Origin of the sequence: Streptosporangium sp. NPDC006013 (assembly GCF_040614275.1) — a bacterium.
Lineage (GTDB): Bacteria > Actinomycetota > Actinomycetes > Streptosporangiales > Streptosporangiaceae > Streptosporangium.
This window is the reverse complement of record NZ_JBEXUE010000017.1, coordinates 1-49584: the sequence shown is the minus strand read 5'-3', so window position 1 is coordinate 49584 and position 49584 is coordinate 1. Positions and strand designations below refer to the sequence as shown.

40 protein-coding genes are annotated in these 49584 nt (G+C 71.0%); 18 read left to right on the top strand and 22 right to left on the bottom strand.

The window, feature by feature from the left end:
* Positions 1 to 198: 198 nt before the first annotated feature.
* On the bottom strand, positions 199 to 747 hold the full coding sequence (locus ABZ260_RS04945; protein WP_355613100.1) for an ATP-binding protein: 549 nt from the start codon (positions 745 to 747) through the stop codon (positions 199 to 201).
* Positions 744 to 953 carry a DUF5999 family protein gene (locus tag ABZ260_RS04940; protein WP_355613098.1) on the bottom strand — a complete coding sequence of 70 codons (210 nt, stop codon included), beginning with the start codon at positions 951 to 953 and terminating at the stop codon, positions 744 to 746. Before ABZ260_RS04940 ends, ABZ260_RS04945 begins: the two co-directional genes overlap by 4 nt.
* 524 nt (positions 954 to 1477) lie before the next feature.
* Between ABZ260_RS04940 and ABZ260_RS04935 the strand changes: the two genes are divergently transcribed.
* Entirely contained in the window at positions 1478 to 2974 is a 1497-nt protein-coding gene (locus ABZ260_RS04935) for a CHAP domain-containing protein (protein WP_355613096.1), read from the top strand.
* 13 nt (positions 2975 to 2987) lie between these two features.
* On the opposite strand, the gene ABZ260_RS04930 is transcribed toward ABZ260_RS04935, so the two are convergent.
* From ABZ260_RS04930 to ABZ260_RS04900, 7 genes are all read right to left on the bottom strand, one after another.
* Positions 2988 to 3809, bottom strand: coding sequence for a TIGR03619 family F420-dependent LLM class oxidoreductase (locus ABZ260_RS04930; RefSeq protein ID WP_355613094.1), 822 nt, complete (start codon positions 3807 to 3809; stop codon positions 2988 to 2990).
* A gap of 79 nt (positions 3810 to 3888) precedes the next feature.
* Positions 3889 to 4899 carry an acyl-CoA dehydrogenase family protein gene (locus ABZ260_RS04925; RefSeq protein WP_355613092.1) on the bottom strand — a complete coding sequence of 337 codons (1011 nt, stop codon included), beginning with the start codon at positions 4897 to 4899 and terminating at the stop codon, positions 3889 to 3891.
* Complete coding sequence (locus ABZ260_RS04920) at positions 4896 to 6050, bottom strand: acyl-CoA dehydrogenase family protein (protein WP_355613090.1); 1155 nt, start codon at positions 6048 to 6050, stop codon at positions 4896 to 4898. The genes ABZ260_RS04925 and ABZ260_RS04920 overlap by 4 nt, the downstream gene beginning before the upstream one ends.
* Before the next feature lie 264 nt (positions 6051 to 6314).
* The gene (locus ABZ260_RS04915) at positions 6315 to 8048 is read right to left on the bottom strand and encodes a serine protease (protein WP_355613088.1); all 1734 of its coding nucleotides are present in this window, start codon (positions 8046 to 8048) and stop codon (positions 6315 to 6317) included.
* 262 nt (positions 8049 to 8310) lie between these two features.
* On the bottom strand, positions 8311 to 9078 hold the full coding sequence (locus ABZ260_RS04910) for an ABC transporter ATP-binding protein (protein WP_355613086.1): 768 nt from the start codon (positions 9076 to 9078) through the stop codon (positions 8311 to 8313).
* 1 nt (position 9079) lies between these two features.
* Positions 9080 to 11806, bottom strand: coding sequence for an ATP-binding cassette domain-containing protein (locus tag ABZ260_RS04905; RefSeq protein ID WP_355613084.1), 2727 nt, complete (start codon positions 11804 to 11806; stop codon positions 9080 to 9082).
* 230 nt (positions 11807 to 12036) lie between these two features.
* Positions 12037 to 13293 carry an ABC transporter substrate-binding protein gene (locus ABZ260_RS04900; protein WP_355613082.1) on the bottom strand — a complete coding sequence of 419 codons (1257 nt, stop codon included), beginning with the start codon at positions 13291 to 13293 and terminating at the stop codon, positions 12037 to 12039.
* A gap of 259 nt (positions 13294 to 13552) precedes the next feature.
* Between ABZ260_RS04900 and ABZ260_RS04895 the strand changes: the two genes are divergently transcribed.
* A complete protein-coding gene (locus ABZ260_RS04895) occupies positions 13553 to 14656 on the top strand; it encodes an alcohol dehydrogenase catalytic domain-containing protein (RefSeq protein ID WP_350912792.1) in 1104 nt (367 codons plus the stop codon).
* 41 nt (positions 14657 to 14697) lie between these two features.
* On the opposite strand, the gene ABZ260_RS04890 is transcribed toward ABZ260_RS04895, so the two are convergent.
* Complete coding sequence (locus ABZ260_RS04890; protein ID WP_355613080.1) at positions 14698 to 16932, bottom strand: MMPL family transporter; 2235 nt, start codon at positions 16930 to 16932, stop codon at positions 14698 to 14700.
* 126 nt (positions 16933 to 17058) lie between these two features.
* Between ABZ260_RS04890 and ABZ260_RS04885 the strand changes: the two genes are divergently transcribed.
* Positions 17059 to 17592, top strand: a complete 534-nt coding sequence (locus ABZ260_RS04885; RefSeq protein WP_350912788.1) for a TetR family transcriptional regulator — start codon at positions 17059 to 17061, stop codon at positions 17590 to 17592.
* A gap of 101 nt (positions 17593 to 17693) precedes the next feature.
* Here the strand turns inward: ABZ260_RS04885 and ABZ260_RS04880 are convergent, their stop codons facing one another.
* Together ABZ260_RS04880 and ABZ260_RS04875 are read right to left on the bottom strand one after the other, a co-directional pair.
* A complete protein-coding gene (locus ABZ260_RS04880) occupies positions 17694 to 19742 on the bottom strand; it encodes a PASTA domain-containing protein (RefSeq protein ID WP_355613078.1) in 2049 nt (682 codons plus the stop codon).
* Positions 19743 to 20026: 284 nt separating this feature from the next.
* On the bottom strand, positions 20027 to 20875 hold the full coding sequence (locus ABZ260_RS04875; protein ID WP_355613076.1) for an LLM class F420-dependent oxidoreductase: 849 nt from the start codon (positions 20873 to 20875) through the stop codon (positions 20027 to 20029).
* 255 nt (positions 20876 to 21130) lie between these two features.
* Between ABZ260_RS04875 and ABZ260_RS04870 the strand changes: the two genes are divergently transcribed.
* The 5 genes from ABZ260_RS04870 to ABZ260_RS04850 all read left to right on the top strand — a co-directional run bounded on the left by ABZ260_RS04870 (position 21131) and on the right by ABZ260_RS04850 (position 25586).
* Positions 21131 to 21922: an alpha/beta hydrolase gene (locus ABZ260_RS04870; protein ID WP_355557600.1), complete on the top strand. Its 792-nt coding sequence runs from the start codon at positions 21131 to 21133 to the stop codon at positions 21920 to 21922.
* Positions 21919 to 23169: an LLM class flavin-dependent oxidoreductase gene (locus tag ABZ260_RS04865; protein ID WP_355557603.1), complete on the top strand. Its 1251-nt coding sequence runs from the start codon at positions 21919 to 21921 to the stop codon at positions 23167 to 23169. The genes ABZ260_RS04870 and ABZ260_RS04865 overlap by 4 nt, the downstream gene beginning before the upstream one ends.
* A 160-nt stretch (positions 23170 to 23329) precedes the next feature.
* Positions 23330 to 24211 (top strand): TIGR03619 family F420-dependent LLM class oxidoreductase, encoded by an 882-nt coding sequence (locus ABZ260_RS04860; protein ID WP_355613074.1) that lies wholly within the window; start codon positions 23330 to 23332, stop codon positions 24209 to 24211.
* Positions 24212 to 24387: 176 nt separating this feature from the next.
* Complete coding sequence (locus tag ABZ260_RS04855) at positions 24388 to 25212, top strand: HipA family kinase (RefSeq protein ID WP_355613072.1); 825 nt, start codon at positions 24388 to 24390, stop codon at positions 25210 to 25212.
* Positions 25209 to 25586 (top strand): DUF3037 domain-containing protein, encoded by a 378-nt coding sequence (locus ABZ260_RS04850; RefSeq protein ID WP_350912774.1) that lies wholly within the window; start codon positions 25209 to 25211, stop codon positions 25584 to 25586. The genes ABZ260_RS04855 and ABZ260_RS04850 overlap by 4 nt, the downstream gene beginning before the upstream one ends.
* A gap of 148 nt (positions 25587 to 25734) precedes the next feature.
* On the opposite strand, the gene ABZ260_RS04845 is transcribed toward ABZ260_RS04850, so the two are convergent.
* From ABZ260_RS04845 to dxr, 4 genes are all read right to left on the bottom strand, one after another.
* The gene (locus ABZ260_RS04845) at positions 25735 to 26577 is read right to left on the bottom strand and encodes a DUF4081 domain-containing protein (protein ID WP_350913421.1); all 843 of its coding nucleotides are present in this window, start codon (positions 26575 to 26577) and stop codon (positions 25735 to 25737) included.
* Between the two features lie 67 nt (positions 26578 to 26644).
* Entirely contained in the window at positions 26645 to 28255 is a 1611-nt protein-coding gene (locus ABZ260_RS04840; protein WP_355613070.1) for an alpha/beta hydrolase, read from the bottom strand.
* A gap of 291 nt (positions 28256 to 28546) precedes the next feature.
* Positions 28547 to 29713: a flavodoxin-dependent (E)-4-hydroxy-3-methylbut-2-enyl-diphosphate synthase gene (gene ispG / locus ABZ260_RS04835; RefSeq protein ID WP_355613068.1), complete on the bottom strand. Its 1167-nt coding sequence runs from the start codon at positions 29711 to 29713 to the stop codon at positions 28547 to 28549.
* A gap of 35 nt (positions 29714 to 29748) precedes the next feature.
* On the bottom strand, positions 29749 to 30933 hold the full coding sequence (gene dxr / locus ABZ260_RS04830) for a 1-deoxy-D-xylulose-5-phosphate reductoisomerase (protein WP_355613066.1): 1185 nt from the start codon (positions 30931 to 30933) through the stop codon (positions 29749 to 29751).
* A 193-nt stretch (positions 30934 to 31126) separates the two neighbouring features.
* Between dxr and ABZ260_RS04825 the strand changes: the two genes are divergently transcribed.
* Together ABZ260_RS04825 and ABZ260_RS04820 are read left to right on the top strand one after the other, a co-directional pair.
* Entirely contained in the window at positions 31127 to 32218 is a 1092-nt protein-coding gene (locus tag ABZ260_RS04825) for a peptidase (RefSeq protein ID WP_355613064.1), read from the top strand.
* Between the two features lie 78 nt (positions 32219 to 32296).
* Positions 32297 to 33343: a hypothetical protein gene (locus ABZ260_RS04820; RefSeq protein WP_355613062.1), complete on the top strand. Its 1047-nt coding sequence runs from the start codon at positions 32297 to 32299 to the stop codon at positions 33341 to 33343.
* A gap of 123 nt (positions 33344 to 33466) precedes the next feature.
* Here ABZ260_RS04820 and ABZ260_RS04815 read toward each other — a convergent pair whose 3' ends face one another.
* Positions 33467 to 34894, bottom strand: a complete 1428-nt coding sequence (locus ABZ260_RS04815; protein WP_355613060.1) for an aldehyde dehydrogenase family protein — start codon at positions 34892 to 34894, stop codon at positions 33467 to 33469.
* Between the two features lie 214 nt (positions 34895 to 35108).
* Here ABZ260_RS04815 and ABZ260_RS04810 point away from each other — a divergent pair, with 214 nt between their 5' ends.
* Positions 35109 to 35744 carry a TetR/AcrR family transcriptional regulator gene (locus ABZ260_RS04810; protein WP_355613058.1) on the top strand — a complete coding sequence of 212 codons (636 nt, stop codon included), beginning with the start codon at positions 35109 to 35111 and terminating at the stop codon, positions 35742 to 35744.
* 58 nt (positions 35745 to 35802) lie between these two features.
* Here ABZ260_RS04810 and ABZ260_RS04805 read toward each other — a convergent pair whose 3' ends face one another.
* Positions 35803 to 37293: a PucR family transcriptional regulator gene (locus tag ABZ260_RS04805; protein ID WP_355613056.1), complete on the bottom strand. Its 1491-nt coding sequence runs from the start codon at positions 37291 to 37293 to the stop codon at positions 35803 to 35805.
* A 90-nt stretch (positions 37294 to 37383) separates the two neighbouring features.
* Between ABZ260_RS04805 and gabT the strand changes: the two genes are divergently transcribed.
* Together gabT and ABZ260_RS04795 are read left to right on the top strand one after the other, a co-directional pair.
* Positions 37384 to 38736: a 4-aminobutyrate--2-oxoglutarate transaminase gene (gabT, locus tag ABZ260_RS04800; RefSeq protein WP_350952200.1), complete on the top strand. Its 1353-nt coding sequence runs from the start codon at positions 37384 to 37386 to the stop codon at positions 38734 to 38736.
* A 245-nt stretch (positions 38737 to 38981) separates the two neighbouring features.
* On the top strand, positions 38982 to 39224 hold the full coding sequence (locus ABZ260_RS04795) for a hypothetical protein (protein WP_355613054.1): 243 nt from the start codon (positions 38982 to 38984) through the stop codon (positions 39222 to 39224).
* On the opposite strand, the gene ABZ260_RS04790 is transcribed toward ABZ260_RS04795, so the two are convergent.
* On the bottom strand, positions 39221 to 39460 hold the full coding sequence (locus ABZ260_RS04790) for a hypothetical protein (RefSeq protein ID WP_355613052.1): 240 nt from the start codon (positions 39458 to 39460) through the stop codon (positions 39221 to 39223). The genes ABZ260_RS04795 and ABZ260_RS04790 overlap by 4 nt on opposite strands.
* On the opposite strand from ABZ260_RS04790, the gene ABZ260_RS04785 reads away from it, so the two are divergent.
* Positions 39459 to 39812 carry a YciI family protein gene (locus ABZ260_RS04785; protein ID WP_355613102.1) on the top strand — a complete coding sequence of 118 codons (354 nt, stop codon included), beginning with the start codon at positions 39459 to 39461 and terminating at the stop codon, positions 39810 to 39812. The genes ABZ260_RS04790 and ABZ260_RS04785 overlap by 2 nt on opposite strands.
* A complete protein-coding gene (locus ABZ260_RS04780; RefSeq protein WP_355613050.1) occupies positions 39809 to 41062 on the top strand; it encodes a DUF6596 domain-containing protein in 1254 nt (417 codons plus the stop codon). The genes ABZ260_RS04785 and ABZ260_RS04780 overlap by 4 nt, the downstream gene beginning before the upstream one ends.
* A gap of 24 nt (positions 41063 to 41086) precedes the next feature.
* On the opposite strand, the gene ABZ260_RS04775 is transcribed toward ABZ260_RS04780, so the two are convergent.
* Together ABZ260_RS04775 and ABZ260_RS04770 are read right to left on the bottom strand one after the other, a co-directional pair.
* Positions 41087 to 42313 carry a saccharopine dehydrogenase C-terminal domain-containing protein gene (locus ABZ260_RS04775; protein WP_355613048.1) on the bottom strand — a complete coding sequence of 409 codons (1227 nt, stop codon included), beginning with the start codon at positions 42311 to 42313 and terminating at the stop codon, positions 41087 to 41089.
* A gap of 188 nt (positions 42314 to 42501) precedes the next feature.
* Entirely contained in the window at positions 42502 to 43812 is a 1311-nt protein-coding gene (locus ABZ260_RS04770; RefSeq protein ID WP_355613046.1) for a hypothetical protein, read from the bottom strand.
* Positions 43813 to 44114: 302 nt separating this feature from the next.
* Here ABZ260_RS04770 and ABZ260_RS04765 point away from each other — a divergent pair, with 302 nt between their 5' ends.
* The 3 genes from ABZ260_RS04765 (at position 44115) to ABZ260_RS04755 (ending at position 47281) form a co-directional block, all read left to right on the top strand.
* Positions 44115 to 45260: a sensor histidine kinase gene (locus ABZ260_RS04765; RefSeq protein ID WP_355613044.1), complete on the top strand. Its 1146-nt coding sequence runs from the start codon at positions 44115 to 44117 to the stop codon at positions 45258 to 45260.
* 43 nt (positions 45261 to 45303) lie between these two features.
* Positions 45304 to 45942, top strand: a complete 639-nt coding sequence (locus ABZ260_RS04760) for a response regulator transcription factor (RefSeq protein WP_355613042.1) — start codon at positions 45304 to 45306, stop codon at positions 45940 to 45942.
* 124 nt (positions 45943 to 46066) lie between these two features.
* Positions 46067 to 47281 (top strand): lipase, encoded by a 1215-nt coding sequence (locus ABZ260_RS04755; protein ID WP_355613040.1) that lies wholly within the window; start codon positions 46067 to 46069, stop codon positions 47279 to 47281.
* A 661-nt stretch (positions 47282 to 47942) separates the two neighbouring features.
* Here ABZ260_RS04755 and ABZ260_RS04750 read toward each other — a convergent pair.
* Positions 47943 to 49448 (bottom strand): CoA-acylating methylmalonate-semialdehyde dehydrogenase, encoded by a 1506-nt coding sequence (locus ABZ260_RS04750; RefSeq protein WP_355613038.1) that lies wholly within the window; start codon positions 49446 to 49448, stop codon positions 47943 to 47945.
* Positions 49449 to 49584: the final 136 nt, after the last annotated feature.

Genomic DNA, 49584 nt, shown 5'->3' with positions numbered 1-49584 from the left:
ATCCCGCCGGTCAGCTTCGTGAAGACGATCTTCTGGTGCGTGACGACGCCGGGCAGCGCGACGAGATCGCCGCACTCGTCGGCTCCGGCGGCCGGCGGACGGCGAGTCGGGGAACTCTGCCTCCGCTTTTCGGAGGTGGTACGTGGGTTCGGCTCCCGGCGGGGGCGGGGGTGACCGGCGCGTATGGCGGACCCGCGGTCAGCACCCGGCGGCGGCGTGCGCGGGAAGCTCGAACCAGACGGCCTTGCCGTCGCAGGTACGGTCGCTACCCCAGCAGCAGGAGAGCAGGTCGAGCAGGTGCAGCCCGCGCCCCCGCTCGTCGTCCTCGCAGGCCTGGTACACGCGGATCGGGGAGGGGTCCGTGTCCGCGTCCTCGACCTCGCAGCGCAGCAGGCCGTCCTCGAAGGAGAGGGCGAGCCTGATGGTCCCCCGCGAGTGGTGCAGCGCGTTGGTGACCAGCTCGCTGACGAGCAGCTCGGCGACCATGCTGTGCTCCTCCCGCAGCCCCCAGTCCGCCAGGCAGGCGCGGGTCATCCGGCGGGCCCGGGGCACGGATGACGACTCGGGGGTGAAGGAGAACGACGTCTCCTTCACGTCCGGCCCCTCGGGGAGGGGAACCGTGGGCGCCACCTCGACCGGGTGTGGCTCGCGCACGCGGCCGTCGCCGACGGCGACCGGCCACGGCCGGGTGACCTGCTGGAGTGGCGTGCCCGGCCCCTGGTCGGTGGGAACGCGGACCGGGCTCATGCCGCCTGCCTCATCGGAACGTGGTGAGCGGGCATGTCGTGGACGGGGGTGCTTCGCCCGTCCGGCAGGAGCGCTCCGGTGTCATCGAAGACCACGACGCCGTTGCAGAGCAGACCCCACCCCTGCTCGGGGTGGAAGGCCACGAGGGACGCGGCTTCGTGATCGGGGGCGCTTGCGAGAGGACATCGCGGCTGGTGCTGACACATGGCTCGTACCTTTGATCCTTCATTGGTTGCAGTTGAGCCTTCTATGTGACGAGCATCCCCCAGCGCCGATCCCGTCATATCGGGATAAATACCCATATGCATACCCATTTCGCCGATGGTAAAGAGGTCGGCCCTCGGCAGGGGGATGGTCAACAGGACCGATCCGCGCGGAGACAGCGCTCCTGGCTCCGGTTGCGGACGCCCCGTAGATCTTTTCGCCAAATGCTCTACCCACGAAAGATCGCGCGAAAGTCCCCTGACATCGCCTTTTGTCTAGGTATATGACGCCGAGTGACTTTGCGTGCACTTTAGACTGTCGTGACCTATCCTTGAGGCCGGGTAGCCTCCCTCGTCACGGAAGACAACCGGCCAGTGGTGCCGCCGCACGCGTCTCACCCGTCCCCGGGAGGCTCGCGTGAACGCGCCGTCGCTCGACCCCGTCTCCCGGTGGCCAGGTCGCGAGGCGGAGCGACCATGCCCGCACGGCCACCGGGGGTCCCCTGAAACCTCATATGACCCCTGAGATGCAGAAGTTCATCAAGCTGCTGGAGAGCCAGCTCGGATACTCCGAGAAGAGCGGCGGCTACACCAAGTTCGGCGACTGGTACGGCAGGACCGTCGAGTTCGACGCCGACTACACCGCCGCCCCCTGGTGCGACATGTACCTCTCCTGGGCGGCCGCCAAGCTGGGCTACGAGGAGTGGATCGGCCAGTTCGCCTACACCGTCTACCACGCCCGGTGGTTCCGCCAGCAGGACGCCTGGGGCACCACTCCCAAGCCCGGGGCCATCGTCTTCTTCGACTGGAGCGGCTCGAAGAGGATCGACGGCATCGACCACGTGGGGATCGTCACCCGGGTCGAGGGGAACAGGATCCACACGATCGAGGGCAACATCGACGGTGGGATCGCCAAGCGCAAGGAGCGCGACACCGGCAAGGTCGTCGGCTACGGGTATCCGGAGAAGATCAAGGCCCGGCTGGACCGGGAGGCCACCGAGAAGCAGACGGTTCTCGATCCCGCCGCCACCACCGCGAGCGGTGGCGGTGGCGGTGGCAACCTGGTGGCGATCGATCCAGGACCCGACCTGCTCGCCCTGGTCCCCGCCCCCGTCCCCGTCCCCGCGAGAAAGACCCCGGCGTCCGCGGACCCCGGCAAGGCCGGACAGGCCCCCGGGCACGCCACCGGGACAGCCGCCGGAAACGGCCGGGAGTCCACCTCGGGGAACCGCGGCAAGACCACCTCGGGAGATGACGGCAGGACCGTCCCGGGGAACGGCGACGGGGCCGCCGCATCGCGGCAGAGCGGCACCGCGAACACCTCGGACGGTGACCGGGCGGCCGCCGGAACGCCCGGTCGGGCCCAGGTGCCGGCCCCCGCCGGCCGTACCTCGCCGGGCAAGCACGCCAAGGCCTCCACCGCCGACACCAGCGCGCTCGCCGTCTCGCCGACCGCCACCGTCCGTGATCTCACCGTGCATCCTCCGGAGCTCGGCACCCCCGCCGTGCTCGCGCCGGTGCTGCTCGCCGCGGCGGCGATCATCGCGCACACCAGGGCCAAGCAGTCGAGGGTACGGCTCGCGCTCGCCGCCGAGCGCACCGCGCCGGCCACCCCGTCCCGCAGGGCTCCAGGCCGCCGCCGCTCCCCCGGCCGTTCCAACGCGCCCTACCGGGGCAGGCGTCGTTTACACGAGCGTCCCGTGGTGGAGTCGTCCACCTTCGTGCAGGACGCCCCGTTGCGCGGCCGCCGCCACCGCCGGGCCGACCCCGTGATCACCACCACCATCCCGGCCACCCCGGCCCATTCCGCCCACCCCGCCCGTTCCACCATGCCCGCTCACCGGGCCACCGGCCCGAGAACGGCCACCGTCTCCGCCTCCCTCCCGGTGGCCCGGAGCGGTCGGGGCGGTCGGGGCGGTCCCGCCATCCCGGCCGGCTCCCTCACCTCACCCGCCGAACCGGGCGACGTCCTGGTGCACAGCGGCTACCGGGGGCGCCGCCGCAGGACAGGGGTGCCTGCCTAGGGACCCGATGAATCTAGAAATGATCGGCGGCGAAGGCGGCCAGCGCGGCCACGGCGTCGCGGCTGCGTCGCCAGGGGCGGACGATCATGCGGTCCACGCCGAGCCTCTCCCAGCGCGGGATCTCGGCGGGGCCGCCGAGCTCGTAGGCGTGCGCGGTGACCGAGAAGGGGCGGTCGTCGCGGAGCGCGGCGAGCCTGTCGAGCTGCGGGCGGATCGTCTCCAGGGAGTGCGGCATGCTGATCCAGCCGTCACAGAGCCGGGCGGCCCGCCGCAGGGCCGCGCCCGACTCGCCCCCGGCGAGGATCGGCAGCCGGTCCTGGACCGGTTTGGGCTCGAACGCGACCTCGGGGAAGTCGTAGAAGCGTCCCGCGTGCGCGACGACCGGCTCGGACCAGAGCCGCCGGGTCACCTCGATCGCCTCGTCCAGGCGTGGGCCCCGGGTCGCGAAGTCCACCCCGGCCGCCAGCCACTCCCCCTCGTACCAACCGGCGCCGACCCCGCAGATCGCCCGCCCTCCCGAGACCCTGTCCAGGGTGGCGAAGGCGCGGGCGGAGACGAAGGGATGCCGCAGCGCGTAGAGGTGCACGGCGGTGCCGAGCCGTACCCGCGAGGTCAGCCCGGCCAGCCAGCACAGGTAGGCGGGGGCGTCGAAGAGCGGGGTGACCGGGGAGATACCCGGCCTGTCGGTTCCCGGATAGACGGCCAGCGACAGGTCGGTGGTGAACACCAGGTGCTCGGGCAGCCAGACCGACTCGAACCCCAGCTCGTCGGCGGCGACCGCGACGTCCCGCCACGCGTCCGGATGGATCAGCCCCAGCGGGACCCCGAACCTCACGACGCCTCCCTCGGTGGCCGTGCGGGAACCGCGCCCCCGTGTGACCGGCCCCGCTCGTGGCCGGCCGGGACCTCCCGGCTCACGGCCACCTCACCGGTCCGGCGGAACCGAGGATCTCGGCTCTCAGCCGGGACCGGTGCAGGGCGGTGCCGCCGTAGGCGGCGGAGAGGGACCACACCCGGGCGAGCCACAGGTGCAGATCGAGCTCCTCGGTGTAGCCGATCGCGCCGTGCACCTGAAGCGCGGTCCTGGCGGCCAGCTCGGCGGCCTCTCCCGCGGCGGCCTTGGCCGCGGCGACGTCCCGGCCGGCGGTCGGCAACTCCCTGTCCACCGCGAAGGCCGCGGCGTAGACCAGCGGCGCGGCGAACTCGACGGCCACCGCCACGTCGGCGAGCAGGTGCTTGACCGCCTGGAAGGACCCGATCTGGACACCGAACTGCCTGCGGGTCAGCGCGTGGCCGACGCTCGTCTCCAGCAGATGCCTGGCCGCCCCGACCAGCTGGGCGGCGACCGCCACGGTGACCGCGCGGACCGCGGGGGCCACCGGGGCCGTGAGCCGGGTCACACCGTCGGATACATCGTCGGACACACCGCCGGACCCCGCGTCGAAGTCCACCGCGAACAGCCTTCTGGTTCGATCGACCCCCGACTGGGGCGTGAGCCGCGCCCGCCCCGGCCGCACCGCGTACGGGACGCCGTCGCGCTCGACGACCAGCAGGTCCGCCAGGTCCGCGTCGGGAGAGTAGACCTGGTCGCCGATGCGCACGCTCACCCGCAGCGAGCCCGCGGCGAGCTTGCCCAGCCCCGGGTCGCCGGCGAGCAGCACCGGGGCCGCCACCGCGGTCTCGGCCACCGGACCGGGGAGCGCGACCCTGCCCGTCTCCTCGAAGGCGAGCACCGCGTCGAGGAGCCCCAGCCCGAGGCCGTCGTGTTCCTCGGGCACCAGCAGCCCGAACAGTCCGATCTCGGCGAGCCGGGACCAGGCGGGGGTCCGCTCCGTCCGCGCGGCCCGAGCCGGGCAGTGCGCGGCGAGTACCTCCCTGACCGTGGCGGCCAGTGCGAGCTGGTCATCGGTGAAGGCGAAGTTCATCGTGGAAGCCCCAGGACGCGTTCGGCGATGATGTTGCGCTGGATCTCGTTGGTGCCCGCGTAGATCGGTCCGGCCAGGGAGAACAGGAAGCCGTCCAGCCAGCGCCCGCCGTCCTCGGCCTCGGGGGCACCCCCGTCCAGGAGGCCGCGCTCGCCGAGGAGCCGCAGGGCGAGGGTGTGCATGCGCACGTCCAGCTCGGACCAGAAGACCTTGCCCATGCTGGAGGCGGAGCCGATCTCCTCCCCCGCCGCCAGACGGCGGGCGGTGCCGAAGGTGTGCAGGCGGTAGGCCTCCGCGTCCAGCCAGGCGCGGGCGACCTGGTCGGCCAGGGCGGGATCGGTGCCCTCGGTGCCACCCGAGCGGGCCAGCCGGACCAGCCGGTCGGCCGTGGCCGTGAACCGGCCGGGGCTGCGCAGGGTGAGTCCCCGCTCCGAGGAGGTGGTCGCCATCGCGATCCGCCAGCCCTCGCCGGGGGTGCCGAGCACCAGGTCGTCGGGGACCTCGACGCCGTCGAAGAACAGTTCGGCGAACCCGTGCTCGCCGTCGAGCTGGGCGATGGGCCGTACGGTGACGTCGGCCAGCGGGAACATGAAGTAGGTCAGGCCCCGGTGCCTGGCCGAGGCGGGGTCGGTCCGGAACAGGCCGAAGCCCCAGCCCGCGTAGCAGGCCCGGGAGCTCCAGGTCTTCTGCCCGTACAGCCGCCAGCCGCCCTCCACCCGCTCCGCGCGGGACCGCAGGGCGGCCAGGTCACTGCCCGCCTCGGGCTCGGACCAGGCCTGCGCCCAGACCTCGTCGGCCCTGGCCATCGCGGGCAGGAAGCGCTCCCGCTGCTCCGCCGTGCCGTACGAGAAGATCGTGGGGGCCAGCAGGAAGATGCCGTTCTGGCTGACCCTGCCGGGGGCGCCCGCCGCCCAGTACTCCTCCTCGAAGATCAGCCACTCGACGAGGCTCGCCCCCCGCCCGCCGTACTCGACGGGCCAGGAGACCACCGACAGCCTGTCGGCCGCGAGCAGGCGCTCCCACTCGCGATGCGCCTCGAAGCCCTCCCTCGTGTCCATCGAGGGCAGCGGGGCGGCCGGGACATGCCGGGCCAGCCAGTCCCGTACCTCGGCCCGGAATTCCCGCTCCGCGGGAGTGAAGTCCAGATCCACTACACCAACCTAGCGCACGCTTGGGTAAGCGTACAGCGGGCCGTACCGCGAAAGGCCCGGAGCGGTGGTTCCGCTCCGGACCTCGACACCCGGATGGTGCCCCTCGCCCGAAGGGCACCACCCGGGTGTTCGCCCGGCGTCATCTGTCCGAACGCCGCTGCGCGGACGACCGTCCGGCGCATTCGGACGGGTGACGCCGATTCCGCTCGGGCGGGCGCCGCCGGCGCTCCCCCCAGGAGTGGGCACCCACCCGAGCGGACGTGATCAGCGCTGCTCGGGCGGGCGCTGCCCCATGTTCCGGCGCAGCTGCTCCAGCTCCGCCTCCAGACCTGCGATCCGGGTGTTCGCTCCCGGTCCGCCCGTCCCCTGCTGGGGCTGCGGCGGGCCGTACGGCGACTGCGGGCGGACCGCACGGGTCTCGGGCCCCGCCGGGAGCGGGTAGGGCGGCCGCTGCTGGTACTGCTGCGGCGGCGCGCCGTACGGCTGCCCCTGCTGGCCGTACTGCGGCTGGCCGTACTGTGGCTGGCCGCCCTGCAACTGCGCCGGGTAGCCGGGCTGCGCCCCGTACGGAGCGGGCGGGAAGGAGGCCGGCCCCTTGGAGCGGCTCTTGCCCCTGGCGACCGCGACGATCGTGCCGATCACGAACGCGGCGACCAGGCCGCCGCCGCCCCAGAGCAGCCACGGCAGGATCGGGGTGCCGCTCTCGTCCTTGCCCGCGGTGATGGCCTGCTGTGAGTCGCTGATGTACTTGGCGACGTACGGGTGGTTCGGCTGCAGCGCCTGCACCTCGCGGAACTTGGGCAGCGCGTCGGAGTACTTGTTCTGGAAGAACAGATCGAGCGCCTCGTTGTAGGCCTTCGTCGTCGTCGACTCGGCCGGCTTGATGTTCTTCTCGTTCAGCTTCTCCTTGACGATGCTGACCGGCAGCACGAAGCTCTCACCCTCGGTGGAACCGCCGTCCTGCTGGATCAGGCCGCCGACCAGGATGCCGATGACCTTGCCGTCCTTGCTGAACACCGGACCGCCGGAGTTGCCCGGGTAGGAGGGCGCCTGGGTCTGGATGTACGGCACCCCCTCGGGGGTCTGGCGGCTGGCGTTGTAGGGGCCCTCGGTGAACGCCGGGTCGAGCTTGGACTCAAGATTGAAGATCGAGGTCTGCGTCACGGTGCCGGGGAACCCGCTGATGTAGAGGGTGTCGCCGACGCGCACGTCCGAGTCCTCGCCCAGCGGCACGGTCGGCAGGTTGTTCTGCCCGTTGGCCTTGAGGATCGCGACGTCCTTGCCCGGGTAGACCGTGCCCTTGGCGACCAGCTCGATCGGCACCGTCTTGGTGGTCTTGTCGACGCCGCCGCCCGGCAGGCTCTGCAGCAGCGAGAGCGAGCTCTGCACATTGCGGATCTTGATGTTCTCCGCGTTCCAGATCTGGAAGATCTTCGCCGCGTTCCGGAGGATCTCCTCATCGGAGGCGATGTCTCCGAGGCTGGCGACCAGGTCCGCGGCATCCTTCTCGTTGATCTTCGTGAGCGCCTGTGCCGCGAAGGTCTGGGCCAGCTCGGTGTCCTCCTGGCCGACGCAGTGCGCCGCGGTCACCATGTAGCCGTCCGGCGTGATCCACCAGCCGGTGCACAGCCCGCCCGCCGTCGCCTCGACGACCCGCTCCTGCCCGCCGGGCGAGAAGTAGCGGCCCGGGTTCTTGGCCATCTGCTGCACGACCCAGCGGTAGATGCTGTTCTCGTCGGAGGAGATCTTGCCGCTCTGTACGGCGTTGACCCCCTGCTGCGTCAGAGTCCTGATCGCCTCCAGGTTCGCCTCGGGCGTCGGCACGGCCACGTCCGCCGTGTAGGACACCGAGGTCAGCTGGACGGACGGGTGCGTCCTGGCGGCCAGCCACGTCCCGACGGGGACGTCGACCTCTTTGGGTTTGGCCACCGCTGTACCCGGCAGTGCCAGCGTGCTCGCCAGCACCAGGCCCGCGACGGCGCTGATTCTTCCCCACATCTTCGTACTCTCCCCAAAACTTGCTTCCCGAGGCGAGAGCATGACGGGAACCACTTGGGGAGTACTTGGAAGCGACTGGTAGGCCGCCGAGAGCGCCCGACGACGTGCTGGAACCCTCCCGGCGCTCAGGGGGCAGGACGGCCCCGCGCCGGTAAGCGATCAAGGTACGGGCGAGTATATGCCCACAACGGCGGGCGTCGAATCCGTACGCGCCGCGCGGCCCCCCGATCGCCCCGGAATCTCACGCGCGCGGAGAACGAGGTCAGCCGAGATAGGCGGCACGGACCACGGGATCCTCGCGGATCTCGGCGGGAGCGCCCGAGGCGATGACGTGGCCGAGGTCGAGGACGACGAGACGGTCACAGGTGTCCATCACGAATCCCATGTCATGTTCGACCAGCAGGATCGTCGTCTCCAACGCCCCGATGACCTCCTCGATGCGAGCGGTCTGGTCGGCGTCCAGACCGGACGTGGGCTCGTCGAGCAGCAGGAGCGACGGCGCGTCCGCGAGGGCGCGGGCCAGCTCGACCAGGCGTCGCGACCCGGCGGGAAGTGCCGCCGCGTAGGCGTCGCGCAGCCCGTTCAGCCCGCAGAGCTCCAGCACCTCGTCCACCCGCTCCCCGCGTGCCCGCTCCAGGTTCCGGCGTCCCCGCCAGCCGACCAGGTCGGCCGGGAGCCCACCTCCCCCGCCCCTCCACTCCATCGCGGCCAGCACGTTGTCCGCCACGGTCAGCCGGCCGAACACCTGGGTCCGCTGGAAGGTACGGCGCAGTCCGGCACGCGCCCGCCGCACCGCCGGGATCCCCGTGCTCTCGCGGCCCATCACCGAGACGGAACCCGAGGTCGGCCGGCGCAGTCCGGAGATCACGTCGAACAGCGTGGTCTTACCCGCCCCGTTGGGCCCGATCACCCCGCAGACCTGGCCCGCCGGCACCTCGAAGGAGACGTCGGTGAGCGCGTGGACGCCCCCGAAGGAGACCGACACGGCCTCGACCCGCAGCACCGCGCTCATCGCCACCCCGTCTCTCATGTCACGACACCCCCAGATAGGCGGCGGTGAGCCTGGCGCCGTCCACCTCGGCCCGGGGGCCGGTCCAGGTGACCCTGCCCAGGCGCATGAACGCGACGGTGTCGGCGAGTTCGAGCACCGAGGTGGCCTTCTCCTCCACCAGGAGCAGCGCGACGCCGCGCTCGCGCAGCTCGGCGAAGACCTCGAAGACCTGCTCGACGACGAGCGGTGCCAGGCCGAGCGAGGGCTCGTCGGCGATCAGTACCCGAGGCGGCCTGACCAGAGCGGGAGCCAGGGTGAGCAGCTGCTGCTCACCGCCGGAGAGTGCCCCGGCGGCAAGCCCCCGGCGCCTGGCGAGTTGCGGCAGCCGCTCGTAGACGGGACCGGGATCGGCGAGCCAGGTCCGCAGATTCTCGTCCACGGTCAGCCCGGGGAAGACACCGCGCCCCTCGGGTGCGAGCAGCACACCTTCCCGCGCGCGGCGGTGGGCGGGCCAGGAGGTCACGTCGACCCCGTCCAGGACCACCCGCCCCGCCGTCACCCGGAGATCCCCTGCGGCGACCGCGCAGGTGGTGGACTTGCCCGCGCCGTTCGCGCCGAGCAGCGCCACCACCTCTCCCGGCCGTACCGCGAGGTCCACCCCGCGCAGCACCGTGACGTCCCCGTACCCGGCGACCACGCCCTCCAGCCGGAACAGCGCGTCCTCGACGGCGGGTGCCCGCGGCGGTGCGGTGACCGGGCGATGGCCGGTCCCGTTCATCGCCTTCGGCTCCGGAGCCGGCCCCGCGCTCTCGCCCCCCTCGCGCGGGGGTGTCTCGCGTTGGAGGGCCGCGGCGCGGTCACCGCGCGTGCGGCGGCGGTGGCGGGCCTCGCCCAGCTGGGCGAGCACCCCGTCCGGATGCCTGGCCAGGATCATCCCGCCGGCCCCGAAGAGGATCGCCCCGACGTGCGCGGAGACGTGCCACCCGGCCAGCAGCTCGGGGAAGATCGCGGCGATCAGCCCGCCGAGCACCGCGCCGCCGATCCTGCGGACGCCCTGCAGGACGACCACGGCCAGCCAGACGAAACCCGAGAAGGCCGGCAGGTCGGTGGCCGTCACCGAGCCCTTGGAGATCGCGAACAGCACTCCGCCCAGCCCCGCGATCCCGGAGGCCAGGGCAAAGAGCATGATCTTGGTACGGGGTGCCGAGATGCCGGAGGTGGTCGCGGCGGCGGGCGCGGAGCGGACCGCCAGGACCGCCCGGCCCGAGGCCGACCGTTCCAGGTTCCGCACCAGGAGCCCGACCAGCCCGATCAGGGCCAGCAGCAGCAGGACCCGTACCCGGGGGTCGGTGGTGTCGGCGAACCCCAGTCCGAGGGCGGGCAGCGGCCAGCCGATCGTGCCGTTGCTGAACTCGTCGATCTGGAAAAGCACCTGGTCGGCGAGGAGGGCGAGGGCGAGCGTGGCCAGGGTGAGAATCCGGCCGCCCAGCCGGAGGGCGGGCAGCGCGACGAGCACGCCGACCGCTGTCGCGCCGAGCACCCCCAGCAGGATCGCCACCGGTAGGGGCAGGCCGGAGGAGAACGCCCAGCCGCAGGTGAGCGCGGCCATCGAGGCGAAGGACGCCTGCGCGAGGTTGACCATGCCGCCGATGCCGGTGACGACCACGAACGAGCAGAAGATCAGCGCGAGGACGAGCCCCTGGGCCACCACGCTCACGTAGAAGTCGTCGGCCGGGCGGGTGAGGGTCCAGGCCAGCAGCACGACCAGGCCGAGCGCCCACGGCAGGCGCCGCCGCCATGGCGGCAGGTCGGCCAGGTGGTCGGGCGGCGGCGCGTCCTCGGCGGCGGACCCCGCGATGCGGCCCCTGGACCGGTTGAGCAGGATCAGCCCGACGAACAGCAGGATCACCGGTACCGCCGTGCGCAGTCCGGTGACGTCCTCGGCGAAGTCCGCGTACCCCGCGACCAGGTTCTGCACCACGCCGAGCCCGAGCCCGGCCGCGAACGTCCATGGGATCGACCGGAGCCGGCCGAACACCGCGGCCGTCGCCGAGACGAACAGCATCACGGTGAACGCGGTGGAATCCAGTCCCAGGGTCGAGACCGCCAGCACCCCGGCGAGCCCGGCGAGTGTCGAGCTGAGCGTCCAGGCCATGGCCGAGGAGGCGTCGACGTCGATCCCGCGCAGGGTGGCCAGCCCGCGGCAGTCCACCGAGGCGCGCATTCTCAGGCCGTACGGCGTGTGCCGCATGAAGGCCCACAGCCCCGCGGCGGCCAGCACCGCGAAGGCGAAGGTGATGAGCTGGTCGGAGTCGAGGTGGACGCCGCCGAAGGCGTAGGTGGCCGCCGGGTAGGGGCCCAGGCCGCGCGGCAGCGAGGTCGCGTCGGCACGGGGCAGCCCGAGCGGCTCGGCGACCAGGTCGACGACCAGCAGCCCGAGTGCCGGGAGCGCGATCGTCAGGCCGATGGTCCCGACGATCTGCGCCGTCTCCCCCGCCTGGGCGAGGCCGCGGAACATGACCCTGTGCAGCAGGTATCCGAGCAGCGGTGCGAAGAGCGCCACCGCGACCACCCCGGCCGCCCAGGCGGGCAGCCCGAGGCCCACGTTGAGTTCGAAGTACAGCAGCGCGGCCAGGAACCCGATGGCCCCGTGAGCGAAGTTGAACACGCCCGTCGCCGCGTAGGACAGGGTCAGCCCCGAGGCCATGACCGCGAAGACGGCTCCGGTGACGAGGCCGCTGAGAATGTAACCAACAAGCTCGGACATAAGGGCCTTCACCCCGGAATTTCGCGCCTGGTTGCTGACTGCTCACGGGTGTGACCCGTTCGCCTGCGGGACCGGTACGACCGGCCTTCGCACGGGCCGGAGCCGCTCCCCGGAGAGGACGACGGTCGGATGGTGGGGTTGACGGGTGAGGGTCGGCGGGGCGGCCGGAGGTGCCCCCGGCTCGCCGCTCACGTGGCCCGCCAGACGCGTGAGCGGCAAGCCCGCGCCCGCTATTTCAGCGGGACGTTGTCGAAGCACTTCATGTTCTTGGCCACCTTGAAGGCGCCCCCCTCCAGCTTGACCAGGGCGCCGCAGCCGTTGGGCTCGGTGTGGTCCCTGGGATAGCGGATCCGGCCGAAGCCGGGATTCTGGTAGTCGAAGGAGCCGTTGGCCGCGGCCAGGAACCTCTCCCTGGTCAGCTCCTTGCCGGTCTGCTCCAGGATCTTGAGGAAGATGTCGGCCGCCCAGTAGCCGATGGCCAGATGCTGGGTGAGCTGAGTCCCCGGCGCGGCCTTCTCCACGTCCGCCTTGAGCTGCGCGATCTCCGGGGCCTGCGACTCGAAGGGCTCGAACATGGGGGCCGCGATCACGCCTTCGAGCGCCTGGGCGATCGCCGGGTCCGCCAGGATCGCGGCGTCGTAGCTGGTCGCGTCGGAGATCAGGCCCTGGTAGCCGGCCTTCTTCAGCGCGCCGTACAGGCCGACGTTGAACTTGGTGCCGGCGATGATCGAGACCACCAGGTCCGGCGGCCCGCCACCGTCGGAGGTCATGATCTTGTTGATGTACGGGAGCCAGTCGGGCGGCGGGGCCGCGGCGGGCAGACCCGAGTTGAGGCCGACCAGCTTGAAGCCCGCGGCCCCGAAGGACTGCGAGATGGTCTTGCCCCCGTACTTGCTGCCGCTGGAGTCACTCGTCTGGATGTAGACGCTCTTGCCCGCCGAGCCGCCGATGAGCTCGGCCATCTGGTTGCCCCACCAGGTCTGCGAGCCCGCGCCCGGCTGCGGTGCCAGGCAGCCGTTGTAGCCGAAGCCCGTCTTCGTGCCGCACCACTGCGGCCCGGTGGCCCAGCCGAACCACGGCACGCCCTGCTGCTCCAGGAAGGTCGCGCCGCCGAAGTTGGGCGCGTGCACGGGGACCAGCGCGAACACCCTGTCCTTCTGGACCAGTTTCTTGGCCGCCGCATCCCCCTTGGCCGCGTCCTGGTTGTCGTCCTCGGCCCCGATGAACTCGATGGTGCGTCCGTGCACGCCGCCGGCCTCGTTCGCGCGCTGGAACCTGGCCCTGGCCCCGATCTCCGCGTCCTTGGTGGAGTAGCCGCTCGCGCTGGTCTTGGTGAGCACGCCACCCACCTTGACCGTCGTGGCGGTCACCCCCGCCGCCCCCTCGGAGCCACCGCCCCCCGCGGCCTTCTGCTCGGCCGCGCAGCCGCCTGCGGCGAGCGCCGCCGCGGCCACCAGGCCGATGAGTCGCACTGCCTGCCGTCTCATAGGTCGCTCCCTGCCGTGCCGTGCCGTGCGGCGCGCACTCGACACAATTTGGCCTAGCGCTCGCTTGGTTTCGTCAGCGTAGATTTGGCATCCGGGAGTGTCAATGGAAGATCACCACACCCCTCACACGGGCCACCCGACCACCCGGAAGGCACGGCGGTGCCCCGGCAGGGTGGATAACCAAGCGATTGCTTGCTTATAATGCCGCTCCGGGCCAACGTGCGGAGCGCACGGGGCCCTCGGCTCGACGGGAGCGGACATGTTGATGCGTGCGGCCGTACTCACCGGGTTCGGCACGGCGCTGGAGGTACGCGAGGTCGAGATCGCCGACCCGGGACCCGGCGAGGTGCGGGTGCGGATCAAGGCGTCCGGCGTCTGCGGGTCCGACATCAAGGCGCTGGACGGCAAGAGCCCGGTGGTGCGACGGCTCCCCTTCGTACTCGGCCACGAGAGCGCCGGGATCGTGGAGAGCACCGGAGCCGGGGTGACCGGCGTCAGACCCGGTGACCATGTGATCATCGCGATGAACGGCGCCTGCGGGCGCTGCCGCAACTGCGGCGCCGGCCGGTTCCACCTGTGCGGCGGCCCCGCCAGGATGGCGGCCATCATGGGCACGATGCGCGACGGCGGTACCCGGATCACCGTGGACGGCGACGGCGCCAGGACGATGATCGGCATCGGCTCGTTCGCCGAGTACGCCGTGGTCAACGAGGCGATGTGCGTGAAGATCGCAAAAGACGCGCCGTTCGACACCATGTGCCTGCTGGCCTGCGGGGTGATCACCGGCGTCGGCGCGGTGCTGAACGTCGCGCAGGTCACCCCCGGCTCCAGCGTGCTGGTGGTCGGCTGCGGCGGGGTCGGGCTGAACGTCGTCCAGGGCGCCGCGCTGGCCGGAGCCACCACCATCGTCGCCGCGGACGTGGCCGAACAGAAGCTGAAGCTGGCCGAGGAGTTCGGCGCCACCCACACGATCCTCGTCACCGACCTGCCCAAGCAGGTGGGCGAGATCGTCAGGGGCGGCGTGGACTACGCCTTCGACGTGACCGGCGTGGCCGGCGTGCTCGGCGCCGCCCTCGCCTCCACCCAGCCCGGCGGCACGACGGTGATGGTCGGCAGCCCGCCGCAGGGCGAGCCGCTCAGTGTCGAGCCGGGCCTGCTGTTCGCCTCCAGGCGCCTGATGGGCACCCAGGGCGGCGACGCCGCCCCGATCAGGGACCTGCCCATGCTCGCCGAGCAGTACCTGCGCGGCCGCCTCGACCTCGACCGCCTGGTCAGCGAGCGCCTCCCGCTGGAGGAGATCAACGAGGCGATCCGGCACGTCCGCGAGGGGGCGGTGGCCCGCAGCGTCATCGTCTTCGACTGACCGCCGCCCTCGTGCACGACCTCCCCGGTCGCCGCTTCGGCTCAGCCGCGACCCGCGCCGACGAGCTCCCTGCTCGGCTCCTCGATCTCCTCGTCCTCCTCCTGCCCCTCGACGGAGAGGTTGGGCAGGAGACGGTCCAGCCAGGCGGGGCACCACCAGTTGAACCTGCCGAGCAGGACCATGGTCGCCGGGACCAGCAGGCCCCTGATGATCGTGGCGTCCACCGCGATGGCCACCGCCAGGCCGACACCGAAGATCTTTACCATCGGATCGGGATAGGCGACGAACGCGACGAAGACCGAGACCATGATCAGAGCGGCGGAAGTGATCACCCGGCCGGTCGACCCCAACCCCTCGGCCACCGCCCTGCGGTTGTCGCCGTGCCTCAGGTACGCCTGCCGCACGGCGGTGAGCAGGAAGACCTCGTAGTCCATCGACAGGCCGAACAGGATCGCGAACAGCATCAGCGGGATGTAGCTGTCGATCGGCACGGTGAAGAAGAGCGTGCTCAGATAGGAGGCGTCCACGTTGACCGGCGGGTCCATGCCGACCAGGCCACTGCCAAGGCCCAGGGAGAAGACCAGCGAGAGCGCGCCGAACGCGGCCCCGAGCGAGATCAGGTTCATCACCGCGGCCTTGATCGCGACGACCGGCGAGCGGAACGCCAGGAGCAGCAGCAGTGCGCTCAGCAGGACCACGACGCCGACGACCAGCGGGGTGCGAGCGGCGATCTTGGAGTTGGCGTCGGCCATGCCCGCGACCTCACCGCCCACGTGTACCTTGGCTCCCTCGATCTCGAGCGCGCGGACCGCCTTGACCACATCCAGCGCCCGAGGGTCACTGGGGGCGTAGTCGGGGATCGCCTGGACCAGGGCCGCCGTGCCGCGCTCGTTGAGAACCGGGTCGCCGACATGGGCCACTCCCCCGACGGCCGCGACGCGGTCCTTCAGGTTCTGCAATATGGCCGGGGCGGGCTTCCGGTCGACGACCGGGGTCTCCAGATCCGCCACCACGACGAGCGGGCCGTTCATGCCGGGTCCGAACCCGGCCTGCAGCAGTTCGTAGGAGCGCCGCGCGTCGGTGCCGCGATCGCCGTAGCCGTTGTCGAGCGTGCCCAGCTTGAGCCCCAGGGCGGGGGCGGCGAGCGCTCCCAGGAGCACGACGCTGAGCGCGAGCACGCTCCAGGGACGCCTGGCCACCCAGTTGCCCAGCGAGGCCCAGCCGGAGGAGCCGTGGCTGCCCCGGCGCCCCATGAACGGCAGGCGGAACGCGTTGACCCGCTGTCCGAGCATCCCGAGCAGCGCGGGGACCAGCGTGACGGCGGTGAGCACCGCGCAGACCACCGAGATGCCGGTGATCCAGCCGAGTGTCTGCAGCATGGGGAAGTCGGCGAGCAGGAGCGCGCTGAGCGCGATGATCACCGTGCCGCCGGCGAACACCACCGCACCGCCGGAACTGGCGACCACCCGGCGGATCGCCTCGTGGACGGGCACATCGTCGGCCAGCAGCTTGCGGTACCTGCTGAGCAGGAAGAGCGCGTAGTCGATGCCGACGCCGAGGCCGATCATCGTCGCCAGGATCGGCGCCTGCTTGGGCACGTCCACCAGGTGGCCGAGCAGGCCGATCGTGCCGAGCCCGGTCGCGATGCTGACCAGTGCGACGAAGATCGGGATCATCGCGGCGACCAGGGTGCCGAACGCGAACAGCAGGACCAGCAGCGCGCAGATCACTCCGATGATCTCGCTCGTCCCGGTCTTGATCTCCTTGTTCGCCGGGCTCGACGAGCCGGCGGGCACGACCTCCAGGCCCGCCGCCCGCGCGGGCTCGGCCGCTTCGACGAGGAGCTTGGCGGTCTCGGCCGTCTTGGTGGTGTCGTGCCCCTCAAGCTTGACCGCGATGAAACCGATCTCCAGGCTGGGCGCGATCCCGCCCGTCCGGGAGGGAGGGGTCACCTCCACCACGTGCGGGACCTTGCGGATCTGCTCCGCGGCGCGTTCCACCGCGCTCTTCCTCGGCTCGGCGATGAGGGAGCCGTCGGGAGAGTAAAGGACGAGCTGGACCGAGCCACCCATCTCGTAACCGGGGCCGAAGCCGTCCTTCAGCAGGTCCATCGCCCGCTGGGCGTCGGTGCCGGGGAGGCTGGTGTCGTTGGTGGCCGGTCCGGGGAACAGCACCGAGCCCGCCATCAGCAGTGCCGCGGCGACGACCCACAGCGCCAGCACCGCCTTGCCATGCCGCGCGCACCAACTCCCCAGCCGCCCCAGCAAACCAGACATTCGGTGACCGCCCTATTAAAGTCTGAAATGTGCCTGAAACGCCGTACTGTACGGCCGTACAGAACCTACGATACGAGAGTAGGCGCGCAAACTGGGAAATACTCCCAATAGCGTGGGATTGAGACGATGACCACACTTGAACATGGACACGACACCCGCGGCCGGATCCTCGACGCCGCTCGCCGGTTGTTCGCCGAGCGCGGCTATGCGGCGACCTCGCTGGCCGACATCGCCGCGGCCGTCGGCCTGACGAAGACCGCCGTCGCCTACCACTTCCATCCCAAGGACCGGCTGGCCACCGAGCTGCTCGCACCCGCCGCCGAGGACATCATGGTCCTGATCGAGAGCGACTTCGACGACGACCGCGCCTTCGTCGAGGCCCTGGTGACCTTCGTGGTCAGGTATCGGGCGATCATCCGGCTGATCATGGAGGACATCGGCGGCGCCGACGACGCGCCACCCGGCTCCCCCGGCGAGATCATCCGCGCCTTCCGTGACGAGATCTACCACCGGCTGGCCGGACCCGACCCCGATCCCGATCGCCGGGTCTGGGCCTGGGCCCTGCTGGGGTCACTCCAGTACGGGGTGGTCAAGACGATCGACCTCCCCCAGGAGGACGTCAGGAAGGCCCTGCTGGCCACCGCCCTGGCCGCCATCTGACCGCTACCCCGCCGCCCCGCCGCCCCGCGAACACCACACCCGAGTTCCCCGCTCCCCCGCGGGCGCCCATCGCCCCGGCCCGCCGCCGTACCGGGATGCCGTCATCCCGACGGGGCCGCCTCCCCGGGTACCGGATCCGGCGAGTCGGGCGGATCGGGAGGCGCGGTGGTCTCCCCCGGGCCGTGGCTCGGCCCCGGACCAGGCCCCGGACCAGGCCCGCTCTGGCCCGCCACACCGACCGTGATCACGATCGTCGCGCCCGGCCGGGCACAGGTGCCCGGCGCCACGCTCTGCGCCAGCACCACACCGTCCTGAGCGTCGTCGGTGACCAGCCGCGCCCGGGTCCGTACCGCGAAACCCGCCCCACCGAGCGTGTTCGAGGCATCGGCCGCGCTCTGGCCGGTGATCGACGGCACCGGAGCGCCGTACCTGGAGATGACGAGCGCCACCGCGCTGCCCGGCGAGACGTGCTTGCCCGCGCCGGGGGTGCTCGCCAGCACCCGCCCGGCCGGCTGGTCCGAGCAGCGCGTACTCACCCCTCCGGCGACCAGCCCGGCCTGGGTAAGCGCCACCTGGGCGGCACTCCTGGCGAGGCCGACCAGCGTGGGCACCTGGATCCCCGCGGAGACCTCCAGGTTGACCTTGCCCTTCCTCGGCAGTGTGGTCCCCGCCACCGGGTTGCTCGTGAGCACCTCCCCGACCGGCCGGTTGGAGTTGACCGCCTGGACGGTCCCGGCGACCAGCCCGGCCTGTTCGATCAGGCGCGCCGCCCCGGAACGGTCCAGCCCGACGAGGGCCGGCACGACCGTCGTGACCTCGGGCGGTGGCAGCGGGGAGGATCTGACACCCTCCGCGCGCGGCGGCTTGGCCGGATTCGTCGGGAGTGGCCTGACCGACGGGCTCGTCCTGCTTGGCTGCGGTGCCGTCTCGACCTGGGGACTGCTCTCCACCACCGGTACCGCCGGCGGTACCGCCGCGCCTTTCGGGGTGACACCGCTCAGTGCCGGGACCAGCACCCCCACCAGCACCGCGGCGCTCACCAGCAGCGCCCCGGAGACCGCCATCGACGCCCTGGTGGCCGCCCGCCCCGGATGAGTGCGGGGCTCGTCGAAGTCCTCGCCTTCGGTGAAGTGCCCGCGCCCACCGGACATCGCCCGCCAGGCGGACCCGGAGGTGCGCGACCTCCCCGCGAGGCCCGACACATCGGAGGAACCGGGCGTATCCAAGGAATCAGCGGGACCGGACACGCCGGACGGGTCTGAGACGTCAGGCTCGCCGGAGCCGGCCCGCAGGGCGAGACCGCCGGGCACCGGAGGGGTCCGGGAGTCGAGCACCGACCTGTGCCCGTCGTTGCCGAGCAGCGCGAGCAGCAGCTCCCGGCTGCTGGGACGGTTACCAGGATTCTTGTCCAGGCAGTCGACCACCAGCGCGCCGAGCAGCCCGTCCAGGCGCCCCAGCTGCGGGGCCGCGGTGAGGATCCGGTTCAGGACCGCCGCGATCGAGTCCTGGCCGAAGGGCGCCTGGGCGTTGGCCGCGAAACATATCGTGGCGCCCCAGGCGAAGACGTCGGCCGCCGGGTTGATCTCGGCGCCCTCCACCTGCTCGGGCGCCATGTAGGCCGGAGTCCCCGCACCGCGCCCGCTCTGGGTGGCCGCCGCGTCCAGCGCCCTGGCCAGCCCGAAGTCGATGACCCTCGGCCCGTCCGGACCGAGCAGCACGTTCTGCGGCTTGAAGTCGCGGTGCACGATCCCGGCCCGGTGGATGGCCGCGAGCGCGGTGGCCGTGCCGATGGCCAGACGCTCCAGCCGGCCTCCCTCGCGGGGCCCGCTGACCGCGACCTCGCGGTGGAGCGACGGGCCGTCGACGTACTCGCTGACGATGTAGGGCCGGGCGCCGTCCAGCCCGGCGTCGATCATCTGGGCCGTGCAGAACCGGGCCACCTGCTTCGCCAGCTCGACCTCGCGCAGGAAGATCTCAGGGTTCTCCCCCACCGAGCCGTGCAGAAGCTTGACCGCGTAGGGCTCTGATCCGGTGTCGGGGCGCACCCCGACATAGACCACTCCCTGGCCTCCCTCTCCGAGCCGCCCGATGATCTCGTACTCACCGAGCGCCGCCGGATCCCCCGTTCTGAGCGGCTGCGCATACGGCACGCGAGCCTCCCCTCGCCGCCACCCTTCTCACTCAAGAAGAAGCATCGCCGACAGTCAACGGGCAGACAGGTCTTCTCTCCCTCACCGTGATATTCATGTGATGCTCAGGTCAGGGCAAGTCCCAACACACCTCCCGAATCGCCAACGCCCAGCACAGAGCCGGGGCCGGGCAGGCCATCCGGCACGGCCCGCGGGGCCGGGCCCCGGCGCGTCATTCCCCGGAGTCGGCGACCTGAACGGGTCCACGACCTCGTGCCCACCGGGAATGCCCGGACTGCGGCCGGTCAGCGGAGGAAGGCCGTGTACTCGTCGAGGATGGGGAGGATCTGGTCGGCCTCGGCGCTGGGGAGGCTGAGTACGACCTCCTCGATGCCCAGTTCGGAGTAGTAGTCGAGTTTCTCCGCGTTGGGGAGCGTGCCGAAGGGGACGATCTTGGCCATCTCGCGTTCCGCCTTGTCGCAGGCTTCGCGCAGGGCGGGGAGGGCGGCCCTGATGCCCCGGCCGCCGATCGGCATCCAGCCGTCGGCGTACTCGGCGACGTGGGCGAAGAGCTTGGGGCCCGCGGCCCCGCCCACGTAGACGGGGGGACCGGAGATCGGCTTGGGCCAGGACCAGGAGGGCTCGAAGCCGACGTGGCGGCCGTCGAAACCGGCCTCCTCCCGGCTCCACAGGGCCTTCATCGCCAGCATGTGCTCGCGGGCCACGTCGCGGCGGGAGCGGAAACCCTGCGGGCCGAGGTGATCCTCGACCTCCTCGACGTTCCAGCCGAACCCGATGCCGAGCACCACCCGGCCGCCGGAGAGGTGGTCGAGGGTGGCGACGGCCTTGGCGGTGACCAGGGGTTCGCGCTGGGCGACGAGCATGATGCCGGTGCCGAGGGTGATCTCGCTCGTCACGGCGGCGGCGTGGGAGAGCGCGACGAGCGGGTCGAGCGTGCGCCGGTACTCCTCGGGGAGCACCGCCTGTCCCGCGGCCGGGGGCGTACGGCGGGAGATGGGGATGTGCGTGTGCTCCGGCAGGTAGAGGGAGGCGAACCCGCGCTCCTCGGCCGCCCCGGCCAGTTCGGAGACCGGCATGGACCGGTCGGTGGCGAACATCGTGACACCTAGCCGCATCAGCGCCTCCGTCTTCACGTCCGGACCTTCGACGGGCGTCTCGCCTCTCGGCCGGACACCCCGTCTTCGCCGGACATTCTGTCCCGTATCCCAGCTGTCCGCCCAGGTTGCCGGGGGGAACGTCCCGGCCAAGCGGACCCGCTTGGTTAACCAAGCGATTGCTCGTTTATCATCCCTAGGGTAGCTTGCTCACGTCACCAAAGACGAGGCGTTCACCGGGCACGGCTGAGCACCGCGGCCGGCGGACACGGCAATCCTCACGGGAGGACGCTGATGGCGTTCACGGATCTGGGCGACGTCCGGCTGTTCCACACCGACGACGGCTCCGGCGACACGACGCTGCTGCTCGTCCACGGTCTGGGCGCCGACTCCCACGAGTGGGTCCACCACATCCCCACCCTCGCCAGGGACCATCGGGTGATCGCGGTGGACATGCGCGGGCACGGTTACTCCTCCGCGCCCGAGGAGGGCAACACCCCCCGGCAGATGGCGGACGACCTCGCCGGGCTCTGTGCGGCCCTGGGCGTGGAGTCCTGCGTCGCCGTCGGCCACTCGATGGGCGGCCAGATCGTCTCCCACCTCGCCGTGGAGTATCCCTCGCTGGTCAGGGCCCTGGTCACGGTCGATCCCGGCTACGGCTTCGCGGGCGCGCTGAGCGAATACCTCCCCACCCTGATCGAGCAGATGCGCGAGGACGTCGTGGGGGTCTCACTGCGCAACGACGAGTGGACCCAGACCGCCGCCACGCCCGAGTGGCTGCGCGAGTGGCACCGGCGCCGGATCCTCGCCACTCCTCCGCACGTACTGCTCCAGGCGTTCGAGGCGATGTTCGGCGGTCCGGACGCGCTCGGCCTGCGCCCCAACTCCGACGAATACCTCGCGCGCCGGACCTGCCCGGTGCTCACCTTCTGGTTCGACCCCTCCCAGGCGACCTGGGAGGCCGGACTGTTCAAGAACCCGCACTCCAAGGCGGTCACCTGGGAGGGCAGCGGTCACCGGCTGCACGAGGAACGTCCGGGCGAGTTCCTCATCGTCGTCACCAACTGGCTAAGGAGCCTGCCGTGAAGTTCTCGTTGATGCTCAACCCGCAGATCCCCGGCTCGGGCTACAGCCAGGAGGAGAACGCGAAGGCCAGGAGGCCGATCGGGCGCGACACCGAGTCGTACCAGAGGCTGCTGGACGAGGTGCGCGAGATCGCCGTCCACGCCGACCAGATCGGTTTCGACGCGTTGATGATGACCGAGCACCACTTCCACTCCGAGGGTTTCGAGTTCTCGGTCAACCCGCTGATGTTCCTCACCGACCTGGCGGCCAGGACCGAGCGCATCCTGCTCGCCCCGCTCGGCCTGGTGCTGCCCGCCTGGGACCCGATCAGGGCGGCCGAGGACGTGGCCCTGCTCGACCAGTTCAGCAAGGGCCGGCTCCGGCTCGGCGTGGCCCGCGGCTACCAGAACCGCTGGATGAACGTGCTGGGGCAGCGCTGGCACGCCTCGGCCGCCAGGTCCGACGGGTCGAACTCCGACAACCGCAACTTCGACGTGTTCGGCGAGGTGCTGAACATCATGAAGATGGCGTGGACCCAGGAGACGCTCCGCTACAAGTCCGACGTGCTCGACTACGAGGTCCCCTCGCCCTTCGACGGGATCGAGGGCTGGCCCGCGCAGGAGTGGACCAGGACCTTCGGCGCCCCGGGTGAGCTCGACGACGACGGGAAGATCCAGGCGATCTCGGTCTGCCCCCGGCCGTACCAGAACCCCCACCCGGAACTGTGGCAGCCGTTCACCATCTCCGACCGCTCGGTGGTCAGGGCGGCGCAGGAGGACATCCTGCCGTGGATGTTCACCCCGAACCCCGACGATCACGCCGCCAAGGCCAGGCTCTACCAGGAGGAGTCGGCCAAGTGCGGCCGTGACTACAAGCTGGGCGAGCACACCGGCATCCTCAAGATCGTCGGAATGGCCGACACCAAGGAGGAGGCCATCGCCACCTACGGCAAGAGCATGCAGAAGGACTTCGCCGCCTTCTTCGGGCCGTTCGGCTACCTGGAGGTCCTGCGTAAGAAGGAGGACGACAGGCACCAGCCGATCAGCCCCGAGAAGGGCGACTTCAAGCGCATGAACGAGGTCGAGATGGCCCTGCTCGGCGGCCCCGACGACGTCAAGCGCGGCATCCAGCGCATGCTCGACCGGATGCCGGACCTGGAGTGGTTCGGCCTGTTCATGCAGGGTCAGCAGGGCGTCCTGCCCCTCGACACCGTCAAGCGCAACCTGGAGCTGTTCGCCACCAAGGTCATCCCCGAGTTCTCCGACTGACCTTTCGCTGATCCGGCCCTCCAGAGGTCCCCACCCTCCGGGAAATCCCCGTCGGGAATCCCCGTGGAAGTAAGGACAGGGACGGCACCCGCAGATGTCCCCCGGCTACCCCGGGGGGACATCTATCGAAATTTCAGCATTTCGGAGCCCAGGAGGATCCGTGCAGTTCTGGCTTGGAGCGTCATTCGTCGAGACCGGCCAGTTCATCGAACTGGCCAGGGCCGCGGAGCGGTGCGGCATTCACACGCTCACCCTGTCGGACCACATCTTCTACGCCGACTTCGAGTCGCCCTATCCCTATTCCAGAACCGGCGCCCCCCGCTGGAACGCCGAGACGCACTGGCCGGACGTGTGGGTGACGATCGGCGCGATGGCCGCCGTCACCACCACCCTGCGTTTCGCGCCCAACGTCTACATCGCCCCGGCCCGTGATCTGTTCACCGTCGCCAAGCAGGTCTCCACGGCCGCGGTCCTGTCCGGGAACCGGGTTACCTTCGGCGTCGGCGTCGGCTGGTGCAAGGAGGAGTTCGTCCAGACAGGTCAGGACTTCCACACCCGGGGACGCAGGCTGGACGAGATGATCCCGGCCCTGCGCGAACTCTGGGCCGGCGGCACCGTCACCCACCACGGCACCCACTACGACTACGGCCCGCTCTCGATCTCCCCCGTACCCTCCGTGCCCGTGCCGTTCTTCGTCGGCGGCGACAGCGAGGCGGCGCTGCGCCGCGCGGCCAGGACGGGCGACGGCTGGATGGGCAACCGGATCTACACCGAGGAACAGCTCGACCCGGTCCTCGCCGACCTGCGGCGCTACCTCAAGGAGTACGGCAGGGCGGAAGACGCCCTGCAGATCATCGCGCCACTCGCGGTCATGCCCGACGCCGCCACCTACCGCCGCTTCGCCGACAAGGGGGTGACCGGAACGATGGCCGCGCCCTGGTGGCTCGCCACCCCCGAGGAGAAGGCCGGGTACGGCGAGGGCATCGAGCTCAAGATAGCCACCATGGAGCGCTTCGCCGAGGAGGTCGTCTCGAAGATGTGACGCCTCGCCCGACGCGCACGCCCGGCACGGCACGGCCGGGCCCCGTATCAGGCCCCGTATCGGGCCGCGCTGGATCCCGGCGGTGATCACCGCGCCGAACCGGCACAGCGTGCCCCGGCCGGGCCCGCGTGCCGGGTGGCCGGTCGCCCGGCGGCCCGAGCCGATAGCCTGGCCGGGTGCTCGAAAAGATCAAAGCCACCCGTTACGTGACGCCCCTGCGGGAGGGCGGCTCGCTCCCCGGGGTCATGGAGGCGGACGACCTCGGCACGCACGTCGTGAAGTTCCGCGGCGCCGGCCAGGGCCGCCGGGTCCTGGTGGCGGAGATCGTGTCCGCCGGGCTGGCCCGGCGTCTCGGTTTCCGCACGCCCGAGCTGAAGGTGATCGACGTCGATCCACAGCTCGGCGCCCGCGAGCCGGACGAGGAGATCCAGGACCTGCTCAAGGCCAGCGAGGGCAACAACCTGGCCGTCGACTTCCTGCCGGGCGCGCTGGGCTTCGAGCCGCTGGCCTGGCCTCCAGAGCCCGGTTTCGCCTCCCGCCTGCTCTGGTTCGACGCGCTGATCCACAACGTCGACCGGAGCTGGCGCAACCCGAACCTGCTCCTGTGGCACGGCGACACCTGGCTGATCGACCACGGCGCCGCGCTCTGGTTCCACCACAACTGGCCCTCGGCCGACCCGCTGCGCGGCTTCGACGCGCGCGACCATGTGATGGCCCCCTTCGCCACCCGGATGTCCGAGGCCGACGCCGAGTTCAGCGAGAGGATCACCAGGGACCTGCTCGACGGGGTGGTGGACGAGGTTCCCGACGAGTGGCTGGAGGACGAGCCGGGGTTCGACGGGGCGCAGGCCGTGCGGCAGGCGTACGTCGAGCACCTGCTGGCCCGCGCCCAGGGCCCGCGTACCTGGCTGCCGGCTCCCTCGGCCGCCTCCGGCCAGGACTCGGCGGCTCAGCAGGGAAAGCCCGGCTCGGTGGGCGCGTTCTGGAAGGACAGCCGGTGAAGGACGTCTACGAGTACGCGATCATCCGGGTCATCCCCCGGGTGGAGCGCGGCGAGCTGATCAACGCCGGCGTGCTGCTCTACTGCCAGCCACGCGGCTACCTGTGCGCCCGTGTGGAACTGGACGAGGCACGCCTGCGCGCCCTCGACCCCCAGGTGGACCTCGACGGCGTACGGCACGCGCTCGACGTCTACCGGCGCTCCTGCGGCGGCGACGAGGGACCGCTGACCGAGGAGCCGCTGGGCAGCCGGTTCCGCTGGCTGACCGCCCCGCGCAGCACGATCGTGCAGACGGGCCCGGTCCACGCCGGTCTCACCGCCGACCCGGAGGCGGAGCTGGAGCACCTCGTGACCTGCCTGGTCCGCAGCCCCTGAGCCGAGCCCGGAAAGCGGCCCGGGCATGCGGACACGAGTGAGCGTCCGGTCGTCCAGGTGCACGGTCTCGACCTCGATCTCGACCTCGATCCGCCGGTAGCCGGGTCGCTCGAAGGCCGGCGATCCGCCCGGAGCGGCGGGACGCCGGTCAGAAGAGCACGGACATGAAGGTGCCGACCTCGACGAAACCGGCCCTGCGGTAGGCGGCCCTGGCCGGGGCGTTGTAGTCGTTGACGTACAGCGAGACCACCGGCGCGAAGTAGTCGAGCGCGTGCTTGACCACCGCGGCCATCCCTGACACCGCGTGGCCGCGGCCACGCAGGTCGGGGTGGACCCAGACGCCCTGGATCTGGCAGGCGTGCGGCGTCACCGCGCCGATCTCGGCCTTGAAGACGACCCTGCCCCCCTCGATGCGGGCGTACGACCTGCCGATCCTGATCAGCTCGGCGACCCGGGACCGGTAGAGGGCTCCGCCGTCCCCCAGCTCAGGGGAGACGCCCACCTCCTCGGTGAACATCGCCACGCAGGCCGGCAGCAGGATGTCGAACTCGTCGGGCCGGACCCGCCGCACCAGCGGGTCGGCCGGGAGCGGCGACGGCTCCGTGGTCACCATGAGCGGCTGCGCCCAGCGGATCGCACGGGCGGCTCCCCAGTGCGGCTCCAGCCGCTCCCAGAGCACCTCGACCGCGTCGGCCGGGCCGACGATCGAGGAACAGCGGCGGCCCTGCTTGCGTGCGCGTTCGGCGAAGGCGTAGACGGCGTCGGTACCGGCGTTGACCGGAACCAGGTTCGCCCCGGCGTAACAGAGGGAGGTCAGGCCACCGCGCGGCCCGAACCCCCACATCTGGCCACCGAGTCTGGCCGGATTGAGCCCGACAGAACGGACCCTGGAGGCGACGAAAACGTTACCGACGGGGTCGATGTCGAGAAGCGCCAGGACCTCGTCTCGATCGTTGTCGTCGAGCACGCGCGACGCCGTTGTACGCAGCATCACATGCTCAGCCTACGCGACCCCCTCGATTTTGGCAGGAACCAACACAGAGCATCTCATCTACCTGCTAGATCGCCCTTCCCCCCGGGTGCCCGGCGGGCACCCGGACGGGCGAGGGTCCGATCACCGGCACGGGCACCGGCAGCGGCAGGCCGGGGCAACGGGCGTCCGGGCCGCCGGAGTCCCGCCGTGCTCCACCGGGGAGGGTGCCGTCCCGCAGGTAGGCGGCCAGGCGACGGTCGACGCAGGCGTTCCCGTTGAGCGAGATCCCGTGGTTGCCGCCGGGTACGACCAGCAGCCGGGAGCCGCGGAGCAGGGTACGCATCCGCAGCGCCCCCGCGTACGGGGTGGCGGCGTCGCGCTCCCCCTGGATCAGCATGACCGGTGGCAACCCGGTGCTGTCGTGCACCCGCACGGGGGTGCCTCCCTGCACGGGCCAGAACGCGCACGGCGCGTTGTACCAGGCGTTGGGCCAGGTGAGGAAGGGTGCCCTGGCGTTGGCCCTGGTCATGTCCGTCCGCCAGCGTGTCCAGTCGCGCGGCCAGACTGCGTCGCTGCACTGCACCGCCAGGTAGACGGCGTAGTTGTTCTCGTCCTTGGCGTCGTTCTCCGCGTGCTTGCGGTAGGCGTTGAGCAGGAGTGCCGTCTCCCCCTTCTTGACGTAGGCGGAGAAGGCCTTGGCCAGCTGCGGCCAGACGGCGTCGGAGTAGCCGCCGACGGTGTAGAGATCGTCGAGCTCGCTCGGGCCGATCACTCCCGCCGCGGGGTGGCCGCCCAACCGGGTACGCATGGCGTCCCAGGCGAAGGAGACGGCCCTCTCGGTGGCGCCCAGCCGGTAGACCGGATTGTGACGGGCGATCCATCTGAGGAATTCCCGGTGCCTGCTCTGGAAGGCGATGCTCTGGCTCAGGTTCGAGCGGTACCAGATACCGCGCGGATCCACCACGCTGTCCAGGACGAGCCGACTGAGCCGGCCGGGAAAGAGCGTCGCGTAGACCGCGCCCAGGTAGGTCCCGTACGAGTAGCCCAGGAAGCTGATCTTCGACTCGCCGAGCGCCTCCCTGATCAGGTCCATGTCCCTGGCGGAGTTCTCCGTGGTCATGTGGGGCAGCATCCAGCCCCACCGGACGCCGCACGCCTGGGCGTACTCGCGGGCCCGGTCGATGAGCATGCTCTCGTCCCGCCTGGTGACCGGCACCTGGTCGGGGCGGGGCGGCTTGTAGTACTCCACGGGATCGACACAGCTCAGCGCCGGCTCGCTGGCCCCCACCCCGCGCGGGTCGAAACCGATCACGTCGAACCGGTCGGCCAGGCCGCCGGGAAGCCCTGCCACGACGCCCTTGACCAGATCGCGACCGGACGCCCCGGGACCGCCTGGATTGACCAGCAGCGCGCCGAGACGGTCGTGGGTGGCCCTCCCTCTGATCCGGTTCAGGGCGATGTTGATGGTCTGGTACGGGTTGTCGTAGTCGAGCGGCACACTCAGCGTGGCACACTCCATCCGGCTGTCCGCCCGCTGCCCGGGAACGGACGGCGTCGCCCCGGGCACCGAGGTCCCGCCCTCGCAGGGCCCCCAGACCAGCCCCTCCCTGCCCTGGGCCACCGCCCCCTGCGGCACTCCCACCGCGGCTGCCAGCATCGCGATGCTCGCGGCAATCCCGACGACCCTCTTCTTCACTGTGCGGTCCCCCTACTCGTACGGCAGAGGCGATGGTCTCCCGGAGGTGGCGCGATTCACCCGGGACACAACCGGATATCTAGCAAAGTGTAGTCAGATAATTGCTAAGTGTAATGATCCCAGGTCGGACGGCGCCACCAGGTGGGCCGGCAGAACACCGCAAACGGCCACGGAGGCTACGGAGACCGGAAAACGGAAATCTCCGGCGGAGAGCACCCCGCAAAAGGTGCGCCCCCGGCGGCGAGAGAGCGACCGGGGGGCGGACACGTGCGGGAAGCGGGACGACGGTGCCTAGCCGACGACGACCTGGGGGCCCGTGACGTCGTCGTCGAGGTCGACCTCCACGCCCATCTGCTCGGCGAGGCGCAGCGCCTCCTCGATCAGGGTCTCCACGATCTGCGACTCGGGAACGGTCTTGATGACCTCGCCCTTGACGAAGATCTGGCCCTTGCCGTTGCCGGAGGCGACACCGAGGTCGGCCTCGCGGGCCTCACCGGGGCCGTTGACGACGCACCCCATCACCGCGACGCGGAGCGGGACCTTCAGCCCCTCCAACCCCGCCTGGACCTGCTCGGCCAGGGTGTAGACGTCGACCTGGGCACGCCCGCAGGAGGGGCAGGAGACGATCTCCAGGCCGCGCTCGCGCAGGTTGAGCGACTCCAGGATCTGGTTGCCGACCTTGACCTCCTCGACCGGCGGGGCGGACAGCGACACGCGGATGGTGTCGCCGATCCCCTCGGCGAGCAGGGCCCCGAAGGCGACGGCGGACTTGACCGTGCCCTGGAAGGCCGGGCCCGCCTCGGTGACACCGAGGTGGAGCGGATAGTCGCACCGGGCGGCGAGCAGGCGGTATGCCTGGACCATCACGACCGGGTCGTTGTGCTTGACGGAGATCTTGATGTCGCGGAAGCCGTGCTCCTCGAAGAGCGAGCACTCCCAGAGCGCCGACTCCACCAGCGCCTCGGGGGTGGCCTTGCCGTACTTCTGGAGCAGGCGGGGGTCGAGCGAGCCGGCGTTGACGCCGATCCTGATCGGCACGCCGTGGTCGGCGGCGGCCCGCGCGATCTCACCGACCTTGTCGTCGAACTTCTTGATGTTGCCGGGGTTGACCCGGACCGCCGCGCAGCCCGCCTCGATCGCGGCGAAGACGTACTTCGGCTGGAAGTGGATGTCGGCGATCACCGGGATCTGCGACTTCCTGGCGATGGTCGGCAGCGCGTCGGCGTCGTCCTGCGAGGGGACCGCGACCCGGACGATCTGGCAGCCCGAGGCGGTCAGCTCGGCGATCTGCTGGAGCGTCGCGTTGACGTCGGCGGTGACCGTGGTGGTCATCGACTGGACGGAGACCGGCGCGTCCCCGCCCACGGGGACGGAGCCGACCATGATCTGACGAGATATGCGTCGCTCGGCGATCGGCCTGGTCCTTACGGACGGGATTCCGAGAGCAACAGAAGTCATTTTCAGCCCTTGAAGAGTCGACGACGCTCACCAGTCTAGGCAGTCCCGGTGAGCTCCCGTGCCCTTATCCGTGCCCAGGAGTCGGCATCGAGCACCTCGGCCACCGATCCGGCCTCGGTGACGGTGTGCTCGGAGACCACCGAGGCCACGGTGTCGACGATGCCGAGGAAGGGCAGCCGACCGGCCAGGAACGCCTCGACGCAGACCTCGTTGGCGGCGTTGTAGACGGCCGGTGCCGTGCCGCCGGCCGCGCCGACGTGGCGGGCCAGCGCGACGGCGGGGAAGGCTCCGTCGTCGAGCGGCTCGAACGTCCAGGTGTGGGCGGCGGTCCAGTCGACGCCGGGCGCGGCGTCGGCGACCCGCTCGGGCCAGCCGAGGGCCAGCGCGATGGGCAGGCGCATGTCGGGCGGGCTGGCCTGGGCGATGGTCGAGCCGTCGACGAACTCGACCATCGAGTGGATGACCGACTGCGGGTGGACCACGACGTCGATGTGCTCGAAGCCGATGTCGAAGAGCAGGTGCGCCTCGATGACCTCCAGGCCCTTGTTGACGAGCGTGGCGGAGTTCACCGTGATCACCGGTCCCATCGACCAGGTGGGGTGGGCGAGTGCCTGCTCGGGGGTCACCTCCGCGAGATCCGCGCGCGACCTGCCGCGGAAGGGCCCGCCGCTCGCGGTGACGACCAGGCGCCGCACGGCGGAGGCGTCGGGGCCGGTGGGACCCGCCGCCCACAGGCACTGGGCCAGCGCGGCGTGCTCGGAGTCGACCGGGATCAGCTGGCCCGGCTTGGCCAGGCGCTTGACCAGCGGCCCTCCGACGATCAGTGACTCCTTGTTGGCGAGCGCGAGCGCCCGGCCGGCTTCCAGCGCGGCCAGCGTGGAGGTCAGCCCCAGCGCGCCGGTGATGCCGTTGAGCACGACGTCGGCGGGCCAGGAGGCGGCCTCCGCCACCCCTTCCTGGCCGGCCAGCACCCGCGCGTCCACCCCGCGCGCGGCCAGGGCCTCGCGCAGTTCCGGCACCGCGGCGGGGTCGGCGACGGCGATCACGTCGGGCCTGAACTCGGCCGCCTGCCGGGCCAGCAGGTCGATCCGGCCACCGTAGGCGGCCAGCGCGACCACCCGGAACCGGCCGGGGTTGCGGGCGATGACGTCAAGGGACTGGGTCCCGATGGACCCGGTCGAGCCGAGCAGGACGACGGAGCGGACGGTGTCTGGCTGCACCGTCCCATTCTCCCGGCTCGGGCCGCGCTGTCGAATCGGCCTCATCCACCCGGAAATCTGTTAGCCGTGAAACACGCGATAAAAGGCGATATTTAAGTCCGAATTTCGTCATATCAATAGCTGTAAATCTTGAGAAATGCGTACGTACGGCGCACTAGCTTCCCGGAACAGCAACGGGCCTCGGGAGGTACATATGCGACGCACAGCACGACTCATCCCCCTTCTCACCGCGGTCGCGGGAAGCACTCTGCTCACCGCGACGATCGCGCACGGCGCCACGGGCACGGGCACGGGTGCGGGCGGCCCGGGTACGGGCGGGGGCGTCACCGCGACGCGGGCCGTCCCCCGGCCGGTCGAGAAGGAGGCGGCCGACACCAAGGCGGAGCAGCGGACCGTCCAGCGCTACTGGACGGAGGCGAAGATGGAGGCGGCACAGCCGCTCACCACCCTCATCCCGGAGAGGGAAGGTGCCCGCCTCACCTCGGCGGCGATCGCGGCGCAGGCCGCGGCCGACCCCGTCTCCATCCCCGCGACCACGCCGGACGGCGAGGCCGTCCCGGCCACCGGCATGGCCGCCAAGGGCACGGCCGCCGTCCGCGCCTCCACCGGCGCGCCGTGGACCCGCGGCGGGGCGATCGCCAAGACCACCGGCCGCGTCTTCTTCACCTACCAGGGCCGCAACGCCTCGTGCTCGGCAAACGCGGTGACGAGCGAGAACAGGAGCACCGTGATCACCGCGGGGCACTGCGTGCGGATGGGCGGGGCCTTCCACAGCAACTGGGTGTTCGTACCGGGATACGAGAACGGCAACCGGCCCTACGGCACGTGGGTGGCGACCACGCTCTACACCACCCCGCAGTGGAACAACACCGAGGACATCAACTACGACGTGGCCTCGGCCGTGGTGGCCCCGCTGAACGGCAGGTCGCTGACCGACGTGGTCGGCGGCCAGGGCGTCTCCTTCAACCAGTCGCGCCGGGCGCAGATGCACTCCTTCGGCTACCCTGCGGCCGGTCCCTACGACGGTTCCAAGCTGGTCTACTGCGCCGGACGGGCCTTCGACGACTTCCTGATGTCCCGCGACATCGGGTTGAACTGCAACATGACCGGCGGGTCGAGCGGCGGCCCCTGGTTCCTCGGCTTCAACGAGAGCACCGGCCTGGGCACCCTGAACTCGGTGAACAGCTTCAAGTACGACTTCGCCTCCGGCTGGATGTTCGGCCCGTACTTCGGCACCGACGCGCAGGCCGTCTACGAGGCCGCCCAGACAACCGGCGCTCCCTGAGACTCACCGGGCCCTCGACGACCCCGAATACCCTAAAGTAAGCACAGAAACACTCTCCGTAGTGCAAACTCGGGCCTCATGACCTCAAGGCTCCCCCTGCTTGCGGCCGCCCCGCTCGTCGCCGGGCTGCTGGGCGTCCCGACGACCGGAGTGACGGCCATCCGGCAGACGGCCGCCGAGTCCGGGCAGCAGGCCGCGAACGCCCCCGTCCCCCTTCTCACCGCGAAAGTCGCGACGTCCGGCATGCCGGACGTCGTCGAGCACACGATCGCTCCCACCGCGTCGGAGCGAAAGCGCGTGCTCGGCTACTGGACCCCCCGCCGGATGGCCTCGGCGCTCCCCGTCGACCGGCTCTCGAAGGCCGGCGGGTTGCTCGGACGGCTCTTCGCCCGAGCCGGCCGGGGGGTCGCCCCCCACCGGAGCCCGAACGGCGCCGCCGCACGCACCTCCGGCGCCCGCTGGACCTCCGGTGGGATGGTCGAACGCACCACGGGGCGGGTGTTCCTGACCATCAAGGGCAGTGACTTCGTGTGCTCGGCGAGTTCGGTCAGGAGTGCCAACAGGGATCTGGTCGTGACCGCCGGTCACTGCGTCAAGGACGGCGCCGGCGCCTGGGCCGACAACTGGACCTTCGTCCCCGGCTACTCCCAGGGCCGCCGCCCGTACGGGCAGTACACCGCGCGCCGCATGTTCGTCGCGGGTCCCTGGTCGCGCGGCGGCGACGACAGCCACGACATCGGCATGGTGGCGGTCAACACCGGTGACGGCAAGCACCTCGGCGACGCCGTCGGCGGTCAACAGATCGCTTTCGGCACCCCCAGAGGGCGCCCCACCAGCGGTTTCGGCTTCCCCGCCGACTCGCCCTACGACGGCGAGCACCTGGTCTACTGCGCGGGCACGCTCCGCGACGACCCGAACGGGCAGACCGGCGACCAGGGGATGCGCTGCGACATGACCGCCGGATCCAGCGGGGGCCCGTGGCTGAGCGGCTTCGACCCCTCCACCGGCCGCGGCACGATCGTCTCGGTCAGCAGTTTCAAATACAGCGACGACCACCGCACCATGTACGGCCCCTACTTCGGCGACTCGGCCAGGGAGCTCTACGCCATGGCCGAAACGTCATGACACCGGCGGAAGAAGCGCGGGGAGCGGCGCCGGCCTCGTCGACGCCGGAGGCCGTGACCGGTTCGAAGGGCCGTCACCGGCGAACCGGCCGCGGGACACCGCGACCGGGGCACCGGGGCGGGCTCAGAGGGTCAGGCCGGTGAGGACCATGACCTTCTCGTAGGTGAGGTCGGCGATGGCCGAGCGGATGCCCTCGCGGCCGACGCCCGAGTCCTTGACCCCGCCGTAGGGCATCTGGTCGGCACGGTACGACGGCACGTCACCGATGATCACTCCGCCGACCTCAAGCTCCCGGTTGGCCCGGAAGGCATTGTCGAGACTGCGGGTGAACACCCCGGCCTGCAGGCCGTACTTGGAATCGTTGACCGTGGCGAACGCCTCGTCCACTCCGGACACCGTCTGGACGATCATCACGGGGCCGAAGACCTCCTCGCGGGAGACCTTGGCGTCGGCCGGCACGTCGGCGAGGACCGTCGGCGCGACGGTCGCGCCGTCGCGGGTGCCGCCGGTCAGCAGGCGGGCACCGGCCGCGACGGCCTCGCCGACCCACTGTTCCACGCGCTCCGCGGCCTCGACGGACACGAGCGGGCCCACCTGCGTCTTCTCGTCGGCGGGGTCGCCGACGACCAGGGCCTCGACGGCCGGGACGAGCCTGGCCACGAAGTCGTCGTGCACCGACGCCTCGACGATCACCCTCTGCACGGCGATGCAGCTCTGACCGGCCTGGTAGTTGGAGAACAGGGCGATCCGCGAGGCGGCCCAGTCGAGGTCGGCGTCGGCGAGGACCACCGCGGCGGCGTTGCCGCCGAGTTCCAGGGTCACGTGCTTGCGCGGGACCGTCTCCAGGATCGCGTACCCCACGGGAGCCGACCCGGTGAAGGAGACGACGGGCAGGCGCGGGTCCTCGACCAGCCCTCCGGCGCGGTCGTTGGGCACCGGGAGCACCGAGAACATCCCCTCCGGCAGGTCGGTCTCGGCCAGGATCTCGCCCAGGACCAGCGAGGAGACCGGTGTCGCCGGGGCGGGCTTGACGATGATCGGGGCGCCGGCCGCGATCGCCGGGGCCACCTTGTGCGCCACCAGGTTGAGCGGGAAGTTGAACGGGGTGATGCCCAGGACCGGGCCGTGCGGGACGCGCGAGATGTAGGCGAGGCGGCCCGCGGAGGCGGCCTCGGTGTCCAGGCGCATGGTCTCGCCGCTGAGGCGACGGGTCTCCTCGGCCGCGAACCTGAAGGTGGAGATCGCACGGCCGACCTCGCCGCGGGCCCAGAAGATCGGCTTGCCGTTCTCCTCGCTGATGAGGCGGGCGATCTCGTCGGCGCGCTCGGCCAGGCGGCGCGAGACGTGCGCGAGGGCGTCGGCGCGCACGTGGATCGGGAGCGCGGCCGCCTCCTTCCGCACGGCCGCCGCGGCGGCTACGGCCTCCTCGACCTGGTCGGCCGTCGGCACGGAGCAGACGGCGACGACTCGGCCGTCATGCGGATTGGTCACGGTGAGCTCGGCGTCGCCTGTGGCGGGGCGGCCGGCGAGCCAGAAGGGGCGCACGTCCATACCTCGACGCTATGTCACCTGCGCCGATGTGGTCTTACTCCACTCCGCACAAGATCCCGATACCGGTACACCTTTCCGGCCAATAGTCCGTTCACCCTGGCCCTGTAACGAAAAGAGGGGCATTCGGGGATATTCCTTACATGGCGCCGGTTTAAATGATCTTCATCATGGCTAAGTCACCGAATGAACACTCAGAGCGGAAGGGCGTGGGCGCATGACCTCCTCGGCGCCGCGCGGCCTTCAGGGCGCGTATCTCCTCGGTGAACGGGCCTCACACGACGAACTGCGCACCAGGCTGCTCGACGTCGCCAGCCAGTTGCTGGTCACCATCGGCCCCGAGAGCCTGTCGATGCGCCGCATCGCCACCGAGGCGGAGTGCTCCACAACGGTCATCTACACCATGTTCGGCAGCAAGGAGGGCCTCGCCGAGGCTCTGTACCTGGAAGGCTTCGAGCGCTTCCGGCGGCGTCTGGAGGCCGTGCCCCCGCGCAGGGACTCCCTGGAGCACCTCGTAGCGCTCGGCCCCGTCTACCGGGAGGCCGCGCTGGACGAGCCCGGCTACTACGCCCTGATGTTCGAGCGCGCGATTCCCGGCTTCGTACCGAGCGAGCGGGCCAGGACCCTGGCCCGCGCGGCGCTGAACATCGTCGACCGGGTGATCGCCGACTGCATCTCGGCCGGGTACATCGTCCCCACCCAGCCCAGGAAGATCGCCGATGCCGTGTGGGCCGCCGCCCAGGGCGCGATCAGCCTGGAACGTGCCGGGCACCTGCGCGACAGCAGCACCTACGACACGGTCACCCAGGCCGTCATCTCCCGCTACCTGGTCGCCGACGTCTCCCGGGCGTGACCGGCTCCCCGGCCTCTCCGTGGGCGGAGCCCCCGCTCCGGCTCACCGAGCGGACCCGTCACCCGGCGACGGCCAGGGCGATCCAGAGTTCGGCACGGGCCGCCGGGTCGTCGAGGTCACGGCCGACGAGTTCGGCGACCCGGCGCATGCGGTAGCGCAGGGTGTGACGGTGCACTCCGAGCCGCTGCGCCGCCGCGTCCCAGTGGCCGTTGCAGTCCAGGTAGACCCGGAGGGACTCCAGCAGATCCGCGCGCGAGCCGTACTTCCTGAGCGGGGCGAGCAGCGCCGCGGAGAACGCCGCCGCCGCGTCGGAGTCGAGCAGGCAGAGCAGTCCCCGGCCCGCCAGATCGGCGAAGCGCATCACCGGCACGGCACCGCGCCTGGCCGCGGCGAGCGCCTGGCCTGCCTGGTCGAGTCCGGTACGCAGATCGTCGAGACCGGCGGGATCGCCGACCCCGACTGGGCCGTGCTCGCCGAGCGCCGCCGCCACGGCATCGGCCCGCGAGGCCGGGACGAGCAGGACCACCCTGTCACCGCCGGTGTCACCACCGGCGTCACCGTCCGCCGCCGCGAACTCGTCACCCGCGGCCTCCAGCACCGCCTCCCGCTCACCGGCGCAGGCGATGGCCACCAGCGGCCCGGCGGGAAGCCGCTCCCCCAGCCGCTCCAGCGTCTCGCACCCGGCGTCCACCTGCCCGGCCAGCAGCAGCCGCAGCACCGCCGAGCGGACCCGGCGCTCGGCGGCCAGGTACTCCCTGCCGTGCTCGGCGGCGAGCGTCAGCAGGGAACCGGCGGCGTTGACCACGGTGTGCGCGACCGGGGTGAAGGGCCGGCCGAGGCCGACGGCGAGGAATCCCCTGACCCGGCGGGCCCCGAACGGCTGCACGATGACGTGCTCCCTGGGCGAGGAGAGGGCAACGCTCGCGGGCGCGCCACGGTTGGTGATCTTTCTCAACCGCTCCAGCTCGGGGCCGAGGTCGTCGGCGGCGCCGGCCGAACCCCGGCCCGCCGCGTGCCGCACGGCCCCCGCCTCGTCGAGCAGGACCGCCCAGCCGCCCAGCTCGCGGGCCAGGCGGTCGATCACCGCGCGAGGCCCCTCCGGGCGCAGGGCGGCGCGGGTGAGCCGGCCCTGGGCGGCGAAGGCACGACTGAGCTCGTCGTACTGCTCCGCGGCGAGCAGTTCGCTGACCACCTTGCCGATGGCGACGAACGGGGTGTCGCGCGGCACCTCGAGCAGCGGCAGCCCCGCCCGGGTGGCGGCCTCGACCAGTTCCCCGGGGATCGTCTCGTGCCCGAGCCCGACGCCGAATCCGAGGCCGGCGACCTCCCTGCCGACCAGGCGCTCGACGTAGGACGCGGCGTTGCCGGCGTCCAGGCGCATGCCCGTGGTGAGGACCAGTTCCCCGCCCTCAAGGAACGGGGTGGGATCCTCCAGTTCGCTGACCGCCACCCAGCGCACCGGCCGGTCGAGCGCGTCTCCACCGGCGAGCACGCCGAGCCCGAGCGGCGACCGCCGTACGACGGTGCGCAGCGTCGGCGCCACAGCCACCCCCGTTTTGTACGTTACGTCCAGTGTTCCCCGTCAATTTTGACATAGTGCATCATCGGCACACCGACATCCACCGCATACCTTCACATCATGAGCACCGTCACCGAGGGCGGCCCCTCGCTTCCGCAGGAACGCCGCATCGTCACCGAGATCCCCGGCCCGAAGTCCCGTGAGCTGTTCGCGCGCAAACAGGCCTCCGTACCACCGGGCATCGGCACCACACTGCCCGTCTTCGTGACGCACGCCGGAGGCGGTGTGGTCGTCGACGCCGACGGCAACTCCCTGATCGACTTCGGTTCCGGCATCGCGGTGACCAACGCCGGCAACGCCGCTCCGCGCGTCGTCGAGCGGGTGCGCAAGCAGGTCGCCGACTTCACGCACACCTGCTTCATGATCACGCCGTACGAGTCGTACGTGCAGGTCGCCGAGAAGCTCAACGAGATCACCCCCGGCGACCACGAGAAGCGCACCTTCCTGCTCAACAGCGGCGCCGAGGCCGTGGAGAACGCGGTCAAGGTCGCCCGCCAGGCCACCGGCCGCCAGGCGGTCGTCGTCTTCGACCACGGCTACCACGGCCGGACCCTGCTGACGATGACGCTGACCGCCAAGAACATGCCGTACAAGCACGGCTTCGGCCCGTTCGCCCCCGAGGTCTACCGGGTGCCGCTGGCCTACCCGTTCCGCTGGCCCTCGGGCCCGGAGAACTGCGCCGAGGAGGCCGCCGCCCAGGCGATCGACCAGATCACCAAGCAGATCGGCGCGGAGAACGTCGCCGCCGTGGTGATCGAGCCGATCGCGGGCGAGGGCGGCTTCATCGAGCCTGCCAAGGGCTTCCTGCCGAGGATCGCGGAGTTCTGCCGGGAGAACGGCATCGTCTTCATCGCCGACGAGGTGCAGACCGGTTTCTCCCGTACCGGCGACCTGTTCGCCTGCGAGGACGAGGGCATCGTGCCCGACATCATCGTCACCGCCAAGGGCATCGCGGGCGGCCTCCCGCTGTCCGCGGTCACCGGCCGGGCCGATCTCCTCGACAGGGTTCACGTGGGCGGTCTGGGCGGCACCTACGGCGGTAACCCGCTCGCCTGCGAGGCGGCACTGGGCGTGCTGGAGACCATCGAGGCCGACGACCTGACCGGAAAGGCCCGCCGCATCGGCGAGACCATGCTCCCCCGGCTGCGTGCCATGGCGGAGCGGAACCCGGTGATCGGCGACGTACGCGGCCGGGGGGCCATGATCGCCATCGAGCTGGTGGTTCCCGGCACCAAGGACCCGCACCCCACGGCGGCGGGCGAGATCGCCAGGAGGTGCCACGCCGAGGGCCTGCTCGTGCTGACCGCGGGCACCTACGGCAACGTGCTGCGCTTCCTGCCGCCGCTGGTCATCCCCGACCACCTCCTGGAGGAGGGGCTCACCATCCTGGAGAAAGCCATAAGCGAGGTCTGACGGTTTAGATACCACTAAATAGGGCACCCGGCTTGATGCTGAGTGCCCTATTTGCCGTTATACGGCCTGCATGTAGGCCGTGATTTAACCACCACTTGACACCTACCACAACGGTCACGGGCCGTGATCGCGTTATAACAGTTCCGATATGAAAGTGCTCGATCACCACAGGAAACGTGTCGACATCCTCCCCACGGCCGAGCCGCGGGAGAGAACCAGGGGTCTCCACGCTGGAGGAATTCAAGATGAGTTGGCGGCCGGCCAGAACGGCACACGGCACGATGACCTTCGATCCTGAGGGGCTGACCCGCACCCAGCGTGAGGGCGAGGCCTGCGTGGCCTGTCACAAGAAGTGGCCCCGCCCGCGCATCAGGATCGGCCGCCTTCCGGACGGCAACGCCCTCTTCGCCTGCCCCGAGTGCGCGGAGGCACTGCTGCCGCAGCAGGACGACGCCCGCTCCCTCCCTCGCCACGTGGCCTTCTCCTAGACCTCCGACCCCGCACCGTCCCGAGGCGTGAACCGTTCGGGTAGCTTCTCCAGCATCGGAGCGCGCCCGTGCACGAGGTCGGACCGCCGTACGGCCCGGTGCTCGCGGCCACGGAGGTGCGGGCGCCACTTTTCCTTGCGGATGGATGTCGAGACCGGACCACCCGCTCCGACCTGACCGTGAGAGGCGCCCGCGCCGGGCGCCGCGAGCACGAGGAGCGAGAGCGTGAAGTACATGCTGCTGATCTACAGCAACCCCGCGACCTGGGAGACCCTGTCCCCGCAGGAGGTCGACGGGATAATGGGCGAGGCCGGCGCCCTCATGAAGGAGCTCGCCGACTCCGGCGAGTGGGTCGGCGGGGAGGCGCTGGCCGACCCTTCGCAGACCAGGACCGCGCGGATGCGCGACGGCGTGCCGGCGACCACGGACGGGCCGTTCCTTGAGGCCAAGGAGCACCTGGCCGGATACTGCGTGATCGACTGCGAGAGCCCCGAGCGGGCGGCCGAGATCGCCAGACGCTGGCCGGACGCCCGGCTGTGCGCGGTGGAGATACGGCCGATCATGAGCACGGCCGGTACCGAGGCGTGACCCTTGCCGGTGGAACCGAGGACCTGCTGCGCGAGCTCGCGCCGCAGGTCCTCGGCGCGCTCGTCCGGCGCCACGGTCACTTCGACGCGTGCGAGGACGCGGTGCAGGAGGCATTGCTGGCCGCCACCCTGCAGTGGCCCGGCGAGGGCGTACCGGACAATCCCCGCGGCTGGCTGATCACGGTCGCCTCCCGCCGGCTGACCGACGAGCTGCGCAGCGAGTACGCGCGCGCCCGCAGGGAGACCCTGGTCGCGACGCGGACGCCCGCGGACGAGTTCCGCTCGCCCGCCGCCGACGCCGGGCGGGCCGGCGGGCAGGACGACACCCTGACCCTGCTGTTCCTGTGCTGCCACCCCGCGCTCTCCCCCGCCTCGCAGGTCGCGCTCACCCTGCGCGCGGTCGGCGGTCTGACCACGGCGCAGATCGCCCACGCGTTCCTCGTCCCCGAGGCGACCATGGCCCAGCGCATCAGCCGGGCCAAGCAGCGGATCAGGAGCACGGGCATTCCCTTCACACCGCCTCCCGAGCCGGAGCGGGCCGAGCGGCTGCGAGTGGTCCTGCACGTGCTGTACCTGATCTTCAACGAGGGCTACACGGCCACCTCGGGACCCGACCTGCAACGCCCCGAGCTGGCCGGGGAGGCGATCCGGCTCGCCCGCATGGTCCGCGGGCTGCTGCCCGGAGACGGCGAGGTGGCCGGACTGCTCGCCCTCATGGTGCTCACCGATGCCCGGCGGCCGGCCCGCACCGGGCCCGGTGGCTCGCTGATACCGCTCGCCGAGCAGGACCGGAGCCGCTGGAACGGGGAGGCCGCCGCCGAGGGGGTCGCGCTCATCACGGACGTGCTGGCCTGGGCACCTCTCGGCCCTTACCAACTCCAGGCGGCGATCGCCGCGGTGCACGCCGAGGCGACCTGCGCCGAGGAGACGGACTGGCCGCAGATCCTCGCGCTGTACAGGCTGCTCGAACGCCTGGCCCCCAACCCGATGGTCACGCTCAACCACGCCGTCGCGCTCGCGATGGTGAAGGGCCCGCAGGCCGGACTCGACCTGCTCAGGAACCTGGAGGCCGACGAGCGGGTGGCCGGGCACCACCGCCTGCACGCGGTGCGCGCGCACCTGCTGGAGACGGCCGGTGACCGCGAGGCCGCCCGCGCCGGCTACCGCGAGGCCGCGCGCCGTACCACCAGCCTTCCCGAGCAGCGCTATCTGGAGACCCGGGCCGCCCGGCTGGCGCAGGCGGAACGGTAACGGCCCACAGGAGGGCGCGGCGCGTCAGGCCGACAGGAGAGCCGGGGCGGTCTGGTCGCGCATGCCCCACGGCGAGCCGTAGGCGTTGAGCAGTTCCAGGAAGGGCACCGCGTCGAACGCCTCGGGGCCGAGCACCCCGGTGCCCGACCAGGCGCCGGTGGCCAGCAACTCCAGGGCGACCACCGGGTGCACCGCCGTCTGCCAGACCACGGCCTGGCAGCCGTACTCCCGCATCGACCACTCGTTGTCGACCACGTGGTAGAGGTAGACCTCGCGCGGCCGCCCGTCCTTGCCCACGCCCTTCACCCAGGTTCCGGCGCAGGTCTTGCCCCGCATCCGGTCACCGAGCGTGGCCGGGTCGGGGAGGCTGGCCGCGACCACGTCGCGCGGCGAGGTCTCGACACCACCCACCTTGATCTTGCCCGCCTTGTCCAGGCCCAGCTTGTGCAGGGTCTTCAGGACTCCGATGAACTCCTCGCCGAGACCGTACTTGAACGTCACCCGCCTGGCGTCGATGTAGCGCGGTACGAGGAGCACCTCCTCGTGTTCGACATTGACGCACTCGACGGGCCCGATCCCCTCGGGGAAGTCGAAGACCTCGGGCTCGCTGAACGGCTCGGTGGTGTGCCAGTCACCGTCCTCCCAGACCACCGGCGGGTTGAGGCACTCCTCGATGGTCGTCCAGATGGAGAAGGTCGGCGCGAAGTCATAGCCCTCGACCACCAGGTTGGAGCCGTCGCGGATACCGATCTCCTCGATGCTCTCGAAGAGGTGCTCGGCGGCGTAGCGCGCGAAGACGTCGGCCAGCCCAGGTTCCACGCCCATGCCGACCAGCGCCAGCCCGCCCCGCTCCCGCCATGCCTCGCCGAGGGCGAACTGCTCGTCGCCGAGCTTCACCCCGGTCAGCTCGTACGGTCTGCGGGGATGGGGGCGTGACAGCGACATCGCCATGTCGAGGTAGTGGGCTCCGGCGTTGAGCGCCGCCTCGAACAGGGACATGGTGAAGCGGGGGTCCACCGCGTTGAAGAGCACGTCGCAGCGGTGCTCGGCGAGGGCGGCCTCGACCGCCACCCGGTCGGAGGCGTCCAGCCCGATGGCGCTGAAACGCGGGTCCGCGATCCTGGCCACCACGGCGGCGGCCCGGTCCTGTTGAGAGTCGGCGACCACGATGTGTTCGAAGAAATCTCGGCGTGCGGCGATCGGGACGACGGCGGAGCCAACGCCGCCCGCTCCAACAAGAAGGATTCTCATGGCGACTAGCCTACCCACTGACTGGTCGACCAGTCGATATTAAGAGCATGATTTTCCCACTGAATCCATCGTCAAAAACGATCAGAGCAACGAAAAACGTAGCTTGTCGCCGAGAGCGCAGACATAGCAGGGTAGAGGGAACATCACGGAGCCTCCTTTTCCGGGCGAGGGGGCGACCGGGTGCGGCCTCAGTCGGGGATCCGGGGCTTTCCAGGCTCCGAGGATGCTCGGAGGCTTTTCCAGCGCTCCGCCCAGTCGGCGTAGTCGGTGCACTCCCCGCCCAGGCCGCCGCAGTCCCTCGCCGGGCGGGCGGCGAAGAGAACATCGCGCAGCCGGCGGTCGTCACGCACGTGGTAGACCTCGCACATCCGGCGGGCGCGCCCGCCGCACGCCTCCGGATTGGCCGGGGCGAGGCCGGTCCAGGCCGCGGCGGGGCGCTGCGCCCGCGCCGAGTTCATCCAGTTCAGCCACCGGTAGGCGCAGTTCGGGCTGGCCGGCTTGGCCGCGAGCATCCACGAGTCGACCCACCCTGTCGCCGGGCCTCCCTTCAGCACCTTCATCGACCGGCCCGCGCGCTGGAAGAGGTCGAGGTGGTAGGGCAGGACCTGGGCGATCCGCACCCGCTCCGCCGACAGTGCCCTGACCAGGTCGAGCGAGCCGTCCCAGTAAACCCGGTCGGGGCCGTCGCCCTCGGCGAGGAGCTTCATCGCGGCGTCGAGCTGGGCGGGGGTGAGCTGGAACGGATCCTTGATCTTCAACTGGGGGCGCGTCCCCTTGAGGGCGAGCGCGGCGTCGGCGATGCTCAGCGGGCTGTTCCTGATCGCCGCCGGAGCCGCCCCGTAGAGGGCGAGGGGCCCCCGCGGCCCGTCCCCTTCGCGGACCACCCGGTTCACCCCCCACAGGTAGGGAATGCCGTAGACCTTGCCGTCCGCACGCAGACCGGGCAGCTCGCGCAGGCGCTTGGGGATCCGCCGGTAGTCAGCGACCAGCGCGGTGTCGAGCGGCGCGACCTTCCCCTGCTCCACCAGCAGACCGGCCAGGTCGGGGGCGGCCGAGAGCACGTCGTAGCCGCCCCGGGCGAACCTGGCGGCCATCTCCTCGCTCGTCCTGACCCGGTCGAGCTTGACGACGCAGCCACTCTCCCGCTCGAAGGGCGTCAGCCAGTTGACCCGCGAGCTGACCCCGCCGTACTCGACGTACCCCTGGAACGTGAGCACCTGGAGCATGCCCTCGCCCTTGCCGATGGACGCCGACGGCGCCGGGCTGGAGGTGGCTCCGGGCTCGGAGCCGGGCGTCGCGACGGGCGTGCCGGAGGGCGTGGGGCTCCGCACCGGCTGGGCCGCGCTCGCGGCCCCTGCCTGGGCCAGGGTGGCGAGCACCAGGCCGCTCGCCCCCAGCACTGCCCCGAGACGCGCGCGACGGAGCCTGTCCCTGCCCACGAGGCCCACGAGGTTTCCTCCCGACGTCGCCACCGATCTGCCCGGGAGCCTACCGGCCATCCTCGGCCTCCCGCGGTCCGTTGGGGCGTGTGCCCGGTTCCCACAGGCCGGGCGTGGGCGAACCCCGCCCCGCGGCAGAGGTGTCAGAGCCTGCGCGTCGACCGGCGCACTTACCAGGCGACCATCAGCATCAACATCTTGACAGCATCGATCAGCCCTTAACTTCATGGCCTTGCCCTAAAGCCCTGCGCGTCGGCGCAGGGCAACATGATCCGCCGCCAGGCGGCTGGTGTGACTGCCGGGGCCCTGCGCCTACCCTTGGGGCCGTGCATGTCGAGGGGCATCGAGGCCCGCTTCCGCCGATGATCCGGCGAGTCCGGCCGGGGCACTGGCTGGCGCTGGATCGGCTCGCCGCAATCGGTTACGCGTTCCCCGCCTTCCTGCTGCTGGCCAATGAGGTCAGGGGGGCCGAGCGGTTCGCGGTGGTCCCCGTGGGCGTGGTCGTGTCGGCGTTGCCGATCGCGCTGCGCCGTCAGCGGCCGGTCGTCGCGTTCGGGCTCGCCCTGGCCGGGCTGGTCGCGGCGGAGCTGGTCGAGCGCAGGGCGATCATCTTGGGGATGCTGTCCGTGGCCTACGTCTTGTACGCGGTGGCGGCCGTCTGCCGCCCGCGCGCCGCCTTCGTCGCGCTCGGGATGTCGCTGGTCGCCGCCGTGGCGACCGGGATTCCCGGTTTCCCGCGCATCGGCGGGCCTCCGGTGATCTCCGTGCTGCTGTTCACCACGGTCTGGACCGTCGGGTACGCCGTGGGCATGCATCGCCGCCACCTCGGGGAGTCGCTGCGCAACCAGGCCAGGCTGGCCAGGCAGAGTGTCACCGACGAGCGGATGCGCATCGCCCGCGAGCTGCACGACGTCATCGCGCACGGCATGAGTGTGGTCACCGTACAGGCGGGATTCGGCGCCCTGGTGATCGACGACAGGCCGCAGGAGGCGCGGGCCGCGCTCGCGGCCATCGAGACCACGGGACGCCAGAGCCTGGCCGAGATGCGACGGCTGCTGGGTGTGCTCCGCGAGGAGGACCAGAGCGAAGGGCCCGAGCTGGCACCCGCCCCCGGGCTGGCCGACCTCGGCCCGCTCGTGGAGCAGACCGCCAGGGCGGGCGTGCGGGTGAAGCTCACCACCACCGGGCGGCCTCGCGCGCTGCCCGCCGGGATCGACCTGTCGGCGTACCGGATCGTGCAGGAGGCTCTGACCAACGTGGTCAAGCACGCCGCCACCGGCTCCGCCAGGGTGAACCTGCGCTACGGGCCGGACGAGCTGTCCATCGAGGTCACCGACGACGGCCTCGGCTGCCGGGAGGCCGACGGGCCGCACCTCGGACACGGCCTGGTCGGCATGCGCGAGCGCGTGCACCTGTACGGCGGCGCGTTCCACGCGGCGCCCCTCCCCGAACGCGGCTTCCGCGTCACTGCTACCCTCCCCACCCTGACCACGGAGCACCCGGCATGACCCTCCGCCCGACCGCCGCCCTCGCCGCACCTGAGCGGGCGGCATGACCGTCCGAGTGGTGGTCGCCGACGACCAGACCCTCGTGCGGGCGGGGCTGTGCGGCATCGTGAACACGGCCCAGGACCTGACCGTCGTCGGCGAGGCCGGCACCGGTCTGGAGGCCGTCAAGGTGGTCCGCGCGCAGGCGCCGGACGTCGTGCTCATGGACATCCGAATGCCCGGCATGGACGGCCTGGAGGCCACCCGCCTGATCACCTCATCCGGCGACACGAAGGTGCTCATCCTCACCACCTTCGACCTGGACGAGTACATGTACGCGGCGCTGCGCGGCGGTGCCAGCGGCTTCCTGCTCAAGGACACTCCCGCCCGGGACCTGCTGGTGGCGATCCGGGTCGTCTCGGCGGGCGACGCATTGCTCTCCCCCAGCGTCACGCGGCGGCTGATCAGGGATTTCGCAGGCCGGACCCGCCCTGAGCCGTTGGAGGGCATCACAAAACGCGAGCGGGAGGTGCTCACGCTGGTCGCCGACGGCCTGTCCAACGGCGAAATCGCCGAGCGGCTGCACATCGGGCCGGGCACGGCCAAGACCCACGTCAGGCACCTGCTGACCAAGCTGAACGCCCGCGACCGCGTGCACCTGGTGATCATCGCCTACCGCAGCGGACTGGTCTCCGTCCGCTGAACCCGATATCAGCCGGAAGGCGTAGCCCGAAGGCGCGAAATGAGCCCTGGGGTAGACGATCTCGGCCGGAGCAGGTCATTAGCTTCGGAGCACTCCCACTTCCAAAGATCTGAAGGAGTGCGTTTTGATCTCCCCTCGAGTGGTGTGCACCGCCGCCCTGCTGGCCGTCGCGTCGCTGGCCATACCGACCGCCGTTCAGGCCAAGACACAGACCAGAACACAGGCTCAGGCACAGGCGCCGCGCCAGGCCGCTCCCCCGCCCCAGCTGACCTTGCCGGCGCCGACCGGGCCCTCCCCGCTCGGCACGGTGTCCTTGCATCTGGTCGACCGTGCAAGGAAGGATCCGTTCGCGGGCGCCGGCCGCGACCGCGAACTGATGATCAGCCTGACCTACCCGGCCAGGAAGGTCGCCGCGTACCCGGTCGCGCCCTGGCTGCCGCCCAAGGCCGCGGCCGAGTACCTGCGCCAGGAGGGCCTGCCTCCGGGGGCCATCCTGCTGCCGAAGACCCACGGGCACGAGGGCGCCCCTGTCGACCGGCGCGAGGGCCGGTTGCCCGTGGTGCTGTACTCCCCGGGCAACGACTCCTTCCGCTCGGCCAACACCGTGGTGGCCGAGGAACTGGCCAGCCGGGGCTACGTGGTGGCCACGATCGACCACACCTATGACGGCCTGGTGGAGTTCCCCGACGGCCGGGTGGTGCCCCCGGCTCAGGACGGCGGCGAGACCGGCAAAGTGATCTACAAGCAGCGCATCGCCGACACCCGCTTCGTCCTGGACCAGCTGGCGGTGCTCAACCGCGGCGGCAACCCCGACGCCGAGCACCGCAAGCTCCCCAAGGGGCTGCGCGGCCTGCTCGACCTGAACCGGGTCGGCATGTTCGGCTACTCGGCCGGCGGGCCGACGGTCGCATCTGCCATGTTCGAGGACCGGCGGATCAAGGCCGGGCTCGCCATGGACGGCCCGGCGGCGGGCCCGGTCGTCACCGCCGGGCTGGACCGGCCGTACATGCTGATGACCGCCACCAAGGCCGTCCGCACCCGCATACCCGACCTGGCCACGTTCTGGTCGAATCTCAAGGGCTGGAAGCTCAACATCACGACCGAAGGGGTCGAGCATGTCTCCTACGGCGACCTGGAGATGATCGCCCCGCAGGTGGCGCCACTGCTGAAGTGGACGCCCGCCCAGCTCGCCGAACAGATCGGCACGCTCGCCCCCGCGCGCGGCGAGGCCGTCCAGCGAGCCTACCCGCTGGCCTTCTTCGACCTGCACCTGCGCGGCAGGGGCCACCTGCTGGACGGCCCGTCGCCGAGGTTCCCCGAGGTCACCGTCATTCCGTAGCCTCGCCCACCCCCGGCCGACAACGACTACCTTCTCGTCTCGCTCACCGGCCCCGGCCCATCCGGCAGTGCCAGGCCGACCCGGCTTTGTCGAGGCTGCGCCCATCCTCACCGGCAATCCCCGGCTACGGCTGCCTCCAGCTTCACCCCACCGCTACGACGGCGGAGAGATGGACGGTCTTTCACCTCCATCCGGACAAAACATCGCCTCGTGGCGCACTGCGGCTGGTCGCACGGGACTGTACGGTTTTCGGCACACCCCCCACCATCGGTCAGATCCGACGGATATGTCGGCTTCCGACCGTGACATCGACACCCCGGTGAGGCGCAATCACTGGCGTTCACGGACACGGGTGTGTAGACGGACAACCACGGGCTCCTGGTAGCTGAGCTGCTTAGACAACACCTCGGCTACCAGGAGCCCGCTTCCATTCACGGGTTAACGACCAGAAAATGACCACACTCCGGCGGTCTCCTGACTCGAACCCTGACACCGAATCCCTTTGTCAGCAGGCTCTCAGAGCACGTGTGAGGCCCGCGTCCCGGCAGGAGGGACGCGGGCCTCACGGTTCAGGGGCCAGTGGGTGGGGCGCCTCCTTCTCCCTGGTCGGGGCGCCTGCTCCCTACCGGGAACCTCCCGCTCGATGTTCGATACGGGACCACTAGCCGTTGGTGGGGAAGCCGAGGTTGACGCCGCCGTGGCTCGGGTCGAGCCAGCGGGAGGTGACGACCTTGCCCCGGGTGTAGAAGTGCACGCCCTCGGTCCCGTGGACATGGGTGTCACCGAAGAGCGAGGACTTCCAGCCACCGAAGCTGTAGAAGGCCATCGGCACCGGGATCGGCACGTTGATACCGATCATGCCGACCTCGACCTCGTTCTGGAAACGCCGCGCCGCGCCGCCGTCGTTGGTGAAGACCGCGGTACCGTTGCCGAACTCACCACCGTTGATCAGCTCCAGGCCCTCCTCATAGGAGGAGACCCGGACGACCGCCAGGACCGGGCCGAAGATCTCCTCGGTATGGACCCGCGAGCCGGCGGGCACGTGGTCGAGCACCGTGGGCCCCAGCCAGAAACCAGGACTCTGCTCGGCCGCGCCACCGCCCAGGACCGGGGTCCGGCGGCCGTCCACGACGAGCTTCGCCCCCTCGGCGACGCCCAGCTCCAGATAGGAGGCGACCTTGTCGCGGTGGGCCTCGGTGACCAGGGGCCCCATCTGGGCGGCGGGGTCGTCGCCGGGGCCGACGGTCAGCTCCGCGACCCGGGAGACGATCCTGTCGACCAGCTCGTCGCCGACCGGGTCCACGGCCAGCACGACGGAGATCGCCATGCAGCGCTCACCGGCCGAGCCGAAGCCCGCCGAGACCGCGGCGTCGGCGACCAGGTCCAGGTCGGCGTCGGGCAGCACCAGCATGTGGTTCTTGGCGCCGCCGAGCGCCTGGACCCGCTTGCCGTGACCGGTGGCGCTCTCATAGACGTAGCGGGCGATGGGCGTGGACCCGACGAACGAGACCGCGCGCACCTGCGGGTGCTCCAGCAGCCGGTCCACCGCCGTCTTGTCGCCCTGGACGACGCCGAAGACGCCGTCGGGCAGTCCGGCCTCCTTCCACAGCGAGGCCATCAGCAGCGAGGCCGAGGGGTCCTTCTCCGACGGTTTGAGGATGAAGGCGTTGCCCGCGGCGATCGCGATCGGGAACATCCACATCGGCACCATGGCCGGGAAGTTGAACGGGGTGATCCCGGCGACGACGCCCAGCGGCTGCCGGATCGAGTAGGAGTCGACCCGGGTGGAGACGCCCTCGGAGAAGCCGCCCTTGAGCAGGTGCGGGATGCCGCAGGCGAACTCCACGACCTCCAGGCCGCGGGCGACCTCGCCCAGCGCGTCGGAGTGGACCTTGCCGTGCTCGGCCGAGATGAGCCGGGCCAGCTCCTCGCGGTGGGCGTACATCAGCTCGCGGAAACGAAACAGCACCTGCGAGCGCTTGACCAGCGAGGCGTCCCGCCAGGCGGGCCAGGCCGCGACGGCGGCGGCCACGGCCGCGTCCACCTCCTCCGCCGAGGCCAGGTGGACCCGCCCGGTGACCTCTCCGGTCGCCGGGTTGAAGATCTCGGAGGTGCGACCGGAGCCCTCGACGAGGGCTCCGTTGATCCAGTGAGTGACGTTCTTCACGAGGCGACCTCGGCGTTGACGGTTTCGAGCACACCGACGATGATTCCGAGACCCTCGGTGCCCGTGTTCGCGGTGTTTCGGTTGCGCTTACGAGAGAACGCACCCAGGTCGATTTCCAGGCCGGTGCGCGGGGCCC

Excerpts from the sequence above, each read along its gene's own strand:
- ABZ260_RS04770 (WP_355613046.1), bottom strand. The coding sequence starts at position 43,812 with ATGGCCGGTAGGCTCCCGGGCAGATCGGTGGCGACGTCGGGAGGAAAC.
- ABZ260_RS04910 (WP_355613086.1), bottom strand. The coding sequence starts at position 9,078 with ATGAGAGACGGGGTGGCGATGAGCGCGGTGCTGCGGGTCGAGGCCGTG.
- ABZ260_RS04820 (WP_355613062.1), top strand. The coding sequence starts at position 32,297 with ATGACCTCAAGGCTCCCCCTGCTTGCGGCCGCCCCGCTCGTCGCCGGG.
- ABZ260_RS04885 (WP_350912788.1), top strand. The coding sequence starts at position 17,059 with ATGACCACACTTGAACATGGACACGACACCCGCGGCCGGATCCTCGAC.
- ABZ260_RS04810 (WP_355613058.1), top strand. The coding sequence starts at position 35,109 with ATGACCTCCTCGGCGCCGCGCGGCCTTCAGGGCGCGTATCTCCTCGGT.
- ABZ260_RS04895 (WP_350912792.1), top strand. The coding sequence starts at position 13,553 with ATGTTGATGCGTGCGGCCGTACTCACCGGGTTCGGCACGGCGCTGGAG.
- ABZ260_RS04785 (WP_355613102.1), top strand. The coding sequence starts at position 39,459 with ATGCTGCTGATCTACAGCAACCCCGCGACCTGGGAGACCCTGTCCCCG.
- ABZ260_RS04945 (WP_355613100.1), bottom strand. The coding sequence starts at position 747 with ATGAGCCCGGTCCGCGTTCCCACCGACCAGGGGCCGGGCACGCCACTC.
- ABZ260_RS04935 (WP_355613096.1), top strand. The coding sequence starts at position 1,478 with ATGCAGAAGTTCATCAAGCTGCTGGAGAGCCAGCTCGGATACTCCGAG.
- ABZ260_RS04940 (WP_355613098.1), bottom strand. The coding sequence starts at position 953 with ATGTGTCAGCACCAGCCGCGATGTCCTCTCGCAAGCGCCCCCGATCAC.
- ABZ260_RS04925 (WP_355613092.1), bottom strand. The coding sequence starts at position 4,899 with ATGAACTTCGCCTTCACCGATGACCAGCTCGCACTGGCCGCCACGGTC.
- ABZ260_RS04890 (WP_355613080.1), bottom strand. The coding sequence starts at position 16,932 with ATGTCTGGTTTGCTGGGGCGGCTGGGGAGTTGGTGCGCGCGGCATGGC.
- ABZ260_RS04825 (WP_355613064.1), top strand. The coding sequence starts at position 31,127 with ATGCGACGCACAGCACGACTCATCCCCCTTCTCACCGCGGTCGCGGGA.
- ispG (WP_355613068.1), bottom strand. The coding sequence starts at position 29,713 with ATGACTTCTGTTGCTCTCGGAATCCCGTCCGTAAGGACCAGGCCGATC.
- ABZ260_RS04815 (WP_355613060.1), bottom strand. The coding sequence starts at position 34,894 with ATGGACGTGCGCCCCTTCTGGCTCGCCGGCCGCCCCGCCACAGGCGAC.
- ABZ260_RS04915 (WP_355613088.1), bottom strand. The coding sequence starts at position 8,048 with ATGTGGGGAAGAATCAGCGCCGTCGCGGGCCTGGTGCTGGCGAGCACG.
- ABZ260_RS04900 (WP_355613082.1), bottom strand. The coding sequence starts at position 13,293 with ATGAGACGGCAGGCAGTGCGACTCATCGGCCTGGTGGCCGCGGCGGCG.
- ABZ260_RS04760 (WP_355613042.1), top strand. The coding sequence starts at position 45,304 with ATGACCGTCCGAGTGGTGGTCGCCGACGACCAGACCCTCGTGCGGGCG.
- ABZ260_RS04845 (WP_350913421.1), bottom strand. The coding sequence starts at position 26,577 with ATGCTGCGTACAACGGCGTCGCGCGTGCTCGACGACAACGATCGAGAC.
- ABZ260_RS04765 (WP_355613044.1), top strand. The coding sequence starts at position 44,115 with ATGATCCGGCGAGTCCGGCCGGGGCACTGGCTGGCGCTGGATCGGCTC.
- ABZ260_RS04775 (WP_355613048.1), bottom strand. The coding sequence starts at position 42,313 with ATGAGAATCCTTCTTGTTGGAGCGGGCGGCGTTGGCTCCGCCGTCGTC.
- gabT (WP_350952200.1), top strand. The coding sequence starts at position 37,384 with ATGAGCACCGTCACCGAGGGCGGCCCCTCGCTTCCGCAGGAACGCCGC.
- ABZ260_RS04790 (WP_355613052.1), bottom strand. The coding sequence starts at position 39,460 with ATGTACTTCACGCTCTCGCTCCTCGTGCTCGCGGCGCCCGGCGCGGGC.
- ABZ260_RS04905 (WP_355613084.1), bottom strand. The coding sequence starts at position 11,806 with ATGTCCGAGCTTGTTGGTTACATTCTCAGCGGCCTCGTCACCGGAGCC.
- ABZ260_RS04795 (WP_355613054.1), top strand. The coding sequence starts at position 38,982 with ATGAGTTGGCGGCCGGCCAGAACGGCACACGGCACGATGACCTTCGAT.
- ABZ260_RS04870 (WP_355557600.1), top strand. The coding sequence starts at position 21,131 with ATGGCGTTCACGGATCTGGGCGACGTCCGGCTGTTCCACACCGACGAC.